Consider the following 54663-nt stretch of genomic DNA (forward strand, 5'->3'; position numbering starts at 1 on the left):
AGGATAGTCCACTACCCCAACCCGGACACGTACAACGAAATAGTCGACCCTCAGTTAAAATACGTTACGCCTCGGGGGCGCTACGTGGGGCGTTCACACTCACCTGTCGGACACCGGGAGGCTTTTGCCCCACAGCGGCGTAGAACGATTCAACTGTGGCGATCACGGACAAAATCTACGTCAAGAACCACCGCCAGCTTAGCTCCCAGCTAGACACCAACATTCCCAAGGGTGCGTTCAAGGGGGCGACGCTCGATATCCTCTTTCAGGGCGGTGGACTCGAACAACTCGACGACGCGACGCGGGACCGCGTGCTCGAGTTTGCGGAGGACTTCCTGGACTGTGACTGCGACAACAACCCCTACTGTGGCTGTCCCGAGCGGAAGTTCATCCGGTATCTGCTGGAGTTGCGGGCCGAGGGGCTCGGCCCCGACGCCATCGTCGACGTGATGAGCAACGACTACATGCTGTACGCCTATCCCGGCGACATCCTCTCGTTTCTCGATCAGGGCGTCCGGACGCTCGAAGCGACAGAAGAGTTGGCGAAAGTCGACGGAAACAGAGAGGCCCAGGAGGCCGCGCGGGCGGCCAAACGCGAACTGTCGCGCTAGCCAAGCCGGAGCGTCTCGTCCGAATCGGTGTTTTCGTCGTCGAGGTCTTCCAGGTAGACCACGTCCTCAGCCTCCTCTTCGTCCACCTGTTCGCGGAGATGCGTGACGTAGCTCCGGTACTCGTCGAGCTGTTCGCGGAGATGTTCGGCTTCGAGTTCGAGGCGCTCGTGCTCGCGAATGAAGCTCTTCGGGACTGTTACCTTCGGCGGGAACTCTCCGTCCTCGACGGTCGGACCGAGCTCTTCGTCGGGAACGACCTGTACCTGCCCGTCGTGGGCGACGAGCTGGTCGACGTAATCCCGGAAGACCGCCGAGAGGGAGATGTCGCGTTCCTCTGCGATCTCTCGGAGCGTCTCGAAGGCGTCCTCGTTGACCCGGAACGAGATAGTTTTGTTCTTGTTCCCCATACTACCGCCCAGTTTCCGGCCGAGATACTTAATGATTCGTCCGCGGCGAACGCGAAGGGTTTTTGCGCTCAGTCCGTGCCTCTCTCAGTATGTTCCGATCAGGTGCGTTCGTCGCCGAACAGCTTTCGGCGGTGTCCGACGAGCAGGTCCAGCCCAACGGTGTCGATTTGACTGTCGAGAGCGTGTTCGAGCAGACGGGGACGGGACGGATCGACCAGGATGGAAAATCGATCGGCGAGCGACGCGAACTGGACCCCTCGGGAGACGATACTACCTACCGCCTCTCACCGGGCGGATATATCGCCCGATACGGAGAAACGATTTCGATCCCGGAGGGGCATGTCGGCTTCGTCCTCCCCGCTCGTCGCTCATGCGAAACTCCGCGATGCTCCACACGGCCGTCTGGGACGCCGGCTACACCGGACGCGGTGAAGGGCTTCTCGAGGTCAATCACGAACTCGAACTCCAGCGGGACGCTCGCATCGCTCAGATCGTCCTCTCGCGGGCCGAGCACGAGGGGTCGTACGAGGGATCCTATCAGGAAGAGAATCTGTAAGAATATATTAACAGAGACGTTAGTCGGCGGCACAGCACCGGACATCTAGCTCTGTCCGAGAGCTAAAGAATCCGCCTTACCGGAGAACGCTCTTGATCTGTAGGAGAAGGAACCTCCTACTCTGCAATAATACGGTTACAACTCTCCGAACACGCCCGTGAACGGTTATCGGTCATTAAGACCCCTGCGACGGTACTTTCAGCCCGGACGATCCAATGAGCCAAACTATCTCGACGGAAGAGTCAAACACCGCTATGGAGGCTGGAGCAGACACAGCCCTGATAGCGTCAGTCGTATCGGTTGGATTAGCGCTGTACACCTTTTTTGCACGAGGTGATCGAGAACTGGGCATCTTCGTCGGCCTCTGGGCGCCGACGATACTAACGCTCTCGAACCACTTCAAGCAGCGAGATATGGAACAGCAGATCCAGTCAATCCCTCTCACGAGTTCCGCCGGGAACGTTCGTGAGACCATCGAAGAGCTGATCGAGTCCCGCACCTGAATAGAGGTCCCCCGGTTCTCGGTGACGATTCGGCACTTTTGTGGCCAGAGCGACTCCCATGACCAGTAACACTTTGATTTTCGCCGTGTATAGGGTTCGAACGAACCATGCTCGTAGGTGTCATTTCCGATACGCACGACAACGTGTCGGCCGTCGACCGCGCCGTCTCGATCTTCGAGGAGCGCGGTGTCGAGACCGTGATCCACTGTGGCGATGTCATCGCGCCGCCCGTCGTCCCGCACTTCGAGGGGCGAAGTACACGGCGTCCTCGGGAACAACGATGGCGAACTCGACGGCCTCGAATCGGCGTTTCGCCGACTCGGGAACGGAAGCGAACTCCACGGCCGGTTTGCCGAACTTGAGATCGACGACACGGCGTTTGCCGTCCTGCACGGGGAGAACCTCGACGACGTCGAAGCGCACGCCGAATCCGGCGAGTACGAGTACGTCTGCTACGGCCATCATCACGTCGCCGAGGAGCGGGAGGTCGACGGAACGACCGTTCTCAACCCCGGCGCACACTTCCCCACAGTACCGGACGAGCAACACAGCATTGCGATTGTCGACACTGACAGCGGCGACGTCGAGTTCGTCCCCGTCGAGGAGTGAAAACACTCACAGCCGTCCCGCCCGAGGCACGACCATGGACAAACAGGAGCTTCGCGACCGCATCTGGGACGGCATAGAGGAGAGCGGCGAGGCACGGTTCCCGTTCCCGCCGCACGGACGGATCCCGAACTTCGCCGGCGCTGATGCCGCTGCAGAGCGGCTTGCGGAGCGACCGGAGTGGATGAAGGCGGACGCGATCAAGATCAATCCTGACTCCCCACAGCGTCCCGTCCGAAAGCGTGCGCTCGAAGCCGGGAAGACGCTGTACATGGCGGTTCCGCGGCTCCGAGATGCCGACTGCTTTCTCCGGCTCGATCCCCGTGAGATCGACGACTACGACCGGGCAACCACTCTCTCCGGATCGAGTGAACTCGGCGTCCAGGTCGGACCCGACGAGGTCGATTCGGTCGATTTGATCGTCTCTGGGAGTGTCGCCGTCACCGAAGACGGGGCGCGAATCGGGAAAGGAGAAGGGTACAGTGACCTGGAGTACGCGCTCCTCGACACGCTAGATCTGGTCGACGAGACGACGCCGATTGCGACGACGGTACACGAATCCCAGGTCGTCGACGTGCAGGTCGCGATCGACGACCACGACGTTCCGCTCGATGTTGTCGTAACGCCTGAACGCACAATCGAAACGGAGACGCCGTACGACCGATCGGACGGTATCGACTGGTCCGCGCTCGACGAGGAGCGGATCGAGGAGATGCCGGTCCTCCAGGAACTGCGAGACGGCGGGACGTTCTGACGTCTATAAAAGAGAGCAGCGCGAGTACCACGGGTCACCGCACCCGTGGGTGAAGCGCGTCAACTATTGTCCAAATGATTAAGTATCTCGTACACGTTTGTTCGAGAACGACCAGAAAACGATACGCAAAGTATGGGATTGAAGACCTCAATTCTTTTGCTGGTCGTCCGATGGCATGAAAATGCGGCTCCTCTCAAAACCCGTCACGAGGCGGTGAGACGGGAGTTGTCGGGTCGTGGTGGAGCGACCGACCCTCACGGAGCAACGTTCGCTTCGAGTGTTTACCCGTGCCGGGCACGAGCCGTAAGGCGAGTGCGAGGGGGATTAAAGTCTGGTGCTGGTGCAGTGCAGCCCTAAACCCGGACGCCACGGGCCACCGTGCCCGTGGTACTTCACGTGCGTTCCGAATTGGCGAACTGGCGACACGACGACGGCCCGACGACGACCCGATGTGGTGTGTCGCGCTACGGCAGTCCACAGCGGGCAACTCGATTGCGGATAGCGCCGGATTGGCTCGCCTTCGGATATAAACCTGTGTGAGAACGAGCAGTCCAGCAGTTGTCAGGGCTGCTCAAGCGCAGTCCAGTGGCCCCGTATTAGAACTGATCTAGCCCGGTCTGGGGGTCGCTCTCGGGTGCGTCGACCGGTTCGATGATATCAGGCGAATCGTTTCGAGGGTTGTTGACGTCCGCGGAAATCGGGTACTTTTCGAAGCCATCCCCCGAATGCGGGGCGAGGAGTTCTTCTTTCCCTGGCGGCGATTCGCCCAACCACTCGCGTTCCTCATCGGCGTCGAAGACGACCGGCATCCGGTGGTGTAGTGGCTCCATCAGGTCGTTCGGTGTCGTCGTGAGAACCGTCACGGTGACCAGCGAGTGGTCACCGTCGGACCAGCGCGACCAGAGACCAGCCATTGCGAACGGCTCCCCGTCCGATCGCTCGATGCGAAATGCCTGCTTCCCATCGGTGCGCTCCTGCCACTCGTAGAAGCCGTCGGCGAGCACGAGACAGTGGCCGCAGGTGCGGGTCACCCCATCGTCCTCCGTCCGGCGAAATGCGTCCCGAAACGCTGGCTTCTCGTCGACGGTCTCGGTTCTGGCGTTGATCAGTCCGTTCCAGTCGCCGGGGTCGTCGGCCCAGTGGGGGACGAAACCCCACGAGCGCAGTTCGGCGCGTCCGGGCGTCTCGTCGCGGATTACCGGGATGTCGTCCTCCGGTGCGATGTTGTAGGACGGCTCGAACGCCCCGGGAGGAGAGACGTCGAAGCGCTCACCGATCACCGAGGACGACGCGAACAGGGAGCTACGGCCACACATGCCCAGGGTTAAGGATCGGAGTGTCGAAAACCCATCGGCGATGAGCAATCCGCGCCCGGGTTCGAGGCCACTATTCACCAGCCGTGCCGACTTCGGACGTGAACGACACAGTCGGCAGTAGAGTAATGTCGTGTTAGCACGAAGTACTACGTATGGTATCGGATAACACAGATCCGGGATTCGTCCTACTCGAGGAGGAAGAGCCGACCGACTTCGTGCTCGTCGACGAGGACGAGACGGAGACCGACCTCGTCGCGGTTCCGGACGCGGACGCGCGCTATCCCGGGCTCCGGCCGGTCGACGCGCTGGGCGAGACCGGTTTCGTGCTCGTCGAAGAACGCGAGGAGACCGAGGATACAGGCTTCGTCATCGTGGACGACGATTCGGAGGAACGTCTCCCGGCAACCCATCCGGACCGGTCGTTTCCCGGAATCGATACGATCTGACCGCTAGTCGGCGGTCGACCCGGCGAGGACGCCGCCGAGCGCCCCGAACAGTGCCGGGAAGACGAGTCCAGCGAGGAAGATGCCAGCGACGAGGTCGGGTGCCCCACTCGCATCGCCGAGTGTGACTTCGAACAGGAAGACGCCCGCTATCGAGAGAACTAGATAGCCCGGGACGACTGTAAGCCCGGCGACTGCTCCGGTGCTGCGTCTCTGGCACCACCGTATCTGGCGATTGCCAGTCCCGCGCCGATCAGCAGGAGCGGCGGGATGGCGTAGAGTAGCATGGTGAACCCCTCCTCGCCGCCGAGGAAGGATTCTGCGCCGAAGAAGGGAACGCCCTCGAACACGACATCGACGAAGTGGGCGTTGTAGAACACCCAGCCGACCATCTCGAAGGTGGCTGGATCCTCGCCGAGGAACTCGAGGAACCGACTGAGCTGTGAGTCGCGGATCTCGCTGCTCGCGATCAGATAGGTGAACAGGTAGCCGAGCACCCAGGTCAGAAATCCGACGACACTGCCCTGGACCAGTGGTACATTCTGGAGGCTGCTTTCGGAGTGAGCCATGCATCAAGTGGAACCCCACTCGGCAAAATACCTGTTGCCCCGGACCGAAACCAATGAAACCCACCGCCAACAACGGGTCCGCATGGACGTCGAAACGTATCTCGATCACTACGCAGAGACGCAAGGCGTACTGCCCGAGCGACTGGCAGAGTTCGGCGACGCGTACCGGGGGCAGGGGCATCTCACGCGCGAGCAACTCTACGAGATAGCGTACGAGTCCTCAACTCGGAGTGCCTACCACGTCGAATCGAACCCGAAAGAGCGCTGCGAGACGGTCACGGCGAACGTGCTCGCACTGGACGACGACTTCTCGCAGATCCATCTACTCTCGGGGCTGTCTGGGTTCAAAGCGCCGACCGCTTCCTGTATCCTCGCGGCGCTCGACCCGGAGCGCCACGCCGTCGTCGACACGCGCGTCTGGGCGTCGCTCGACCGACTCGGCTATCTCGATGGCCGCAAGGAGTCGTTCGACGCCGACGACTACGTTACGATGATGGCGCCGATCCGCGACATCGCGGCCGATACCGGCTACTCGGCCGCCGAGGTCGGCTACGCACTGTTCGCATACGACGTCGAACAGCGCGAGGGGACGCTACACTGACCGAGCAGTAAAGGGGCGGGCGACCGTCGCCTCTCGCATGAAAGCGTATCCGTCGATCCCAGCGGTCGATTCGGCCCCCGACGAACTTCTCGACGGCGGGCATCTCTGGCTTCAGGAGTTGCTCGACGGGACATTGCTCCGGTTTCGTATCGACGACTCGGGCGGCGTCCGCTTTGGCGACCGGACGACCGTCTTTCCGCCCGGTGACGTCCCGGTCGGCTATCGCCACGCGACGCGGTTCGTCCAGCGTGCACTGGACTACGACGCCGTTCTGGGCGCGGATCTGGAGTCGGTCGTCTTTTATTGCGTCGCGATGCACCAGCAGACCATCGACTACGACTGGGATCGAACGCCCGCTGTCCTGGGCATCGACATCTGGGACGGAGACCGGTTCCTGCCGCCGGATGCTGTCGAACAGGCGTTCGAGCGGATCGGTCTCACACCGGTCAACACGTTCGCGAAGGAGGTCAGAGCAGTAGACTTCGATTCGGACTCGTACACGGTACCCGAGTCGAACTGGTACAACGGTCAGGCCTACGGCGTCGTGCTCCGCTCGAAAAACGGAGACCGGGCAACGATGCGTGCCGAAGGGATGGATTCGAAGTTGGACTCTGAGGGCCCCGACCCGGCCGAACTCGTCGACGAGTTCGTCACTCCGGAGCGTCTAGAACGGACTGCCGGAGAACTCTCAGCACAGGGCCTGTCGCCCGATGCCGACACGCTGTTCGACCACCTCTTCGAGCAACTGCTCCGACGGTTTCACCGGACGCTGGTCGGCGATGACGTCGATCTGACACCGGTACGGTCGCAGCTCTCTGCACGGATCAACGAGTTTCTCGAACCGACCACCGACCACTGAACCGCAAAAGAGTGTGGGCCGCCGTCAGGGTTGTTCGCCAGTCTCGATCGAGAACTCCCCGCGCGGATAGCCGACACAAGTGAGTGTATAGCCCTCTTCGAGTTCGGCGTCACCGAGCATCGACTGGTCGTCGTGTTCGACGAGCTCTTTCGTGTTGCCGTCGATCTTTCCGGCACACGAGACACAGGAGCCTTCGCGGCAGGCGTAGGGCAGATCCCAGCCCTCGTCCTCGCCGGCTTCGAGGATCGTCTCGTTGTTGGCTATCTCGACCGTCTCGCCTTCCTTGACGAACTCGATCTCGTAATACTCGATCTCGTCTTCGGGGATGTCACCCGGTCCGCTCTCCTCTTCGACCGCTTCGCCACCCTCAGCGAGTTCGCCGCCCGCCTCGCCGCCGCCGATCGCTCCGGCGGGTGCGCCGCCGCCGATCGACCGGTTCATCGGCTCGGGGAAGTCTGTCTCGGGAACCGACTCCGCGCGTCGTTCGAGCACCTCTTGGGAAATGTCCTCGTTCGACGTCCATCCCGTCCCACGGGAAAAGTGCATGAGTACGGCGATCAGGGTTAGACTACCCCCGATCGCAAGCCCCAGCTCGTTAAACATATGTGAGGGGGTTCGGATTGTGGGTTTAATTGTATTGTGATTACTGGCGGGGCAACGGGCCCGTCGGGGGTCCGGTTCGAGGTCTCCGCGACGAGAGCCCGCCGCAGGAGTTACTCCTCGAACACAGTGGGTGAAAAAGCGACCGCTCGCTACGCTCGGGGCGTGAAACGAACGTCGCAGACGATTCGTGCGTTACTCCTCGCGAGCGACCTCGTGACGCCCGAAGCCGTACCGAAGCCGGTTAGCAAGGCGGCGGGAGAACCGATCGGAGCGACTACCGAACCGTTCAGCCAGTGCCTGATAGATCAGCGGCGTCGGGACTTCCTGTTCGAGCGCTTCCTGTACCGTCCACGTGCCCGTCGATCCACCGGCGACGTGGTCGGCGACATCGTCGAGGTCGTTGCCCTCCTCGCGGAACGCCTCCTCGCAGAGCTCCAGCAACCACGAGCGGATCACCGCACCGTTGTTCCAGGTGTTCGCGACGGCTTCGAGGTCGAGGTCGTAGCGTCCGTTCGCGAGCAGTTCGAAGCCTTCGCCGTAGGCCTGCATGAGCGCGTATTCGACGCCGTTGTGGACCATTTTGACGTAGTGACCGCTCCCTGCTGGACCCATCCGATCGTGTCCGTCCGGTCCCGTCGCGACGGCGTCGAACACCGGCGTTAGCTCCTCGTAGGCCCACTCGGGGCCGCCGATCATCAGGGAGAAGCCGAGTTCGGCTCCTGCGGGGCCACCGCTGGTCCCGCAGTCGAGATACGCGGCGTCGGTCGCGTCTGCACGGCGGACCGAGTCCTGAAAGTAGGAGTTGCCACCGTCGACAACGACAGCGTCGCTGTCGAGATACGGTTCCAGATCGTCGAGTGCGGCGTCGACTGGCTCCCCCGCAGGAACCATCAGCCAGATGCGTTTTTTAGAGCCGAGCTGTTCCGCCAGATCGACGACCGACGCCGCGGCTTCGGCGCCGTCCTCGACCGCCGTCGCAACGGCCGTCTCGTCCAGGTCGAACGCCACGACGTCGTGGCCGGCGTCGAGCACGCGGTCGACGACTATCTGTCCCATACGCCCGAGTCCGACAACGCCTATTTGCATAGTAGTCGGTGGACGCCCGGGGGCCTATGCGTTGCGATTCGGACGGGATCAACTGGTCAGAGGGATAGCACTGCGAGAACGGAAAAGAGTGAGCGGAAGCGCGTGCTTATAGGTCAGTGAACCATTCGCGCTTGTCGATCAGGTACACCACGGAGCCGAGCAGCACGATCAGCGGAAGCGCCCAGCGGACGACGCCATCGGCGTAACTGATTGGCATATTGTCGCCGGTCACTACCCATCCGATCAGGCCCGCAAGGATGGCTATCTGTACGACGAGTACGCCGAGCATCGCGGTCCACGACCACGACTTGATGTTCCAGACGCCCTGAATGACGTACATCTGGATGGCGACCAGCACCAGCATTCCGAGGATCATCCACGAGATACCCTCGACGCCGGCGACGGTGAAATCGAGCCATGGAGAACTGTCGAGATCGGCTAGTCCGATCATTGCCAGTGCCATTCCGAGCAGGACGAGATACCCGTCGACGACACAGATTGCGCGGATCCCGGATGGGATCGAGGTGACCCGTTCGTGTGAGGACATACCTCACCCTATGATTGTTTGTTGTAAATATTTTTCTAACTTCCTCGCGCTTGCTCAGACCAGCGCGCCCGAGGAGACGATGCCGGCGATAACCAGCAGAAGGAGCCCGATTACCGATGCGGCACGGAACCAGCCAAGCGTCTCGTCAGCGGGTGCGCGGACCTTCTTTGCCTGTAGACCGTCGACGAGTCGACTGCCACTCACTTCGATCAGTCCGATCAGGACGAGCCACAGGCCGAGCATGGCAAGGACGAGCCAGCCGTTCGCCGTCCCGGTCAGATCGGCCGTCGCGTAGAAACTACTGGTCATATATCCGCCAGTGAGGAGGAGTACAACCGCACTGAGCCGGGAAACAGTCCGAAGTGTTCCGGTGGCTAACTCGACGGGTTCGGGCTCTGATGGCCCTCCCTCGCCAGTGGTAACACGCCAACAGTCATGAATACGACACTACCGACCCAGACGGCGGCGAACACCTGATGAAGGGTGATCGATACCGCGTCGACCAACGTCATGAAACAGATGTATTGAGCGGGGGCTATCAGGCTTGCTTTCCGCGCTCGCTACTCCGGGGCGCAGTCGTCACAGACCAGATTGACCCGCCGGTCGTCGCTCGCCTCCGTCGTCGTCCGCAGATCGACGACCGAATAACGCTCGCCACAGATCTCACAGTCGGTCGCCGCGCCGTCGACCAGCGACTCGATCCCGATCTCCGTGAGGCCGTTCGGTTCAGTAAACAGGTTGTCGATCCGCTCGTCGACGCTCTGGACGGCCCCGCCGTCGCTGGCCATGTCGTCCGCTGCCCGGCCGGGAGGTCGGTGCTCCCGCTCCCGAGATCCAGCGGCGAGTCAGTCGATCCGGTGCTTTCAGTGGTGGTCGGTCCCGTCTCGTCCGTGCGTGCCTCGGAGGACTGCTCGGAGTCGCCGCCGACGAGTTCGACTGCCGACAGCACGTCGGTTTCCGCCCGTTCGAGGCGCTGTTCGACCTTCCCGAGAGCCTCGCTGAAGAACTCCGAGGCGAGTTCCCCCGGGAGTGTGTCCGCCCCGTAGATATCCTCGACGACCTCGGTGCGGAGTCGTTCGGGGTTCGTCCCGTATCTCGTCCCGACTGCCGCGAGCGCGCTGTTCTCGCGCTCGATACGGGTCGATCCCTCCGCGGTGAGGTAGTGGCCGACGATCAGCGGAAGCCGCTCTGCGGTGTCCGCTTCGGTCGCCCAGTCGGTCGGGAACACCTCGTCGATTGCGGCCCTGATCGTCCCCGAGGAATCGGGCTTCGGACTCTGTTGTTCGCTCGAAGACCTCGACTCCAGGGTCTCCGTCTGCTCTGCAGAGGCCTCCTGCGTAGACGGCGCTGGATCGTCGACGGGGTCATCGGCAACTGGCGAAGGGGCGGTCCCGCTGCTGGCCCGCTCGCTCGTAGCGTCCGACGCGTCGGTGTCGAGTTGTGCTTCCGCCAGATCGCAGATGACGCTCAGGCTCTCCTGGACTGATGTGGGTTCGTAGCCCCGATACTCGCGGAACAGTCGCTCTACACGGTCGTGTAGCTCTCGGGGCAGTGTTGCCTCGACGTACGGATCTCCGCCCCCAGACTGGTTCCGCTCCATGATCTATTGCACGATTCGCCACGTACAAATAAATTTCCGTACGCAGGGATTTGGGCTCTTACCCGCTCTCCGGCCGTAACGGCTGTCCGTGCCGGATCGTGGTACACGTCAATACGGCCGCCGTGACGCCCGCCGCTCACTCCCACCGGGCGGCGATCCGGCCGATGGGTCGGCGGAAGAGGGAATAGACCAGCGAGACGCCCAGTCCGACGAGCACGAGTCGTCGTATCGTCCCCTCGAACAGGACGAGGCTCGGCAAGGCGAAGGCGGCACCGAGAAAGAAATCCTCGGGCGCACCGTCGTAGCGGACCCACCGTTTCGCACGAAGCCATCGCCCGCTCGCGTGGAAGTAGACGGCGTGCTCCCGCTCGGACTCCCACGGGACTGCGGAGGGCGTCCCGCCGATGATGTCGCTGACGGAGTGGACTGCCGCGGCGAGGAGGAACGTCGCCACGCCGACGGTGACAGGCCCGGGCGCAACAGTAGCGAATCCGACTGCCGGGAGCGCCCCTATCGTGTAGTAGCCAGGAAAGTGGAGTGTTCGGCGGTGTTCCGCAGCGACGTCCAGATCGGGGAAGATCCCGCCCGCAATCCCGCCGGCAGCGGCGGGGACCGCGAGTTCCGGAGCGAACGCCGCGACCACGGTCGTCAGCGCTGCCCGACGAAGCCGTGGGTGGTCGCCATCATCGACCGGGGGTTAGTCGATGCGCGATATATGTGTTGTGTCCTCGCCGGAGTAACTTCTTTGAGCGTCCCTCCGCAAGGACGGACATGAGCATCACGCTGTACCAGCTCGAAGGCTGTCCGTTCTGCGAGAAAGTGGCCGACCGCCTCGACGACGTCGGCGTTGACTACGACTCGGTCTGGGTCGACGCGATGCACTCGGACCGGAACGAGGTCAAGCGGGTCTCCGGCCAGCGTGGCGTGCCGGTGCTTATCGATGAAGACCGCGGAATCACGATGTCCGAATCCGACAACATTCTGGATCTGATCGAGCGAACCTACGCCTGAGCGCGGTCGGTCGCCCCCGGCGAGTGCTCTGGCGAGGCGGGAGCGGAGCACAGCACTCATACCCACCCCGTGAGACGTAGATGTATGCAACTCGAGGAGTACTGGGGCGTCGGACCGAAGACTCGCGAAGTGCTGACGGGTTCTATCGGCGTCGAGACGGCCGTTAGAGCCATCGAAAGCGGGGACGTCCGCACGCTGACGGAGGCGGGACTCTCCCGCGGCCGGGCGACGCGAATCCTCCGCCGCGCGAACGGCGGCGATGGGATGGACGTGCTCGCCACGGGCGATTCGCGGGACGTGTACAAAGAACTGCTCGACCTGATCCAGGCCCACGCGGTGACTCGCGGCGCGGCCGACCGGATTCGAGTCCTGACGCCATTGCTCGATACCGACGGGATGGCGGCACGACTCGACACCGTGCTCGCGACGCGGGACGTCTGGACGGCGCTCGACGAGAGCGACCGCGAGGCCGTGCTCGACGCCTTCGCGGCCTACGACGACGCCGCGGCCGGCGAACGCGCCGCGGTCGAGGCCACGCTGGCGCTACTGGATGCAGGCGTCGTCGCTGCGAGCGAACAGACGACCGCAGACGAGGGTGAGGACGTCTTCGCGCCACTCGGGGAACTCGACCGCGACGGACTCGCCGACGCCAGCGCCGCCCTCGCAGGGCTAAGCAATGGGAGCGTAGTCGAGGGCATCGACGACGAACTCGACGGCCTCCGTGACTCGCTTGCCACCGTCGAGCGCCTGGACGCGAACGCGCTCGACGTCATCGAGCGCCTGCGCGAGGACGGCGTGCAGGGCACCGAGGACTTCCGGACGACCTTTATCGAACACGTCCGGACGGAGGCCGACGTGACGATTGATCGTGTACGGGCGGCGATGCCGGACGACGCCATCGACGCGACCGATTTCGTCGGGACGACCCTGCGCGAACTCTCGAACGACCTGCGAAGCGCCGTCTCCGAGCGCCGCGAACTGGTCGCGAGCGACCTGCGCGGGGACGTCGCGGCGGCCCGCGAGGACGTCGACGCCGCCGTCCAGACCATCGACGACATCGCGTTCTATCTCTCGCTGGCCCGTTTCGCGCTCGCCCACGAGATGTGTCGGCCGGAGTACGTCACCGACGGCCGGGATACGGTGGCTGTCGTCGACGCCACCAACCTCTCGCTGGCGGCCGAGGACGCCGATTCGGTCCAGCCGATCACCTACGCTATCGGCGAGCATACGCTTCCCGAGTACGACGACGTTCCGCCGCGTGCTGACGACCGGACGCCGCCGGCAGACCACCGCGTTGCCGTCGTCACCGGGGCGAACTCCGGCGGGAAGACGACGCTGCTGGAGACGCTGTGTCAGGTTGTCCTGCTGGCGGGGATGGGCCTCCCAGTGCCGGCCAGTCGAGCACAGGTCTCGGTCTTCGACTCGCTCGTCTTCCACCGCCGCCACGCGAGTTTCAACGCTGGCGTGCTCGAATCCACCCTGCGAAACATCGTCCCACCGGTCTCGACGAACGAGCGAACGCTGATGCTCGTCGACGAGTTCGAGGCGATCACGGAACCGGGCAGTGCCGCCGACCTGCTACACGGACTCGTCCGGTTGACCGTCGAGCGGGGCGCACTCGGGGCGTTCGTCACGCACCTCGCCGACGACCTCGCACCGCTCCCCGACGCCGCCCGGACCGACGGCATCTTCGCGGAGGGTCTCTCGCCCGATCTCGAACTACAGGTGGACTACCAGCCCCGGTTCGGGACGGTGGGCCGGTCGACGCCGGAGTTCATCGTCTCCCGTCTGGTCGCCAACGCCGAGGACCGGAGCGAACGCGCCGGCTTCGAGACGCTCGCCGAGGCAGTCGGTCACGACGTCGTCCAGCGGACGCTGGCCGACGCCAAGTGGACCGGATAGCGTTGGGCCACCCAAATCAATTATACCGATAGAAATGTCATGGTTCTGTAGATGGCTGACGACCCCGACCCGATCGACCGGATCGCCTTTCTCGCTCGCTCGAAGCCACGGACACACGTGTTGCGCCAACTCCTGAACTCCGGTCCTGCGACCCAGCGCAGTCTCAGGGATCGCATCGACGCCTCCCGGTCGACGATTGCACGAGCGCTTACTGCATTCGAGGAACGCGACTGGGTACGGCGCGATTCCGGGACGTATCAGATCACGCCCGTCGGCGAACTCGTCATCAGGGATTTCATCGATCTGAAAGAGACCGTCCGGCTCACCGACGAGCTATCGGAGTTTCTGCAGTGGTTTCCGATGTCGGAGTACGGCGTCGAACCGGGACAGCTACGTTCCGCGGACATCGTCCCACACACTCCCGGTGATCCGTACGCCCCGGGAAGAGCTCAGACCGAACTGTTGAACAGGACAGAACAGTTCCGGGGACTGTTCTCGTCGCTCGATCTGGAGGGGACGAAACTCGTCCACGAACAGGTCGTAAACGGGACGCTGGAGGCCGAGATAACCGTCTCCAGTGACGTCGACCGAACGATCGAAACCGAAGCGTTCGCGCCGCTGTTCGCCGAACAACTGGAGACCGGGCGACTGACAGTACGCGTCGCCGACAACGACCCCCGTTTTATCTCGGAATCGGCGACGAAGAGACTGTCCAGATCGGCGTCGAGGACGACGAGGGCTTCCCCGTGCGTTGCTAGAATCGACCGACGACTCCCTGCTGGAGTGGGCTGACGAGATCTACCGCGAGTATCGCGAGGCGGCAACGATCAAACGCCCCGAAGATATCTGAGGCGTGGGTCGTGCAACGTCTGCAACGATCTCATGGGGTGCAATAATGTTTCCCTGACGGTTACAGTTGCTACGCAGGGGGCAAACGTAGCATGTCGAGGCTGAAGCGGGGGTCTATCGACGAACTGTACCGGATCGCGGCAGATCCGACCAGACGGGCACTTGTCACGGCGTTACTGCGCACGGAGGGCACAACGACAGTCGACGGACTGGTCGAGGCGATTCGCGACGAGATACAACCGGCTTCCGAACGAGCGACATCGGATCACCTTGCAATCGAACTGTATCACAGGCACCTGCCGATGCTCCAGGCCGAGAACTGTATCGAGTTCGACGCGGACCTCGGCGTTGTCAGACCGCTGGAACGGCTTCAGCAGTTCGAGCAACTCTCGCTCGGCGATACGAATTAAACATACCCGACCAGGGTCTTTTATACTGGTCATCGAGGCGAATACCCCGACCCACCGTGGTCGGGGATGAAGCCGACACTCGCTGATACAAACCATTAAGTGAACATATCTCTAATCAATAGACACCGTTGGAATACAGTCACCGTTATCACGCTTATCCGACACAAGAGATAGCGGACGGACTGGAACACCATCTGAATGTTCATCGCCAGCTATACAACCACGTTCGCTGGGACTACCAACAAGCTCTGGGGGATGACAAGCCGAGTGAATACGACCAGAACAACAAACTCCCCGAGTGGAAACAACGATGGCCAGTGTTCAGTGAACTGCACTCGAAAGCCTCCCAAGCCACTGTCGCCCGTTTCCACCGCAACCTCTCAAACCTTCGCAAAAAGAAAGAGAAGGGATACAACGTTGGTCGGCTCAAACGGCAATCACCCACCGAGTACCGAAGCGTGACGTACAGTCAGTCTGGTTTCGACCTCGATGAAAAGAGGGGCCACGACAAGTACGCCTACGTGCGCTTCAGCAAAATTGGGTGGGTAAAAATCCGGTATTCTCGACCGATTCCCGACCACGCCACCATCAAAGAAGTCACGTTCAAGAAAGAGACGACCGGCGAATGGTTCGTCTCCTTCGGGTTGGAAACCGACAACGCCAACCTACCCGAGAAACCCGACGTGGACTCGCTGGACGCGAGCAACAGCGTCGGGATTGACCTCGGAATCCTGAACTACATCCACACCAGCGACGGCAAGACCGTGGATTGGCTCGACCTCGAAGACGACTACGAACGTCTTCGCTGTGAGCAACGCAAGTTGTCTCGGAAAGAGAAGGGGTCGAACAACTACGAGAAACAACGTCGAGAGGTGGCGAAGGTGAAGCGCCACATCAAGCGGAAGGTGTTGGACTACCAGCACAAAATCACAACATGGCTCGTCAAGGAGTACGACGCCGTGTTCGTGGAAGACTTGAACGTCCAGAGTATGCTTCAGGGTGACGGGAACGCCCGTAACAAGCAGGACACGGCGTGGCGACAATTCATCACCCTGCTCGAATACAAAGCCGACCTGCACGGAACGCACGTCGTTCAGGTCGAAGCGCGAGGCACAACGAAAGAGTGTGCGTCGTGCGGTGTGGAGACGGCGAAACCCGTCTGGGTCAGGGAACATTCCTGTCCGAGTTGTGGATTCGAGACGGATAGAGACGCAAACGCGGCGATGAACGTTCTCAAGTGTGGCTTTTCTGAATTAGGGTTGGGATGGCCCGAATCAACGCCTGTGGAGACTGTGACCGCTACGGACACCGCTGACTTTCAGCGCGTGTCTGCAAGTCACGTCCTCGAAACAGGAAGCCTGCCCTTGTAAGAGCAGGATTCCCCGCGCCACCGTGCGCGAGGTAACATTCAACAGGCAAACAGCAGTATCCATAGCTATGAGCTCCGATTCGTTCGACACCACGTCGACGCCATCGTCTGAGACCGACTCGAGGTCGACAGAAGACTTTCGAACCCGATCGCCAACGCGATTATCGGCGCCGTCGTCGGCATCGTCTTTTCGTTCGTTCCGTTTGCGCCACTGCTCGGTGGCGGGCTTGCGGCGTATCTCCAGGGCGGCGAAACGAGTGACGGCCTACGGCTTGGACTGCTTGCCGGGCTGATCATGCTGTTGCCCTACGCCTTTGCAGGCATGTTTTTGCTGGTGATTCTGACGGGAGCGGCCGTCGAATCCGCGTTCGGACTGCTCGTCGTCGGTGTGTTGGTCCTTGGCTCAGTGTACACTGTCGGGCTTAGCGTCCTCGGCGGCTATCTGGGCATCTACGTCCACCACGAACTGTGAAAACGAGTCAGCTATCGCCCTGCTGACGCCCCTCGACGGCACCGATCCCGGGAATCGAGACGTAGGACTCGACGCGGCTCATGATGTTCGTCGCCGTCAGTACGAGGCCGAGATAGACGACCGCAAGCAGGCCGAAGATGGCCGTGAACTCGAACGTGCTGTTGGCGATGTCACTGGCAACGTTGTACAGTTCCGGGACCGTGATGAACCCGGCGAGCGAGGAGTATTTGAGCAGATAGACGAGTTCGTTGGTCCATGCCGGAATCGCGTACCGGAGCGTCTGCGGCAGGACGACGTACCGGATCCCGTCTATCTGGGAGAGGCCGAGCGCCCGCGCCGCGGTTAGCTGGCCCTCGTCGACGCTTTCGAGCGCGCCGCGGATGTATTCGGCCTGGTAGGCCGAGCCGTTGATCGTGAAGCCGATGATGGCGATCCAGAACGCCTGCTCTGGGATCGTACCGTAGCCGATCAGCGTGGTATCCTGTAGCCAGACCGCGAGCGGGAGGCCGTAGTAGAGGACGAACAACTGGGCGATCAGGGGCGTCCCGCGGATCAACTCGGTGTATGCCAGCGCGGGCCACTTGAGCGGCCCGCCGTAGACACGGATGACCGCCAGCGGGACCGCGATGGAGAAGCCGAGAACGATGCTTATGACCGTCAGGAGGATCGTGTACCACGCCGCACCGGCCAGCGCGGGCGCGATGCCGACCGCGACGCCAGCGGTGTCGAGGAGCGCTCCCAGCCAGCTAAGCACCGCGACGCCGGCGGTTTCGAGAAGCGAGTTGAGCCACTCGAACGGAAGCCCGACGATGCTGAACCGCTCGGCCGCCTCGATGGCAGAGGCCGCCGCCGCGTCGAACGGTTCTCGCGGGATGAAGTTCTCGCCCGCACCGGGACCGATGCCGAGGCGTGCGAGCACCCAGTCGTTGAGCCAGCGCGTCGTGAGCCAGCCCCAGAACACGATACCAGCGAAGATGCTGATGGCGTGGCTGGTATCGACCGAACTGGTGCGGAACCGGCCGGTCGGCGATGCCGTGGTTTCGGCCTCGCTCATCGTCGCCCTCTCGAGTCACTCATGACTGATACTCTGGAAGAACTCTGCGGTTCGCTCCTTCTCGGGGTTCTCGAACAACTTCTCCGGCGGGCCGCGCTCGACGACCTCGCCTTCGTCGAGGAACGTGATCCCGGTCGCGCCCCCGCGGGCAAAGCGCATCTCGTGAGTGACCACGAGCATCGTCATTCCGTCGGCCACTAGCTGGCTCATTACCTCGAGGACGCCGTTGCTCAACTCGGGGTCGAGCGCGCTCGTCGGTTCGTCGAAGAGCATCAGTTCGGGGTCCATTGCAAGCGCCCGGGCGATGCCGACGCGCTGTTTCTGGCCACCGGATAGCTGTGCCGGATACGAATCGACCTGATCGCCGAGTCCGACCCGGTCGAGTTCCTCCTCTGCGCGCTCACGCGCAGGCTCTTTGTCCATTCCTTTGACCCTGCGAAGGCCGAGCATGACGTTCTCTATAGCGGTGAGGTGGGCAAAGAGGTTGATGTCCTGGAACACCATTCCGATCTGTTGGCGAATCTCGTTCGGGTCGGTGTCGGGCGCACAGACGTCGACGTCGCCGAGGTAGATGTGCCCACTGTCGACCTCGGTAAGCCGGTTCACACACCGTAGCAGGGTGGACTTGCCGCTCCCACTGGGGCCGACCAGCACTTCGACGTCACCGCGCTCTATCTCCAGATCCACGCCGCGAAGCACCTCCTCGTCGCCGTAGGACTTCCGGAGGTCTTCGATCCGTAGCAGTGGCGATGGTTCGGCGTCAGTGCCCCGGTCGGTACGACTGGATCGGTCGATGCGAGAGTCTGTCACGACGATTCACCTGGAATTGCGAAGCGATTGTCGACGAAATCGAGCGTACGATTCGTACTGAACGTCAGGACGAAGTAAATGAGGCTGGCAAAGAGCATGATCTCTATCGCGGTCGTCTGCTGGATGAACAGGTCGTCGCTCCGTTTCAGCAGTTCGCCGAGTCCGATTGCGAAGGCTATCGACGTGTCCTTCAGCACGATGGTAAACTCGTTCTGGAACCCGGGGACGCTCCGCCGAAGCGCCTGTGGAACGATCACGTAGCGGATCGCTTCGAGCCTGCTCATCCCGATCGAACGGGCGGCCTCCATCTGTCCGTCGTCGATACTGCTGAGCGCCCCCGGAAGATCTGTGACTGGTAGGCTGCGCTCCGGAGGCCGAGTGCGAGCGTCGCGGCGAAAAACGCCCCTCCGATCTCCTCGGGTGCGGTAAACGGCGTCGGTCCGAGCAGGAGGTCTATTCCGCCGATCAGCGTATTGAGCGGTCCGAGCAAGTACTCGATCGGTACGACGAAGAACATGTAGAGCATGATCACGAGGATCGGCGTCCCACGGAACAGGATGCCCAGGTTCCGTACGGCAGCTTTCGAGTAGCCGCTACCGTACACCTCGATTGCGCCGGCGGGAAAGCCGAGCAGAAAGCCAAGTAGAATACTCGTAATCGTCAGCACGATGGTGATGACGACACCCCCGAGCAGGTAATCCGCGTTCCGAAGGACGAACTGCCAGTCCTCGCCGAGCATCGACCAGATCGACTCCGCGAGATGCGGCAACGACTCTCCTGCGGCCACCCACGACACCGTCGAAAGAAACGCTGCTATGTCCATCTATGCTGGGGCCTACTGGTCGAACCAGGTCGACGTGATCTCCTCGTACTCGCCGCTTTCCTCGACCGCAGTAATCCCCTCGCTTAGAGCGGACTGCAGGTCCTCGGCATCCTGCCGGACACCGAAGCCGTACTGCTCACCGGTCTCGTAAATGAACGCGACTTCGACGTCGCGGCTCGATTGGAACGTCTGGGCGACCGGTTCGTCGATCACGACAGCGTCGATAACCCCGCGTTCGAGGTCCTCGACGGCCAGGACGTAGTTGTCGAACGAGGTGTAATTCCCCTCGGGGATGATCCCGGCATCGATGACATCGTCTCGGACGACTTGCTCGCCGGTCGTCCCGCTCTGTGCGCCGACGGTCCGGTCGGCGAGGTCCTCAAGTGACTCCGGCTGGAAATCGCCGCCGGACGCGACCAGCACGGACTGATTCGCACTGTAGTACGGCTCGCTAAAGGCGATCTGTTCCTGTCGTTCCTCGTTGATCGTCATTGCCGCGGCGATGACGTCGATGTTCCCGTTATCGAGCGCGGGGATCAGCGACGCGAACTCTAGCTGTTCCCAGCCGCTAAGTTCGTACTCGGTTTCGTCGATGACCGCTTCGAGCAGGTCGATATCGAAGCCGACCAGTTCGCCGTCCTCGACCATCTCGAACGGTGCGAACCCGGGTGCCGTTCCTGCGACAATCTGGTTCGCACCGCTCTCGTCGTCACCGTTCTCGGCGCCGCCGTTCTCCTCGTCACCGTTCTCGGCGCCGCCGTTCTCCTCGTCTCCGTTTTCGCCGTTGCCTTCCAGACAGCCTGCCAGCCCAACCGTGCCGACCACGCCGGCGGCTCCGGCGATCTTCATGTACGTACGTCTATCTAACGACTGCTGTTCCGAATCCATGTGTACAGTAAGCAACGTGGTACCTATTAGGAGTTAAGATATTTATCTATCCGTGTAGTTATTAATTATGTTGTATTTATTTTCAGAGTAGCTAACACGTCCACGATTGCAGCGAAGGCAACATACTTTCCCATCGGAGCGTGAGACCGACCCATGCCGCAGATCGTCGATCTCTTCGTCTACCCGGTCAAGTCTCTCGACGCGACACGCGTCGAGTCGGCAGGCCTCCGCGCGAGCGGCGCGCTCGATGGCGACCGGCAGTACGCCATCGTCGACGCCGAGCGCGACTACGTCAACGGTAAGCGCGAACCGGCAGTCCATCGCCTCGACTCGGCGTTCGATCCGGATACGCGCGCGCTGACGATCAGTGTGCCCGACCGAGACGCCGAGACGTTCAGTCTCGACGCCGAACGCGGATCGCTGAACGCGTGGCTCTCGGAGTATTTCGACTACCCGGTGAGCGTGATCCGTGACCCGACCGGGATGCCCGACGACACCGACGCCGCCGGGCCGACGGTCATCAGTCGGGAGACGATCAATGCCGTCGCGGGCTGGTTCGACGGGATCGGCCCCACGGAAATGCGTCGCCGTCTCCGCCCGAACGTCGTGATCGAGGCGGGCGAGTCGTTCTGGGAGGATCGGCTGTACGCCGACCGGGACTCGGTCGTTCCGTTCCGCATGGGAGAGGCCACGCTCGCGGGCGTCAACCCCTGCCAGCGCTGTGTCGTCCCGACGCGCGACCCCGATACCGGCGCGGAGACCGAGGGCTTTCGTGAACGGTTCGTCGAGCGGCGAAAGGCGACGCTCCCCGGGTGGGTCGACCGTGACTGGTACGACCACTACTTCCGTCTGATGGTGAACACGCGGGTCGACAGCGAGGAGAGCCTTCGCGTCGGCGACGAGGTGTCCGTTCTGGACGATTGATCGCTGCACTTGCGTGGCAGTCGCTTCTCGTCGATCCTACTCGATCGCTGCACTCGCCTCCCGGAGCAAGCCGTCGATGATCTCCGGCGTGGTCGGATGATACGAGCGGTCGGGGATCTCTCGGACGTCCAGACCCATCTCGACGGCCACCTGCATCGTCTTGGCCATCACGTCGGCGTGGTAGTGAAGCCCCTGATAGCCCAGGACAGTGCCGTCTGTCCCGACGACCAGCGTTGCCAGCCCCTCCGAGACGGCGTTCGTTTTGAATACGCCGTCGTCGCTGGCCTCTCGCGTCACCGCGACGTGATCGATCCCGGCGGCCTCGGCGCTCTCCGCCGAGTGGCCGACCCGGGCGTATGGGTAGACGCCAAGCCCGGAGAAGACGACGTGGTGGTGGACGTTCTCGTACGGTTCCGTCGGGTCCCCCGGGAGTGCGCGAGGATGTTCTCCGCGGCTTTGAACCCCTGTTCCTTGGCGACGTGCAGAATCGGCTCGTGACCGTTAACGTCGCCGACGACGAACGTCTGCGGATCCGTCTCCGATTGCATCGTATCCCGAACCCAGCCGGGCCCCGGATCGAGTACGGTGTTTTCGAGTCCGAGTCGGTCCAGTGCTGGCTGGCGGCCGGTGAACAGGAACAGTTCGTCGGCCTCGATACTCTCGCTCGATACCGGTTCGTGAGGCGGTTCGTGATCGATGTGCAGTCGAACACGACCGTTGTCGGTCGGTTCTACCCGTCGCTCGTAGCTGTGTGTCCGGACGTCGATGTCGAAGTTCTCCTCGTAGATGTCGAGTATCCGCGGGCCGTAGTCGGCGTCGGCTTCGTCGAGCGGCGCGGCGTCGTGCTCGATCACCGTCAGATCGGTCCCGCCGGCCTCCGCGATATACGGAACGAGTTCGAGGCCCACGTAGCCAAAGCCCATGACGACTGCTGAGTCGGGGAACTCGGTGGCGTCCAGCGCGTCGGCGCTCGTCGAGTAGTCGACCGCGTCGATGCCCGGAATATCGGGGACGTTGACCGTCGATCCCGTCGCGATGACGAGGTAATCCGGCTCGATGATCCGGTCGGCCACCTCGATCACACGGTCATCGACCAATCGGGCGGTATCGTGGATGAACTCGACGCTGTCACGTTCAGCGAGGTCCTCGACTGCGGCACGGCGGTGCTCGGCGAAGCTAAGAGTGTGCTCGTTCTTGGTGGCGACGACCCGGTCGATATCTATCTCGGGCGTGCCCCGAACACGGTCGTCGTGGTCCGCTTTGAACCGGGCCGCACCGGCCGACAGAACTTCTTTGGAGGGCATACAGCCACGGAGAATGCAGAGTCCGCCGCCCGGGTCGCCGTCGTCGATCAGCGTGAGTTCGATATCCTCGACGTCTGCAAGATCACCAGCGACTGCGACACCGGCGCTGCCGTACGCGCCGACGATCGCTACGTGTACCATACCCGACAACGGGTCGGGACGGTTTTAGTGTTTGCTCCGGTGAGACGGATCGGTGCACAACCGATAGAGACGCTCAGGACCTCGCAGTGTCACCGCGAGATTTCTTCCATGTCGTCGCCGATCACGGACTCGACTTCGCTTTTCGTCACCGTAGCGATGTCGCCCGCGATCGTCCGCTTGAGGAGGCAGTCGCCGCGCCGTATCTCATCGCTCGCGTTACCCCGTCGCCTGCGAGGCGCCGGGCGAGAAAGGCGCCGACGAACGCGTCGCCGGTCCCGATGGCGTCGTGAGTGTCCGCATCGTAGATATCCTGCTCGTGGACGGTGTTGTCGTGCCAGGCCAGCGAGCCACGTTCGCCGTTCGTGACGATCACCGTCTGCAGGTTGTACTCCGCCGCCAGATGGTGGGCCAGTTGGCGCGGGTCCCGTTCGTAGTTCAGGACTGTCTGGGCATCACGGAACGGGATCACCAGAATGTCGACGGCCGGGAACAGCCGCGTCAGCGTCTGTCGGGCTTCATCGGGCGACCACAGGCTCGACCGGTAGTTGACGTCGAAAGCCGTCTTCGTACCCGCTTCCTTGGCTACTTTCAGTAACTGTGCGGTCGTCTCCCTGAGTTGGTTCGAGAGCGCCGGCGTGATACCGCTCGTGTAGAACAGTCGAGCGTTCCGGATCGCGGCGAGGTTCAGTTCCTGCGGTTGAGTCGTCTGGACCGCTGCCCCCTGTCGGTCGTAGATGACCTTGGTCCCCCGTGGATCGCCGCCATACTCCAGGTAGTAGGTCCCCTGTCGCCCACCGTCGCTCCATACGACGTCCACATCGAGTCCGTGCTGTCGTAGTCCCGAAACGACTCGGCGGCCGAGCGGTGAGTCCGGTACCTTCGAGAGCCACGTCGCGACGGCACCCAGCCGTTCCGCGGTAATCGCGACGTTGCTCTCGGCGCCCGCGGCACGAAATTCTAGTTCACGAGCCGTCTCGACGCGCTCGCCCTGTGGGGGCGAGAGCCGAAGCATCGTTTCGCCAAACGTGACGAGATCACTCATGGCTCGGCCAACGACCGGACGTAGTATAAGTTCACCTACTCACGAAAACTCGGAGGGGCGGCTCACCACCCGACAGGGTTGACCAGTGGAGAGCCGGCGCGGCGCAGTGGACACCACCGCACTTTGATTACCGACCGCCATTGCTATATGCTTTGTGCCCCAGTAACACGGTTTCCTAGCCAGCGTGGCCCGGATAGTCCCGCTCGAATCTGTCCTCCAGTTCCTCGCCGTCGATTTCGATGACGACCGGCCGGCCATGCGGGCAGGCGTAGGGGTTCTCACAGTCGTCGAGTCGTTCGAGCAGGTCCATCACCGACCCCTCCTGCAGTGAGGTGTTGCCCGTGATCGAGGGGTAGCACGCCAGATCCGCGATGAAGCCGTCCGCGAGCGACTCGACGGCCTGTTCACCCGCGCTCTCGTCGGCGTCGATGACCGACGACAGGACGTCCCGGAGCCGTTCGGGTGCGAGCGTCTCGTCGAGCACCGTCGGTACCGTCGTCACGCTGACGGTTCGGCCCTCCCGGTTCGCGTAGAAGCCGAGCGACGCCAGCGCCTCCTGATACGCGTCGAACAGCGCCGATTCCCCCGCCGTCAGTTCGATCTCGACGGGCTGAGCGAGCGACTGAGCTGTCGTATCGCCAGCAAACGCCTCCTGCAGGCGCTCGTAGTTCACCCGCTCGTCGGCGGCGTGCTGGTCGATCAGCACCAGTCCGTTGTCGGTCTCGGCGACGATGTATGTCCCGTGTAGCTGACCGAGCACTCGCAGTCGTGGCAGGCTACCGTAGGACGCCTCGGCGGTGGCGAGGTCGCCCGACAGGGTCTCCTGATCGTGTGGGCCGGTGAACTTCGATGCTGGGGCAGTAGCGCCGCTGTCGGCTGTATGGGTCGGCGCTCCAGTTGATCCGTCTCTGGCACTACGATCCTCACTCTGTCGGGGGGTCGTGTCGGTTGTTGACGTCGAATCGCTGACCTTCGCCGACTCGCTCCGTGCTGTCGAATCTCGGGAGCCAGACGTGGAATCGGTCCGAGTTCGGTCCGTCGGGGGATCGGTCGACTCCGAGGCCGTCGCGTTCGCTCCCGAGTCGGGGGTATCGGTTGTGGCGCCGGCACCGGTCGGCTCCGACGATTCGGACTGGTGCGAACCGGCGCTGCTCGACGCCGAAGTGGAATCGCTCGACGCCGATGTCGAGTCGGCGGATGCCCGAGGTCCGGCGTCCTCGCTATCCCCGCCGTCGGCGTCCGAAAGCGTCGACGCCGACCCCGGATCGACCTCCGTCTCGTCGGGTGCGGATCGCCCTCTGGGTGCCGAGGATCGGACCAGACCGTGGTCCAGCAGGGCGTCCTCGACGGCCGTTCGTAGCTGTCGTTTGAATCCGGCCTCGTCGTCGAAGCGAACCTCCATTTTGCGCGGGTGGACGTTGACATCGACCGTCTCGGCCGGAACCGAGAGGTCGAGCACGACGAAGGGGTACCGGCCGTTGCCCAACTGGCCGTCGTAGGCGTCCATGATCGCCTCGCGCGCCGCGCCGGAGGTGACGTAGCGGCCGTTGATGAACGTCGAGACGTACTCACGGGTGCTCCGGTTGGTTTCGGGATGGCTGACGTAGCCGCTGATTCCGTCGAGGGGCCCCTCGGGGAACTCGGAGCCAACCGCGGGTTCGGCATCGACGTCGATCATGGCCGTGGCGACGTCTTTCCCGTAGACGGAGAGGAGCGTCGACTGGAGGTCGCCGCGGCCCGTCGTCGAGAACACCTCGCGGCCGTCGTGTTCGAGCGAGACGGCCACGTCGGGGTTCGCCAGCGCGTACTGCGTGACGACGCGGTTGACGTGGGTGAACTCCGTGGTGTCGGTCTTGAGGTACTTCTTCCGGGCGGGCGTGTTGAAAAAGAGATCCGTAACTTCGACGGTCGTTCCCTCGGGACAGCCTGCCGGTTCGACGGACTCGACCTCGCCGTCGGCGTAGGTGAGTCGGGTGCCTGCACCCTCTTCGCCCCGCGGTTTGGTCGTGATCGCAGCCGGGCGACCGCACCGATGGTGTGCAGGGCCTCGCCCCGGAAGCCAAGGGTGGCGACGCCCGCCTCCAGATCCGAGACGTCGTCGATTTTGCTCGTCGTATGCTCGCGGACCGCGGCGCGGACGTCGGCCTCGCTCATCCCCCTCCCGTCGTCCCGGACGCGGATGGACTCGGTGCCGCCCGCCTCGACCGAGACGTCGATGCGCGAGGCGTCGGCGTCGAGACTGTTCTCGACCAACTCTTTGACGGCGGACGCGGGCCGCTCGACGACCTCGCCCGCAGCGATCCGCTGGACGGTGCGTTCGTCTAACTGCTTGATCTCCGTGTCTGTCATGGTGTGTTCGGCGCCGCAAGCGCGGCGTCGTTCGTTGCCAGATTCCTACTCACTGGCCCCTCAAGAACCCTGTTGCTTGACGAACTCGCCTCAGTCGTCGAGTCGCTCGCGCCATTCCTGGACTGCGCCCATCAACTCTATCGGCGACGTTTCGGCGATATCGACGTCGCTCAGTTCGTCGAGCACGGCGGCGGCGTCGTCGCCGAACTCGTCGGTGATCGGGTCGACTTCACTGGTACCGCCGGCGGCGGAGCCCTCGGCGTCCTCGGCGTTCCCCGCGTCAGGGTCGCTACCGCCGTCTGCCGACGCCGTCGTCATCTGTCCGCTTCCCACGTCGAAGACGACCTGTTTCGTCCCGCCGCCCGACCCCCGCCTTTCGCTTCGATAGCCTTCTCGTCGCGCAGGCGCTGGAGGACGGTCTTCGATCGGTCGACGACCGGTTCGGGAACGCCCGCCAGTCCGGCGACGTGGATCCCGTAACTCCGGTCGGTTGGGCCGTCCCGCACTGTCCGGAGGAAGGTGACCTCGCCGTCGCGTTCGTCCGCCGCGATGTGGACGTTCGCCACCCGGTCGAGATGGTCCGCGAGCGTCGTCAGTTCGTGGTAGTGCGTCGCAAACAGCGTTCGGGCGTGAACCTCGTTGTGCAGGTACTCGGTGGCCGCCCACGCGATGGAGATGCCGTCGTAGGTCGCAGTTCCACGTCCCACCTCGTCGAGGATGACCAGTGACTCCTCGGTTGCGGAGTGGAGTATCTTCGAGAGTTCCTGCATCTCGACCATGAACGTCGAGCGCCCCTGCGCCAACTCGTCTAACGCGCCGACCCGCGTGTAGATGCCGTCGACTAACCCGACCGTCGCCGATGTGGCCGGGACGAAGCTTCCGATCTGCGCGAGCAGGACGATCAGCGCCGTCTGTCGCATGTACGTCGATTTGCCGGACATGTTGGGGCCGGTAACGATCAGGAACGCGCGGTCGTCCGATAGCGTGAGATCGTTCGGGACGAAGTCGGTCGTCTGCTCGACGACGGGGTGTCGGCCCGCGTCGATATCGATGCCCTCGCTCGGCGCAGCGAGCGTCGGTCGGGTCCAATCGTTCTCGACGGCGTGGACCGCGAGACTCGCGAGGACGTCTATCTCCGCGAGCGTCCGCCCGACGTCCTGCAGCGTCTCGGCGCAGTCGGCGACCGTCTCGCGCAGGTCACAGAACAGTTCGTACTCCAACTCGCCGCGGCGTTCCTCGACCCGCATGATCTCGCGTTCGCGCTCCGCGAGTTCGTCGGTGCGGAACCGTTCGGAGTTTTTCAGCGTCTTGACGTTCTCGTAGTGCTCTGGCGCGTCGTCGGCCGCCGACTTGCCGATTTGGATGTAGTAGCCGTCGGTCTTGTTCCGCCCGACGCTGACGTGTCGGAGGTCGTACTGCCGTCGCTCGCGTTCCTCCAGACTGTCGAACCACTGTTCGAGTTCCGCGTGGCGCTCGATCAGTTCGTCCAGTTCCTCGTCGTAGCCGCGAGTCAGCAATCTCCCCTCCTGGACCGTACTCGGTGGGTCTGGCGCGAGCGCCTCGTCGAGCGTCTCGCGTAGTTCGGCGGCCCGCTTGCAGTCCGGCCGCTCGACGATGCTTTCCAGTGGCGTCCCGGTCAGCCGTGGGGCGTTCTCGATGCTCTCCTCGACGGCGGGCAGGACGGCGAGCGTATCCCGAACCGCCAGCAGATCCCGGGCGTCGGCGCTCCCTGAAGTCGCTTTGCTCGCCAGGCGCTCCAGATCGTAGGCGCCGTCGAGTTGCTCTCGTAATTCTTCGCGTGCGAGCGCGGCCTCGGTCAGTGCCTCGACGGACGCCAGGCGCTTGTCGAGCACGTCGCCGGACTGGCGTGGGCGCTGGAGCCACGACTTGAGCGTCCGCCCGCCCGGACTGGTGACGGTGTGATCGAGGACGGCGTACAGCGAGCCATCGGTCCCACCCTGCATCGTCTCGGTGAGTTCGAGGTTGCGCTGGGTCGTCGCGTCGAGTTCGGCGAACTCCGTGTCGCCGTAGCGCTGGAGTCGTGTTATCGACGCCAGTAGTCCGGTACCGGTCTCCTCGACGTAATCGACGATGGCCCCGGCGGCCGCTATCGTCGCACTCGCCTCGACGCCGACGCTATCGAGGCTCTCCGCGCCGAACTGCTCGATCAGGGCGTGTCTCGCGTGGCCCGGCGCGAACGCGCCCGACTCGTGGAGCGTGAGCGTCGCGTCGGTCCGGTCGCGAACCGTCGCGACGAGGTCGTCGTCCTCCCGAACCGTCGGCCCCGGGAGTACTTCGACGGGGTCGAACCGGTAGAGTTCGGTGAGTGCCCCGTCGCGGGCGTCCTCGCCATCGACCGTCGTCACGGAGAACTGCCCGGTCGTGACGTCCGCGAAGGCGAGACCGTAGACGCCGTCGTCGAGGACCAGTCCTGCGACGTACCGGGCGTCGGCATCGGTCACGTCGAGCAGTGTCCCCGGGGTGACGACGCGCGTTATCTCGCGGACGTGGCCGGATTCGGTCTCGCGCTGGTCCGCGACGGCGACGCGATAGCCGCGTTCGACGAGCGCCTTGAGATAGGGGGTTAGCTCCGAGACAGGAACGCCGGCCATCGGATATTTGACGCCGGCAGAGGACTTCTTCGACGTCTTGAGATCCAGTTCCTCGCCGACCGTCTCGGCGTCGCCGTCGAAAAACTCGTAGAAATCGCCGACCTGCATCGCGAGAATGTCGGCATCACTGTCGGCTTTCAGTGACTTGAACTCGCCGACGATCCCTTCGGCTTCGGTCATGCTCGTAGCACGTCCTCTCGCGAATAAAATACTGCGGGTTTGCCCCGATCCATTGGATCAACCAGTCGTCTGTGCTGGCCGACCGCTGTTGCCGGTTTATTACTATTAATTATTGATACTGTCCTGTCGGTAAATAATGAATGAACTTATATTACTTCAGAGAATTGGTGACCAGTATGCTGGATTCTCTCCGACGGATCGTGCCTAGCCGGATACGCAGTAGCTACGCGGCGAAGTTCGCAATCGTCGTGATTGTTCTCGGAATCTCTGTAGCTTCTGTCGGCGGCGTCGCAACGGCGCTGATGTCCAACCAAGTTGAACAAAGTTCTCTCAATGACCTCGAATCGACGGCAGCGTCCGACGCCAAGAGCGTCGACAACTGGCTCGAACAGAGCGCCATCGAGGTGCTCTCAGTGTCCAGAGAGGACCGACTCCAGTCTGACACCAGCGACGATGGACTGAACGGATATCTGGAGACGTTCAGGGCCGACCGGGGAGACCCAAACAGCGCGAACACGCTGACTCAGATACACCTCGTCGACAGCTCGAGCGGTGAAATCATTGCATCGTCGGATCCCTCCGAACGCGGTGAGACGTACGCCGCGGAGGAACGACCGTGGCTCGGCGAGGGAGACTTCGCGCACCGAAACGTCGACGTCACGCAGATGTATCAGATAGATGGCACACAGAAGATCGCGTTCTTCCGTAACGTGGTCGGTGACGACGACCGGATTATGGTCGCCGTCCACGACATGGAACCCGTCGGCCAAAACATCCTCACTGGAAACACCATCGGTAGTGCCGGTGACGGCACCTACGGACTGGTGATCGACGAGCGAGATACGATCGTCATGGACGACAACAACGTCGGCGAGACGGTCGGTCAGAGCTATCCCAGTGACAGTCCGGTACTGAACGAGTTGCGACAGATGGGCCGGAACGACGCCGGAGCGATGGAAGTCGGCTCACAGTTCGTCCCCGATAAGTCGGGCGTCGGTGATCAGGATCACGCCGTCGGCTATGCGACCCCCGCGACGCCGACTTCGTGGTCGTCGTTCACGCGCCGACCAGCTTTGCCTACGGCTTCGCGGAAACGCTGACCACGTACGGTGCCTTCGCTACCGCAGGAGGCGTGCTGCTCATCGGCATCGTCGGACTCGCACTCGGGCGGAACACCGCCGTCGCGATGGACCGACTGACCGGGAAGACCGAGGAGATGGAGCAGGGCAACCTCGACGTCGACTTCGAGACGAAACGGATCGACAACATCGGTCGACTCTACGACGGGTTTGCTAACATGCGCGACGCGCTCAGAGAGCAGATACGCGACGCCCAGCAGGCCCGCGAGGAGGCCGAATCCGAGCGGGAACGCGTCCAGCGGATCAATCAGGATCTCGAAGCGTCCGCCGAGGAGTACTGTGCCGTGATGGGCCAAGCCGCGGACGGGGACCTCTCGGTCAGAGCCACGGTCGACGCCGATAACGAGCAGATGCGTGGCATCGGCGAGGACTTCAACGCGATGCTCGACGAGATCGAGGCGACCGTCCAACAGCTCAAACGGTTCGCGACCGAGGTCGCGACCGCCAGTGAGGAAGTGACCGCCTCCAGCGAGGAGGTTCGTAGTGCCAGCGAACAGGTCACCGAATCGATCCAGGAGATTTCCGACGGCGCGGAGCGCCAGAACGACTCCCTGCAGTCGGTGAGCCAGGAGATGAGCGGCCTCTCGACGACGACCGAGGAGATCGCCTCCTCGTCGAACGAGGTCGCCGACATCGCCGAACGGACCGCCGAGACCGGACGCGAAGGTCGCAAGGCCGCTCAAGAAGCGATCGAGGGCATGAACCAGATCGAAGCCGAGAGCCAGACTGCCGTCGAAGAGATCGAGGCTCTGCAGGAGGAAGTCGGTCAGATCGACGATCTACTGGAGTTCATTACCGAAGTGGCCGAGCAGACGAACATGCTCGCACTGAACGCCAACATCGAGGCCTCCCGCTCCGGTGAATCCGGCGAAGGGTTCGCCGTCGTCGCCGAGGAGGTCAAAGAGCTGCCGCCGACACCAAGGACGCGGCCGAGGACATCGAGGACCGCCTCGAACGGATCAAGGCCCAGACCGACACCACCGCAGAGGAGGTCCGCAAAACGAGCGCGGAGATCACCGATCACACCGATTCGGTCCGCGACGCCGCGTCCGCACTCGACGAAATCGCCGAGTACGCCCAAGAGACGAACACGGGCGTCCAAGAGATTTCCGCGGCGACCGAGCAGCAGGCCGCCTCGACCCAGCAGGTCGTCGCGATGGTCGACGAAGCAGCGACGATTTCCGAGGAAACGACCGCCGAATCCGAGAACGTCGCTGCCGCCGCCGAACAGCAGACCACCGCACTCACCGAGGTCTCACGCTCTGCATCGGACCTCGCGAATCAGGCCTCACAGCTATCCGAAGCGCTCGACCGCTTCGAAACCGACGCCGATCCGGACGAGGGCCTCGGCGTGGACGAAGACGCGGACAGCGCGCTTCCGGCCGCGGATCACGATACCCCGGACGCCGAGGAGACGGCGTCGACGCCCGACACCGACGCATCACCGGCTGACGCGGCCGACGAAGCCCCCGAGGAAACGCAGATCGATCAGGGAACCGACGACAGCACCGACGATGCGGATCCGGCGGCGCTGAACCGCACCAGTCCGACCGACGAGTCGGCATCCGACGACGCAATCGAGTTTGGGACCGGCAACGAACAGACGACTGGCGTGCAGATGGACGCGGACTCCGAATCAGCGCCGGACGCCGAGGCGGCGACGGAGGACCCGCTCGCAGAACCGGCTTCAGACGACGAAGACGCTGGAGACGACCCGGTAACCCTCGGCGACGCTGACGAGGAGAGCGGCGACGCTGACGAGGAGAGCGACGACATGTTCTCGTTCGTCGAATCCGGCTCGGAGAACCGACAGGACGACGACGACTGAGCGAAGTAGTTCGGGAGCCCTGAGTTGCTTTTTTGACTATACTGCCGTTTTCACTCGCCTGTACTGAGTTCGAGGAGCCGTTTGCTCACTGCCGCGGTGTCACTCCCGAGTGCGGTGTACACCGTCATGTCGCCGGACTGCTCTTCGAGCAGGATCGGCGACTCGGCCGTCGCTTCGGCGCTCCGGCGACACGCCGCACGCGTGTCGGCGGTGGCCCGATACGTGAGGTCGACTGTCTCGGGACGCGCCGTCTCCTCGGGAAGCGCCATGCTCGCAGCGAACCGTACCGACGGTTTGGCGTCCCGGACGCCGAGTAGCCGCTGAGCGACCGCCTCATCCGCTCCGAAGCGGCGGTCCGGCTGGTGGTCGATTGCGCCGCCATCGGACCCGACCGTCGTCGTCGCGACGTCTTCGAGAGTCTCCGCGTAGGCCGTCCCAACGGCGAGATCGATGTGTCGGCCCTCTACCGCCGTCGACGCCGAGCGGATCTGCTCGACGAGCGCGTCGAGTCGTTTCACTGTCGGGTGTCGATCTGTACGGTTACGGAGGTCGACCAGGTGATGGACTGCACCCGGTCCCTGCCCGACATCGTGGTGATATCGGACGGCGCTGTGCATGAAATCGGTGGCCCACTCGACAGCGTCGACGAGGCTGTCGGCACGGGCGAGTCGGGCGGCGATTGCACTCGACAGAGTACAGCCCGAACCGTGGGTAGCGGCCGTCTCGACACGTGGATGCTCGAACTCCTCGACCGTTTCCTCGGTGACCAGCACGTCGATGACGGTCCCCTCGTCCTCGTGGAGATGACCGCCTTTCACCAGCGCTGCCGCTGCTCCCATCGCGACGAGTTCCTCGCCGGCGGCCCGGGCGTCCGCGGTCGTCTCCAGAGCCGCGCCCGTGAGCACCTCGGCCTCGTCGGCGTTGGGCGTCACGAGCGTGCTCTCGGCAATCAGCGCCTCGTAGGCGTCCTCCGCCTCGGCATCGAGTAGCCGGTCGCCCGTCGTCGCGACCATCACCGGATCGACCACTGCTGGCGCGTCGTGGGCCGCGACGCGGTCGGTGACGAGCGAGATGACCGGTGCCGTCGCGAGCATCCCCGTTTTGATCGCCTGGACCTCGAAGTCATCGAAAACGGCGTCGCACTGGGCCTCGATTTCCGCCGTCGGGAGGACGTGCGAGCGGTCCACCCCCACCGTGTTCTGCGACGTCACGGCGGTGATAGCGCTGGTCGCGAACGCGCCGGTCGCCTCCATCGTCTTCAGATCCGCCTGAATCCCCGCGCCGCCGCCGGAGTCGCTGCCCGCGATTGTCAGCGTGACGGGCCGTCGTTCGGCTGCTGCTGGTTTCATGTACCGAAATATAACGTCGAGATACAAATCGGTGATGGAACGACCAACCGACCGTAGCCGTGGCTCCTCGGATCGGTCGACCCGGACGACATATGACCTCTCGACCCAACGATTCAGTATGCGAAATTTCACGATCGGATCGGTAACGCAGATACCGATACGACTGAATATCACGCTCGTCGTCTTCCTGCCGCTGCTGGCGTGGCTGATCAGTCGTCCCGAACAGCTAGCCGCATATGCGACAGCCATCGATCTGGTCTCGCCACACGCAGTCGATGCCGAAGCCGTCGGGGCTGGCCGGACGCCGCTTCTGCTCGGTGCCGCCGCCGCAGTGGGGCTGTTCGTCAGCGTGCTGCTCCACGAACTCGGCCACTCCTGGACCGCGCGCCGTTTCGACGTCGGCATCACTTCGATCACGCTCTGGATCTTCGGCGGGATGGCACACATGGAGGACCTGCCCGAGGACTGGAACGTCGAGTTCTGGATCGCCATCGCCGGCCCGATCACCAGCCTGTTACTCGCTGGCGGCTTTTTCAGCGCCCTGCAGGTCGTTCCCGCGTCGGCACCGGTAGTGCTCTACGTCGTGGGCCTGCTCGCCGTTGTGAACATCTCGCTGGCCATCTTCAACATGCTTCCGGCCTTTCCGATGGACGGCGGCAGAGTGCTGCGTGCGCTACTTGCCCGGTCACGTACCTACGCCTCCGCGACGCAGACCGCAGCCACTGTTGGCCAGGGCTTCGCGGTCCTGATGGCGATCTTTGCCGTCCTTTCGGGCGCGCTACTGCTCCTCCTGATCGCGATGTTCATCTACGTCGCCGCGGCCGCGGAGTCTCGGACGACAGTCGTCCGGGACATGCTACGCGGGATCACCGTCAGCGATCTCCTCGCTGACCGGGGCGACGCAGTCGAGGCCGACACGACCGTCCAGTCGCTGCTCGAACGGATCGTCGCCGAGCGGCGAAACGGCTACCCCGTCGTTGAGGGGACGGAGCTAGTGGGTATCGTCACACTGGCAGAACTGCGCGACGTCCCACCGAGCGAGCGCGACACCCGTCGTGTCTCGGAGGTGATGAAGACCGATCCGCCGACGATCTCCCCCAACGCGGATGCCTTCGAGGCGCTGCGGCTTATCAGCAAAGAACGCACCGACAGAATCGTCGTCGCCGAAAACGGTCGGGTCTACGGAACGATCTCACAGCGCGACCTGATGTCCGCACTGGAGGCGATGCAGGGGCAGGCGACCTGTCACAAACGGAGATAGACGCCGACGGCTACGCCTGATCGCCCGGCTGTGCGACTTCTCAAACGCCCTCGATCAGCCGTTCTAGCTGTTCCGGCGGGACGGCTCCGCGGGCGCTGTGGCCGTCGTACGCGAAGGTCGGAACGCCCGTAATGCCACGCTGATGAGCGGTCTGGAACTGCTGGCTGACCGTCTCGGCCAGATCCTCGTCTTCGATTGCCGACCGGATCTCGTCGGAATCGAGTCCGACGTCTTCTGCGATGTCGGCGAGGACGTCCGGATCGCCGATGTCGCGGCCGTCCTCCCAGAGCGCATCGAGGATGCCGCGGTCGAACGCTAGCCACTGCTCGTAGGAGTGCTCGTGTTTCACGTGATAGGAGGCGATCTGGGCGTTCAGCGAGTCGATATCTCGGGAGAGATCGAGCGCCATGTCGGCGTCGTACTGCTTTGCGAGTCGCTGTACATTCTCTTTGGCCTGCTCGAAGTACGCCTCGTCCTTGCCGTCGTCGACGCTCTGGTCTATCTCGCCGTCCGGCCCGCGTTTGCCCGCACGGAGGTCGAACGGGTGCCAATCGATTTCGACTGGCTCCTCGCGGTCGGCCTGATACTGCGAGAGGGATTTCCGGCCGAGATAACAGAACGGACAGACGTAATCCGAGTAGATCGTCAGTCGCTCGTCAGTCTTGCTCATAGGCGCTGTAGTCGCTTGGGACACAAGAGGGTGACTGTGGGCCCTCCGGACTACCGCTATGTCGACTCCCTGCTACTCGTTAGCGCGTACGCGAACCTCGATTCCGTCCGGGTCTTCGACCGCCAGCGTCTCGTCGACCCACCTCGCTTCGGCCAGCGCGTCCGCGAGGCTGTCCAGCGTCCCTCTGGGGACGAGTAGCTCGAAGTGTTCGAGGCCACAGTGGTCGCCCGACGGTTCCTGTCGCCCGTTCCAGCCGTTGATACCGAGATGGTGGTGATAGTCGCCAGCGGCGAGAAAGGCCGCGTTCCCCGGGAATGCGGCGGAGACGGTGAATCCCATCTCGTCGATGTAGAACGACTGTGAGCGGTCGACGTCCGTCGTTTCCAGATGGACGTGGCCGAGATCCGTCTCGTCGGGAACCGGCCGTGAGGGCTCGCCCTCGGGCAAGGGGCCACGATCCAGCGGGAGCGTGTCCATCTCTGTACGGCCCGCCGAATCCCTCGGCCACTCCGGCTTCGGACGGTCGCAGTAGATCTCGACGCCGTTGCCCTCCGGGTCGGAGAGATACAGCGCTCGGCTGACGAGGTGATCTGACGCGCCGTCCAGTCGCCAGTCCCGCTCGATCCGGGCCAGCGCGTCCGCGAGCGTCCTCTCGTCAGGGACGCGAACGGCGGCGTGGAACAGGCCCGCCGCGGCGGCGGGCCTCGGAGGGACGTTCGGATCGGCGTCGAGTTCGAGCAGTACCTGCCTACCAGCGCCGAGTGCCGCATACTCGTCGGATCGACGCAGACGGTCGAGTCCGACGACGGACTCGTAGAACTCGGCGACGCGGTCGATATCGTTCACGCGAAGCCGAACGCGACCGACCGTCGTCTCCCCGGAGAGCGTGCTGGTCATACCCTCTTCTCTCGCGGCAGGAGCAAAAAGGGACTGGCGTTGCAGCGACTGGAGCAATCACGTTAACGTGTATTATCCGTGACGTGGTACTGTATCACATGACACCTCAGATCGAGCGCGTGCTCGTGGCCGGTGCAACCGGCGGTACGGGCCAAGAGCTACTCACACAGATTCGGAATACGGGCGTCACCGTCCGTGCGATGACGCGGTCGGCGGGCAACGTTGTCGAACTCGAACGGCGCGGCGTGGACGAAGTGGTCGTCGGCGACCTGTTCGAACCGACCGACGCCGTCGACGGCGTTTCGGGCTGTGACGCGGTGTTGTGTGCGGTCGGTACCGCGCCAGGCCCGCGCATGATTACGGGACCGTTGGTCGACAGAACCGGCGTCTCGAACCTGATCACGGCGGCTATCGGGGAAGGGGTCGAGCACTTCGTCTACGAGAGCGCTATCGGAGTCGGTAGCTCACAGCCGGGAGTGGCGCTTCCGTTCCGTCTCCTCATCTGGCGGTCGCTCCGGGCGAAACTCGCCTCCGAGAACGCCCTCAGAACGTCCGAACTGACCTACACGATACTGCGACCGGGTCGACTGACGAACGACCTGGCGACGGGCGAGGTGCTCGTGGGAGCGGGTGGCGATACGGTCAAAGGATCGATCCCACGTGCGGACGTCGCACGAGTGATGGTCGCCGCACTGTTCACATCGGCGGCGCGAGACCGCACCTTCGAGGTCGTCAGTGAAGCGGGTGCACGGGGCGATCCGTCCGGCCTGGTCGACGTCGACTGGCGCGTGCCGGAGGCTACTGAGCGAGTTGTCGAATAAAAACGAGTCGAACTGCGAGGCGACGTTACTTGCCGCGGCCGCTGTCGCTGTTGATCGACGGCTTCGTGTGCTCGGTACCCTTGCCACGGTTCTGCTGGCCACGACCGCGCTGACCGGCGCTGGTCTTGCCACGGTAGGACCGACCCTGGTGGGTGTCGTCGCAGATCCAGTTGAGGTCGTCGTCGTTCTCGATTGCGGGATGTTCGGGGTCGATGAGAATTACCTCGAACCACTTTGTGCTGCCGTCTTCCCCGACCCAGTAACTGTTGAGGACGCGGAGGTTGCGGAACTTGCGACCGGAGCGTTCCTCGGCGATCCGCTGGAGGTTCTTCCGGCGCGTGATCCGGTTGACGCCCTGTCGCTTGGTCCGGCGACCGGCTTTGTGTCGCTGCTTGCGGGCCGATCCTTTCCGGACCGATACGCGTGCGACGACGACGCCCTGCTTGGCCTTGTAGCCGAGTTCGCGTGCTTTGTCGAGACGGGTGGGTCGATCGATACGTTCGATCGCTCCCTGATCCCGCCAGTCCTGTTTGCGCTGCCACTGGAGTTCGGCAAGTTTGCCGTCGCCCGGGTTCTTCCAGGCTTCCTTGATGTGTGAGTAGAAACTTCGTGCCATATGTTTCACCACGGGCGTTGGGTGGTTCAGCCGGGAGTCCGGCCACATTCCGTCCTGTCGGTGACAGGTGCCCGCTGGTGCCCGTCGTCCAGCGAGTTACCCCGAAATACCCGTGTTCGGTGCTTAAGGCCTTCGAAAGACGTGTCGTCCCGTCCGTCACTTGGCGGGTAAGCTACGGTTTCCGTTGCTGACGTCGCTGTTCGGCGACGAAAGCTTGTAGTACCGCAGATAGCAGTCTCTTTACAAAGTATGTAACGGGCATATTACAAGCTATGGGCCACATCGAGCAACCGCTCAACTCATATCATACACGAGGTAGGTGCTGATGATCGAGAGCCTCCAGTTCTTTCCGCTGCAGCTCACCGGGGATTTCCTGCGATGGGCGATCCTGTTTTTTATCCTCGCAGTCGTCGCCGCCGCTGTCGGCGCTCGCGGTGTGGCAGGGATCTCTATGGAGATTGCTCGGATATTCATCCTCGTCTTTCTCGTGTTGGCGATTATTTCACTGTTGCTGTGACTGGGCGCTGACCCGTAGTCTCATTTGGAAGATGAAAGCAGATCCTGGCGAAATTTTATTCTAATCGAAATATAGTATTGTCAGCACAGATCATTGAGCATTGATACTACTCCTGAAATATTCACTGTCTAATTGACGTGAATAATCGTTATGTGGTTGAGTACGATATGTATATTCAAAAATAAACAACATAGCAATTACTGCCTCGAAACCCGTATATCCCGAAACCGTCGTGAGGGGGGTCTAAAAGTCATCTGCAACCATGTTATATTATTACATAACTCTTCTCGTCGATTATTAATTATAATATCATCAAATAACGATAGAAACAAACGAATTCCCGAACCCATTTAACGGTATTGTGAATATTAGTAGTCGCAACTATGGGCACCAAAGAAAAGACGGAGAGCGCGCTTCGCTCGCATCTAACGACAACAAAAGAAAATCTGATGACCGGGGTCTCGTTCATGATCCCGTTCGTGACAATTGGAGGTATCTTCCTCGCAATCGGGTTCATGGTCGCCGAACTGCCGTTTACCGATGGCAACACCGAGACCGTTTTCGAGACGACCGGCTCAATAGGCTGGTATCTCGCCGAAATCGGTGTCCTCGGACTGACCATAATGATCCCGATCTTGGGGGCATACATCGCGTACGCGATAGCTGATAAACCCGGTCTCGCTCCGGGTTTCATTCTGGCGTACGCTATCCAGCAGCCCCAGATCATCGAGGCGGCTGGTAACACTGTCGGGTTCGCCGCCGATGGGGCTACCGCAGGGTTCCTCGGCGCTATCGTCGCCGGTCTGCTCGCCGGGTACGTCGCCCGGTGGATGAAAGGTTGGAGCGTTCCCGGCGCATTGAAGCCGATGATGCCGATCCTCGTCATTCCGGTGCTGACGGTGGCGTTGTTGATTCCGATCGTCGTATTCGGCCTTGGCGTTCCGATCGCATTGCTGGACGACGCGCTGACGACGACCCTCGAAGGGATGCAGGGCGCCAACGCGGCACTGCTCGGCGTCGTCCTCGGCGGGATGATGGCCTTCGACATGGGCGGCCCCGTCAACAAGGTCGCATACGTCTTTGGCGTCGCGCTGGTCGCCGAGGGTATCACCGATCCGATGGCCGCCGTGATGATCGCGGGGATGACCCCGCCGCTCGGCCTGGCCCTCTCGAACCTCGCGTTCCCCAACAAATACCCCGACGAGATGCGAGAGAACGCCATCGCTGCGATCCCGATGGGCCTTTCGTTCATCACCGAGGGTGCGATTCCGTACGCCGCTGCTGATCCGCTCCGTGTGATTCCGAGTATCATGGTCGGCAGTGCAACCGCTGGTGCCGCTGCAATGACGCTCGGCGTCGGCATGCCCGCACCGCACGGCGGTATCTTCGTCGTCTTGCTGGCCAGCAACATCCTTGGATTCCTTGGAGCCATCGCGCTTGGAACGCTCGTGACTGCCGGACTGGTCACGCTGCTCAAACCCGACCAGGCAGCGGTCGACTCGATGGAGGAAGCGGCAGCCGAAGCCGCCGACTAAACGACTAACCCCTTTGCAACCTATTTACATACGATGACAACTGAAAGTGACCACACACCGCTGACGACTGATCTGATCGCTCTCGACGGCGCGCCCACCGAGAAAGAACCGTGTATCGAGTTCCTGCTGGATCTGGCCGTCGACGCCGGCCGCGTCACGGATCGCGAACAGGCACTCGAAGATCTCCTTCAGCGAGAGGAAGACGCCACCACAGGCGTCGGGATGGGGATCGGGATTCCGCACGCGAAAAGCGCCGGTGTCGCCTCCCCAACGATAGCGTTCACGCGCATCGACGACGGTATCGACTTCGATGCGATGGACGACAAACCGGCAACCCTGATCTTCATGCTGCTCGTTCCGGAAGAGGGTGGCGAGGAACATCTCTCGATGCTGAGTTCGCTCTCGCGCTCGCTGATGCACGAGGAGAACCGCGACGCGTTGCACGAAGCCGAATCGCCAGAGCACGTCGAGGAGATTATTCTGGAGGCGATCAACGAATGATCGAGCGCACCGTTACCATCGTCCCGGAAGACGGCCTCCACGCTCGCCCGGCGTCGAAGTTCGTCGAGACGGCAAACGAGTACGACAGCGAGATCACCGTTGCACCGGCCGACGGAGACCCCGTCAACGCGGCGAGTATGCTCGCGGTCACCGGACTGGGCGCCAAGTCCGGCGACGACGTCGCTCTCACGACTGACGGGCCCGACGAAGAAGAGGCCATGGAGGCGGTGGCAACCGTCCTCACGACACCAGAATCAGAGTTATGAGCGAACCCCTACCGGGCGTCGGCGTGACGCCGCTGTCCGGCCTCGGCACTGCCCGCTGGTACCGGCCCGACGAGCGACCGGACCCGGAATCGGTCGAGGCCGCGGCTCCCGAGACCGAACGCGAACGGTTCGCGGACGCACAGGCACAGGCACGCGAGGAGATCGAGACCGAACGCGAGAACACCGCCGAGCGCGTCGGCGAGGAGGAAGCAGCAGTCTTCGACGCCCACCTCCAGTTCCTCGACGACCCCCAGATCACTGACGGGGTCGACGAAGCCATCGAGGACGGCGCTGCCGCCGAGGCCGGCGTCGCCCGCGCCTACGGTAGTGCCATCGAACAGTTCGAGGGGATGGAGGGCATGATGGCCGAGCGGGCCGACGACATGCGGGACATCCGCGACAGACTGCTCCGTATCCTCTCGGGCGGCGAGCGGATGGACCTCGAAACGCTCCCGGAAGGGACCGTCCTGCTCGCGGAGCGACTCACACCGAGTGATACGGCACAGCTCGATCCCGAGCGCGTCGCCGGCTTTGCGACGGCGACGGGCGGCCGGACGTCTCATGCCGCCATCTTCGCGCGTTCGCTCGGCATCCCCGCCGTCGTCGGCGTAGGCGAGGACCTGCTCGCTATCGACGAAGGGGCGGACGTCGCCATCGACGCCACGAACGATGCGGTCATCGTCGATCCGGACGAGGAGACCAGAGAGCGAGTTACGACCAGTCGTGACATCGAGGTTCGGTCGGAGCCTGTCGAGACCGCCGACGGCGTCGAAATCGAGGTTGCCGCCAATCTGGGGACGACCGCCGAACTCGACGGGGCAGTCGACCAAGGTGCGGACGGTATCGGCCTCTACCGCACGGAGTTCCTCTTTCTCGACCGGGAACAGCCTCCGGACGAGGACGAGCAGTTCGAGTCCTACGTCGACGCTCTTGAAGCGTTCCCGGACGGCCGGGTCGTGGTTCGGACGCTCGACATCGGGGGCGACAAGCCGATCCCGTATCTCGACGCCGAAGCGGAGGAAAACCCCTTCCTGGGCAACCGAGGGATCCGCCGCTCGCTCGACGAGGATAGCGACCTGTTTGAGAGTCAGCTTCGCGCACTCCTGCGCACCGCCGCAGAGGGTGACGGCCGGCTCTCAGTGATGTTCCCGCTCGTCTCGACGACGGAAGAACTTGATGCGGCGCTCGACGCCGTCGACGCCGCGGCCGAGTCGCTGGACGAGGAGGGTATCGAGTACGAGCGTCCGGAACTCGGCGTGATGATCGAGACGCCGGCCGCGGTGATGATGGCCGACGAACTGGCGAGTCGCCTCGACTTCTTCAGCATCGGGACGAACGATCTCTCACAGTACGTCATGGCCGCCTCACGCGAAAACGACGCCGTAGCTCACCTGCACGATCCGCTCCACCCTGCCGTGCTGCGAGCGATCCATCGAAGCGTCGAGGCCGCACACGACAACGATGCCTGGATCGGTATGTGCGGCGAGATGGCCGGTGATCCGTCGGTGACGAAACTGCTCGTCGGCCTCGGTCTCGACGAACTCAGTATGAGCGCGGTGACGATTCCCGAGGTCAAAGCCGGGATCACGGAGACCGACACGGAGTCGGCCGAGGAACTCGCAGAGCGCGCGCTGGGCGCCAGTACAAAACTGAAGTACGTGAAACGATAACTGATAGCCAATGAAATTCGTAGCAGTCACAGCCTGTCCGACCGGTATCGCGCACAGCCAGATGGGTGCGGAGAACCTGGAAAATACCGCGACGGAGCGCGGCCACGACATCGACGTCGAAGTGCAGGGCGCGATGGGTACCGAGAACGAACTCACGGCCGAGGCCATCGACGCGGCCGACGCAGTGATCATCGCAGCCGACACGTCCGTCAGCCGAGGCCGTTTCGAGGGCAAGCCCCTCGTCAAGTCGAACATCAAAGCCGCGGTCAACGACGCCGACGAGCTGATCGACGAGGCCATCGAAAAAGCCGGTGGCGACGCCAGCGATGACGAAGCGGTGACCGAGGACGAGAGTGAAGACGAAGCCGAAGCAACCGAGACAGCGTCCGAAGAGACGTCCACGGAGCGGACCGAGCAACGTGAGACATCCAGCAGCGGCGGATTGCTCGGGGCGATCAAAGACATCTTCTCGTAAGGACGAGTTCGGAACGGTGTTAAATCCCGTTCCGCTCGTTGTTCGATAGGTATGCTCTGTTGTTCGTTCACCGACCAGTGATCTTCCGCTACTCTTCTTCGTACTCTCCAGGACTCGACCGCTGACTGATACTCGACGGGTTCTTGCTCGACAGGTAGCTTGACTCTCCGATCTATGTCGACCAGCCGAAGCAGGGTATCAACCGGAACAGAGCCTCTGGAGTCGAACTGGCTCCGGGGAGTTTCGGGCGTTAGGACCGTCGCCCTGCGTGACGTCCTGAAGGCTTTGATATCGCAATATGCAATTTATAGACACAGGCGGGCGGCTATCCCACGAACTGCAAAAACGTATCTAAAACGCCGTTACGCGGTGTACTCGGCGATGTCGTCGAACTCGTCCTCTGCAAGTGCGTCAGCCAGCGCCTTCTCGTCGTACTCGGCGACGTGCTGGGGGTATTTGCGCTTGAAGAAGCTCACGATGTTGTCGACGTCCCGTTCGAGAAAGCGCTCGGCGTTCTCGTGGTCGGCCGGTACCGCCTGGGGCCAGTCGAAAATCGTGACTCCGTCGGTACCGACGAACACGTTGTACTCGCTCATGTCGGCGTGGACCCGCCCCTCGCGGTAAGCGGTTTGCATCTCGCGCAACACGAGTTCCAGTATCGGTACGACCTGTTCGTCTTCGAGTCCCGTCCGCGAGAGTTCGACGCCGTCGATCTTCTCCATCACGATGGCGTGCCGGTTGTAATCGATCGGCCGTGGGACCGAGACGTCGGGATACAGCGTTTCGAGCGCATCGTACTCGCGCTCGGCCGCTTTCCGGGCGGTGTAGAGCCAGGAGACGTGCTGGCGATCAGACGTATAATCGCGTTCTTTCATCACTTCCCGAAAGTTCGTGTAGCCTTCACGATGGAACTTCAGCGCCATCGGTTCGTAGGACTGAACCTCGAAGACGTCGCTTTCCTTGCCGACGCCAAGCGACGCGCCGAAGCCGCTGACCGTCTCGCGCTCGGCGAAGGTATGCAACGCCAGCGCGTCGTAGCCCTCGAACGTGAGCGTGTAGCCCTCGTACTGGATCGTTTTTCGCTCGATCAGTTCCCAGTCGAGACAGCGGTCGAGTCGATAGTCCACTTCCTCGGGGGTGAGATCGGAAAACTCCGGCAGCTTCTCGCGCGCTACCCACTCGGAAAATCGCATTCCCTGCTCTATCCCCGACAGCAGATAGAAGTCCTCGGGTTCGAGATCCGGAAGTATACCGGCGACGTTCTGCACCATAGAGGCTCTATCGCCCGCGTGTGTAAAAGCCCCGCGCGTTGGTCGATATAGGAGAAGTAAACCGATAATTGCGATATAGAACATGTCTGTCGGAGGTAGGGTCCTCACACTGGAGAGTCCATCCTCGCGCGCTCTATCTCCCGACATCCCTTTGCGGTCCGGCCACCAACTGCGGCTATGACCGACCTCAGCGACCGAGCGTGGCGCTCGATTCCGGAGCAACGCCAGTCCGGAGCGATGGCGATGGCACTCGACGAGATTGCCGCCGAAACCGCGGTACGAGACGGAAGACGGACTGTGCGCGTCTACACCTGGGAGCCGTCGACGCTCTCGCTCGGCTACGGACAGGCACCGGGGTCGGTCGACTGGGAGTTCTGTGACCGCGGGGGGATCGACGTGACGCGCAGACAGACCGGCGGCGGTGGGATCTATCACGACATTCACGGCGACATCTCCTACTCGATCGTCCTCCCCGCTGACGACGTTCCCGGCGACCTCATGGAGACGTACGAACTCCTCTGTGAACCGATCTTCGACGCCTTCGATCGGATGGGCGTCTCGGCAGCCTTCGCGGACGACGAGCATCCCGAGATTCACCGGCCAGCCTGCTATCTCCGGGCGATCGATCCGGCTCACGATATTCTCGTCGACGGACAGAAGATCAGCGGCAACGCCCAGTACCGCCAGCGCGACGCGGTTATCCAGCACGGATCGCTCTCGTTCGACCTCGATCCGGAGCCCCATCTGGGCGTCTTCTCGAACCCCGGGACATCGCCCGAGGAGTTCGAGGAGCGGGTCACCGCGATCAGCGAACACGCAGACATCTCACGTGAGACGGCGGTCGGCCATCTCGAAGACGCGCTGCGGGAGTGGGCCGATGCCGAGGATGGCGAGTGGACAGCGGCGGAGCGCGAAGACGCCGAGTCGCTCGTAGCACAGAAATACAGCGCCGAAGCGTGGGTCCGTGATCGGGTCGAGCCCGAAGAAGACTGAAAACTATCGATTCTGAGGCGGTCGCTGTTCAAGTTACTTTGACAGTCCAATCCCTCGATTGTGCTATGCGAGTAGGAGCACACGTATCCGTGGCTGGCGGCGTCGACAACGCCGTCGAGCGGGAACTGGACGTCGGTGGAAACTGTGGACAGATCTTCACGACCTCACCACAGGTCTGGCAACACCCCGACATCGACGACGACGAAGCGGCGAGGTTCCGCGACGATACCAATGAGGAACTCGACGGGCCGTGGGTCATCCACTCGTCGTATCTCGTCAATCTCTGTACGCCGAAAGACGATCTGCGTCGGAAATCCATCGAGAGCATGCAGGCGGAGGTCGACGCCGCCGATACACTCGATATCGGCTACGTCAACGTCCATCTCGGCGCACACACCGGCGCGGGTGTCGACGGTGGCCTCGACAACGCGGCGAGCGCCCTCGACGAACTGGAGATTCCCGACGGCGTGACCGTCCTGATCGAGAGCGACGCCGGCAGTGGGACGAAACTCGGCGGCGAGTTCGAGCACCTTGCAGCGGTTATCGACCGGAGCGGGCAGGATCTGGATGTCTGTATCGATACGGCCCACGCCTTCGCGGCGGGCTACGATCTCTCGACGGAAGCGGGCGTCAACGAGACCATCACGGAGTTCGATGACGTGGTCGGACTGGAGCATCTCGAATACATCCACCTCAACGACTCCAAGCACGACTGCGGGACGAACAAGGACGAGCACGCCCACATCGGCGAGGGACTGATCGGCGAAGAGGGAATGCGGACGCTCATCAACCACGACGACGTCGCGGACGTCCCGCTCGTCCTGGAGACGCCATCCGAAAACGGCAAAGGGTTCGAGTGGAACATCGAACGCGTTCACGAACTCCGGAACTGAGGACCATCCGTTTCAGGCTGTAGAGTGGGTATTTTCACCGCAAAGTTGATACGTTGTGTCGTGGTACCGACACTCATGAATAGCTCGCAGAGCCTCGAGTTCGAGCACACGGACCGAGAGACGATCTACGACTACGTCGAACGGGCGGGAAGGGTAGACCGTAGCGAGGCCCAGGAGGAGGTGTTGCCGCACGATCCGGGCGGCTTTCGCCACCACGTCGGGATCCTGAAACGGAACGGCTACCTCGAGGAGTCGGCCGATGGAGAACTCTCGGTTGCACTCGACGTCGACGGTACGGAGGAGTTTACCGGCGACGAGTTCTGCTTCGAGGTCCGACCGGCGAACCAGAGCGATCTGACGGGCATCGTCGGTGCGATCCGACAGGTCGCACAGGAGGGGCGATACATCGTCGCCGAGTCAGTCGCCCAGGAACTCGACCATCAGGACGTCCTGCTCAGGCAGAACGAACTGGAGTCACGGATGTTCTTCGTCGCGACAGTCAAAGACGAGGTGGTTGCCTGGGTTCACGTCCACGCTCCCGAACTCGACAAACTGAGCCATACGGCCGAACTCACCGTCGGCGTAATCGAGGAGTATCGCGGCAACGGACTGGGCAGTCACCTGCTCGAGCGTGGCCTCGAATGGGCGGCCTCGAACGGCTACGAGAAAGTCTACCAGAGCGTTCCCGCGACCAACGATGCGGCCGCGGAGTTCCTCGAACACCACGGCTGGGAGACGGAAGCGATCAGACGGGATCACTACCGGATCGATGGCGAATACGTCGACGAACTGATGATGGCGATCAAACTCTGATCGGACAGAGGGGCATTGCAGATCCTATTCATCATCTCTCGGGAGGATCACGCGAAAAAACTAATAGAACGAGCACTGGCAGTTGGAAAAGTAGTAAATGTCCCCATCTCCTACTTTTTCGGATATGACTTCCTCGAATCCTGTTTCGTTCGACCATCGGGATAGACAGCGTATCTTCGAGTTCGTCGAACGGCAGGGGGCCGTCGACCCCCAGGCCGTGCGGTCGGAGTTGTTTCCGTCCGACAGTCGTGGGTTTCGACATCACGTCTCCGTGCTCAGGCGCGACGGCATACTGACACAGACGGAAGACGGGGACCTGCGGGTAGCCATCGAGGCCGGTGGCGAACAGGAGGTGATGGCCGACGGCGTCGAGTGTGTCATCCGCCCCGCACGGCAAGAGGACCTCTCTGGCATCATCAGCGCGATCAAATCCGTCGCTGCGCCGGGGATCCACATCGTCGCCGAAACCGTCGCTCAGGAACTCGACCGGGACGAGGCGTTGCTCAGACACAACGACGTCGAGTCGCGGATGTTCTTCGTCGCGACGGTCGACGACGAGGTAGTGGGCTGGGTCCATCTCAACTCGGCCGAGATCGCCAAACTCCGACACACGGCAGAGCTAACGCTCGGTGTCCTCGAGGAGTACCGCGATCAGGGGCTCGGCAACCGCCTTCTGGAACGGGGACTTGAGTGGGCCTCGACACACGACTACGAGAAAGTGTATCAGAGCATTCCGGCGAGCAACGAACCGGCTATCGAGTTCCTCGAAGAGAACGGCTGGGAAGTCGAGGCGATTCGGGAGGACCACTACAAGATCGACGACGAGTATGTCGACGAAGTGATGCTCGGTATCGAACCGTAGGAATCACTCGCTATCGTGTGTGGGGTTCCCGTCTCGGTCTCCCGGGCATTCGATGTTTGGCCCATCAGGATCGAACCCGGGCCCGACACTGTCCCACGAGTCGGCGCAGTCGAACCACTGATCAGTGTCCCCGACCCCCGGTGATCCCCGGGGACGACGCCGACGACCAGCGTTCGACTCGAAAACTCGATCGGATCGACGCGTCCGAGGGCGTACTGCTCGCCACCGATATCGACGCTGACCCGTCTGTCCTCGCGAATATAGGTCGTTCCGGATGGGGAGTCCGGAGCGCCGTCCGCCGCGCTCACCTCGAACCGAGCGTATTCCCCTTTCACTTCGACGTCCCAGACGCTAACCGAGGCAAACCAGAGGCCCGGGTACGGAACGACCGGAACCCCCGGGTAGCCGATCGGATTCGCGTACCGGGCGGTCAGCGGCGCGTGGGTCGCACCCTCAGTCTCGAGTGGCGGTGTGCCGGCCGGTCGCACTGCAGCCACGTCCTCGCGCTCGACCGTATCGAGCGAGAGATACGTTGGGGCTCCCCGGACGTCGAACCGGGCGTTCCCTGTCAGCGGAGAGCCATCGAGCGAGCCAGCGTTCTCTTCGATATCGCCGTTCAGCGCGTCCTGTCCGATGCCAAGCGAGGTATCGAGGACGTCGTTGGCTGCCGCGGCGTCCTCGCCGAGGTGGTCTGTGACCTCCTGTTCGACACCGTCGCGAAGCCCCTCGTGGCTGTCACCGACGGCTTCGACGGCGTCGATGACGCTCTCGACGTAGGCCAGGCGCAGTTCCGCTCTGGCCTTCGCCGGGGCGTTCTCGTAGCCGCCCTGCTCGCCATCGACGACGAGCGACGCCCGATTGCGGCGTAGCGCATCGGTATACCGCTTGATTGGGCTGTTGTCGGCGGTGAGTAGCTCATGTCGCTCGACCGAGAGCGGCCCGATCTGTCTCTTTACGTCGGCCCGCACGTCGTAGGCTTCGGCCTCCAGCCACGCTTCAGCGCCGCCTCGTCGTCCGGTTCGACGGGGACGTCGATCCAGCGTTCGTCCTCGTACGCCAGCGTCGAGACGAGTTGCTCAGCCCGAAAGACGGCCTCGGGATCGATTCGTTGTGCCAGCGTCGACGGGAGGTCGTCGGGATCGGTGTGTGCGCCGAAGATGCGCTCGATAGCGCCGTCGTGGATCTCCTCGAAATTCCCGACGCGCTGTCGCTGTGGACTGGGCCGAACCGACCCGCCGGGTCGGAACGCGTGGTCGATCCGCCCGTCGTAGCCTGCACCGTCGAGGGCCGCTCCGTGGCTGTGTCTGCCCTCGATTTTGACCGTCACCTCGAAACGTCTGGTCGAGCGATCGGTGCTCGTAATCGACCCGGTTCGATTGTGATCGTCAGTCATCTCGGTCCGGTTCGTCCCCTCCGTCCCGTTCCAGTCCCAGGTGCGGGTCTGCTCGTACTCGTTGACGAGGGTCACCTCGTACTCGTAGAGCGGGCGGCGCTGGTCCGTCGAGTCCCGCCAAAGTGTCTCCCCCTCGACGCACGTCTCGCTGTTGAGGACAAGCGTCTCGCGGTCGGCGTACGCTTCGGTCCAGTTGCCGAGGTTGTTCGCGACCTGCTTCGGTGGGTCGGCGCTCGGCAGCGCTCCGCTCGTCTCCACGTCGTCCTCGGCCCGGACCGATGCGCTGTACACCGAGTCGACGACACCCGGAATCTCCCCGCTGGCGGTATCGATCAGCGTGTCGAGAGAGTCCGGCGTATCCTCCGAATCGATCGCTTCGCTCCCCTCGAACGCGTCGCCGCTCATCGGATCGTCCTCGTCCCAGCCGACGTCTTCTCCAACCACGTCGTAGTACGCGAGGTCGGCGAACTCGTCGATAGGAATTTCGACCGTGGCGTTGGCAAACTTCGACCCCACGACTTCGTCCTCGGCGACTTCTGTCAGTGTCGGCGCGTCCGGAAGTTCGCCCTCCTGATCGCCGTAGACGTACTCCAGATCACTGCAGAACTGCGCGGCGTCGTAGCCGTCCTCCGAGTTACTCTTCGATGCCATCAGTTCCTCGCCGATATCGGCCCCCATACAGGCCCACGCGCCGCGCATCGTTCGCTCGCCGTGCGGATCGGTCGTCCCGAACGTCGATTTCTGGATCGAGAACGCGGCGTGGTTGGCGAGCACTTCGGTGTGCTCGTTGGGGGTGATGTTCCCGAAGTCGTCGGGCTTCCGGTATTTCTGTGCGATCTTGAGGTAGGCCACGGGATAGAGCCGTGCGGCAAGCCGACGGCCGAACCCGTCGTAGCCGGTCGTCTCGTCGAAGATGCCGGTGTTCAGCCGCGCTTCGTACTCGTCGGTCCGCTCGTGGAGTTCGTGTAGGGTCGAAGCGACGGTGACGGTCAGATCCTGTTTCCGGTGTGAGAGCGTCTCTCCACGGCGCTCGACCTCGAAGGAGACGTCCTCGACGGTCACGCGCAGAGTGCCAGTCTCGACACCGGGCTCTGCCGGCGTCTGCAGGTCGATCCGGCCGAGAGCGCGATCAACGCTTTCGGCTGTCGGATCAACTGCGGGGAGCGACGCCGTCGCGGTCGTCTCACCACCGATCCCCTGGCTGGTGTGCTCCAGGCGCTCTCCCGTCTCCAGATAGATCAGGAGCGCCAGGTAGGCGTCGAGCGGGTCGTCCTCCCGCCCCGCGAGCGCGGCACCGATACTGCTGTTCGGGTCCGCCTCGGTGAGTGGCGACTGTGCGGCGGTCTCGGTCGCATCGACGACGGCCGCCCGGACCGCCGTCTGTGAGGCCGCCGTCGTCCGGTCGAGGGCGGCGGACGGATCGTCGTCGATGTGGGGTTCGGGCCGCGTCTCAGCGTGGCGACGACCCCGACGCTGCTGACGAGCAACAGCACACCGAGCATGGCGAAGGGGACTCGCGCCCGGTCGTCGACGCGGATCGAGTGGGTGGGCTTCGATCTCATGCTCCCCACGTCCTGACGACGATGGTCACTTCACCGCTCGTGAGTAGTTCGTCGGTCGCCTGGGCGATCCGATCTGCGTCGCTGCGACTCGTCTCGACCGAGCTATCGATCTCCCGGTCGAGCGCGTCCGATAGCTCGCCGACGACCTCCTCGGCAAGCGCGGCCGCAATCTCGTCGTTCGCTGCCGTCGCGTCGGCGTCCGTTCGGCTGATCTCGTCGTCGACGTCGTAGCGCTCGATGCCGTCGAGCGCCGTGACAGCCCGCCGATAGCGATACTCGATTAGCTGGCGCTCGACACCCTGCCGTTCGAGGGTGAGTTGTGTCTCCTCCGGCGGGAAGTACCCCTCCACGACCGCGCTTGCGACAACCTGTGCGAGCGTCTCGTACTCCTGGGCGTAGGCCTCACGTAGCTCGGTTTCGTCGGGCTGGTCGACCCCCGATGGGACGGTTATCGTGGCGCTGCTGACGTCGGCCTCGGCCGGAGGCTCCGGTCCGGCCGTGGCTTCGCCACGGATCGACGAGCCCTCGTAGGGCTGCCAGACTGCGGTCACGTGGACGGTGCCATCGACCGTCGCCGACGTCTCCGAGAGGACCCCATCGAGACCGGCTTCGTAGTCTTCACCGGCGCGGGTGAGTCGATAGCCGTCGATTTCGGCGTTCGCGACGGCGGCCGACGCCAGCAGTCCCGCCACTGGCCCGTGGTCGGTCCGCTCGTACGCGGCGCTCGTACCGATCGGATCGGCGTCGAACTCGTCGTGCGCCGTCACCGGCCGGACCGAGTACTCGACGGAGGTGGTCGTCGCTCCGAGCAGTTCGGCCGTCTGCTCTGCACGTTCCGGCCCGGGGTCGGCCTCGTCGGTCTCCGCGACGACGGCAATCGTCAGCACCGCCGCGCTGACCAGCGCCAGACAGAGCGTAACGTCGATAACGGTGCTGATGGCGCGCCGATCAGGGCTCACTGCCAGACCTCCACTCGTAGCCGGCCGATCTTGACGTCGCCGGGGAGTTCCTCGCTGACGACCGGGATCGGTCGACTCGCGGTGCGGGCGTCATCCGGCGGAGCGCCCGGATCACCATCACCGTGAGCATCGACTCGGGTACTCTCGACGACCTGTTGCTCCCCGAGTGGGCTCTCAACAGAGACAGCGATGCGGACGTGATAGCCCTCGGGAACTGCTCTGCGGGGGAGCGCCCGAAGCGAGTCCTCACCAGGTGTGTAGAGGCCGTCCTTACTGAGTTCGGTCCAGACGGCATCGAGTGCCGTCTCCTCGACGCTCCGGTCGCTGGTGCCGGAAAGTGTGTCGCCGGCGTAGCCCGCGTACAGACTCATGGCGAGACAGACGGCCGCGACGGCGACGAGCGCGGCGACTGGCTCCGTCTGACCGCGTTTCTCAGGCCGCAACGAGCGTGACACGCCTCTCACCTCCGGGTGCGGGATAGTCGAACGCTCGCACGCGGAGGGTGCCATCGGCGGGTCGCCACGCTGGATTCCCGGCCCGGCTCCGGCCGGCTTCGACGTCCGCGTGAAAGGCCGCCCAGGCCTCTTTCTCTGTGTTGTGATCGTAGAGCGTTCGCGGGTCGTCACCGTCCAGGACGGCCCGCAACTGCTCGTCCTCGGCGACCGGAACCATCCGACCGTATGCGATCCGTGCAGTGCTCTCGCAGTCGTCGGCCCGGAGCCAAAGTCGTCGTTCGCCGATCCGCGCTTCGGTCGCGTCGTGAGCGTATCTACCCGTCGCTTCGTGGGGGGTGCTGGCCGTCTCCTCGATGGTGTTTGCCGCCGCGGTGGCGTCCGGCGGCGGCGTCGACGGCAGACCCAGCGCCAGGCCGGCGAGCGCGACGCTCACGACGCCGACGCCGAGCCAGACGTACCAGCCATCGACCGGTGTCTCGGTATCCATGGCCCGCGCTGGCCGCGGGATAGTACTTAAACCGTCGGGGGAGATTGTGGCTCATCGGCGGGAAAGCACGACGAGCGGTTCGCCAGTGCCGCGCTCGCGGGTGAGCGACAGGACGACTATTCGCTCGCCACTGCCCCGCAGTTCGAGACTGTCGCCGGAGGGGTTCGCGGCGTCGACGATCGGGGCATCGACGTGGACTGTCGTCGTATGGCGACCGTCGACCGCGTAGCGGATCACTGACCGGTTCGCGGTTACGCGATGGATCTCGAACCGGTCGACCGGTCGGCTGGTAAACGACTCGCGCGGAAGCGTCAGCGTCAGGCTTCGCTTCGCGCCGTCGACGCCGGCCGGCGGTGGCTCTTCGTCGTCGACGAGCGAGGTTGCGGCGGTCTCGATATCGCCGGCAGCACGGTCGAGTGTCCCTTCGGTCCTGGTAGCCGCTCCGCGGTCGATGGCGGGCAGTGCAATGGCGAGCAATGAGGTCGTCAGCAGAACGGCGAGTACGACGCGGATCACGGCGACGATGGGCGCGCTATGTCTCTTGAACCTGTGGAGACCCACGGGTCGGGAAATCCGTCGATGCGGATGGGTTCTGGCCGGATCCGGTCTTGTCTGCTCTGTATCTTTGACTACGACTTCCGATTTCGCGGGTTCTGCTCTCTCATCGATCGGTGGATTTATGTCTCAGGTGTAAACAAGACTTTACTGTAAAGCGTACTTTACGGAAAGGCTGCTTTACGAACCAGAGAGGTGCCACGACTCATGACACAGACTCAGACCGGTCTCGCCCAGAACAGATCCCCGAAAACGTACAAGCGACTGATGCTTGCCCTCGGCGTGTTTGCAGGCGTCTCCCTCGGCGTTGGCTCTGCTCTCCAGCGACCGTTTATTGCGGTCGGGCTCTACGTCGTCGGAATGACTGCTGCAGTGTCGATTCCGTACACGACGGACCACCTGCTGTTCGACGAACGCGACGATACCATCCACCGGCGCGCAAGCGGGTTCACGATGGCCGCGTTCGGCTGGCTCTCCGCACTCGTCTTCCCCTCGTTGGTCGTCCTTTCGGCGACTGACCACTTCGCATGGGGACCCGCCTCCGTAACGGTCGCCTGGACGACAGCCATCGTCTACATGACCTACGGGGTCGCTCTCGGCTACTACCGGGACAGATGAACTGTGATATTCGGGAACGGCGCAACGAGCGCGGGGAGAGTCAGGCCGACCTGGCTGCCGCACTCGACGTCTCCCGACAGACGATCAACGCCATCGAGCGGGATCGGTACGATCCGTCGCTCGAACTCGCGTTCAAACTCGCGGAGCATTTCGACTGTTCGATCGAAGACCTGTTCGATCCTGCCCTGGATGAGGATTCGTAGCCGGATGGCCAGCGTCGACGGAGACGGACAGTTCCGCTATGGCCGCAACGGAAGGTCGGCTCGTCCGTTCGAGCGCATGACCTCCCTGTTGCGGTCGGGCCACTCCAGCAACCGATCACGAAGCAACTCCCCCTCGTCCGTCTTCGGATCGTAGCCCCCGATCCTGGCGGTGAGCGTCAGGACGATCCAGCCGCCGTACCCGAGAACGACCGTCACGGCAGTCAGGACGACCACCGAGACGACGACTCTCACGAGACGCGTTCTGAACGGCACGTCGGAGCTCCTCGACGCCGCTTCTGTTGTCATATATCCAACTACTCCGCCGGGTACGTAAAATGCGGTGTGTCGACCGGAGATGCGGGGCCGAGAGCCCAGAGAACGTTCTGCTCTCGCACGGATGCGACTCGGCCCGCTCAGCGGACTAATCGGTCGCAGTTCACGGATCGTTCGGAACCCTCGAACCGAAAGGCAGTTTTCGGAGACCCGAGAAAGCACGTACAATGATCTCTATCGCGCTTGCCGGGAAACCGAACGCCGGCAAGTCCACGTTTTATACCGCGGCGACGCGGGCGGACGTCGATGTCGCCAACTACCCGTTTACGACGATTGATGCAAACCGGGGTGTCACCCACGCCCGGACCGAGTGTCCGTGTCTGACCCGCGACGAGCGCTGTGGGAACGACAACTGTCACGACGGCAAGCGCTACGTTCCGATCGAGTTGCTCGACGTGGCAGGCCTCGTCCCCGGTGCCCACGAGGGGAAAGGGTTGGGCAATCAGTTCCTCGACGAACTCACGAACGCCGATGCCATCGTCAACGTCGTCGACGCGTCCGGTGGGACCAACGCGGAAGG

The 54663-nt window shown here is 63.0% G+C and carries 57 protein-coding genes, 1 tRNA gene and 8 pseudogenes (2 of these 66 running past the window's edge); 35 read left to right on the forward strand and 31 right to left on the reverse strand.

Features of this window, described 5'->3' with window-relative positions; translation table 11 throughout:
- Positions 1–26 (reverse strand) — tRNA-His (locus ACFQH2_RS12910) (it extends 47 nt beyond the left edge of the window).
- A 129-nt stretch (positions 27–155) separates the two neighbouring features.
- On the opposite strand from ACFQH2_RS12910, the gene ACFQH2_RS12915 reads away from it, so the two are divergent.
- Entirely contained in the window at positions 156–611 is a 456-nt protein-coding gene (locus tag ACFQH2_RS12915; RefSeq protein WP_377054218.1) for a DUF5814 domain-containing protein, read from the forward strand.
- Here ACFQH2_RS12915 and ACFQH2_RS12920 read toward each other — a convergent pair.
- Positions 608–1018 (reverse strand): ribbon-helix-helix protein, CopG family, encoded by a 411-nt coding sequence (locus ACFQH2_RS12920; RefSeq protein ID WP_377054220.1) that lies wholly within the window; start codon positions 1016–1018, stop codon positions 608–610. The genes ACFQH2_RS12915 and ACFQH2_RS12920 overlap by 4 nt on opposite strands.
- Before the next feature lie 89 nt (positions 1019–1107).
- On the opposite strand from ACFQH2_RS12920, the pseudogene ACFQH2_RS12925 reads away from it, so the two are divergent.
- The 4 genes and pseudogenes from ACFQH2_RS12925 (at position 1108) to ACFQH2_RS12940 (ending at position 3437) form a co-directional block, all read left to right on the forward strand.
- Positions 1108–1574: pseudogene (locus ACFQH2_RS12925) on the forward strand (deoxyuridine 5'-triphosphate nucleotidohydrolase).
- A 215-nt stretch (positions 1575–1789) separates the two neighbouring features.
- On the forward strand, positions 1790–2077 hold the full coding sequence (locus ACFQH2_RS12930; RefSeq protein WP_377054224.1) for a hypothetical protein: 288 nt from the start codon (positions 1790–1792) through the stop codon (positions 2075–2077).
- 107 nt (positions 2078–2184) lie between these two features.
- Positions 2185–2686, forward strand: a pseudogene (locus ACFQH2_RS12935) (metallophosphoesterase).
- Positions 2687–2720: 34 nt separating this feature from the next.
- A complete protein-coding gene (locus ACFQH2_RS12940; protein WP_377054228.1) occupies positions 2721–3437 on the forward strand; it encodes a 5-formyltetrahydrofolate cyclo-ligase in 717 nt (238 codons plus the stop codon).
- A gap of 596 nt (positions 3438–4033) precedes the next feature.
- Here the strand turns inward: ACFQH2_RS12940 and ACFQH2_RS12945 are convergent.
- The gene (locus ACFQH2_RS12945; RefSeq protein ID WP_377054230.1) at positions 4034–4753 is read right to left on the reverse strand and encodes an SOS response-associated peptidase; all 720 of its coding nucleotides are present in this window, start codon (positions 4751–4753) and stop codon (positions 4034–4036) included.
- A 152-nt stretch (positions 4754–4905) separates the two neighbouring features.
- On the opposite strand from ACFQH2_RS12945, the gene ACFQH2_RS12950 reads away from it, so the two are divergent.
- Entirely contained in the window at positions 4906–5199 is a 294-nt protein-coding gene (locus ACFQH2_RS12950; RefSeq protein ID WP_377054232.1) for a hypothetical protein, read from the forward strand.
- 158 nt (positions 5200–5357) lie between these two features.
- Here ACFQH2_RS12950 and ACFQH2_RS12955 read toward each other — a convergent pair whose 3' ends face one another.
- Entirely contained in the window at positions 5358–5765 is a 408-nt protein-coding gene (locus ACFQH2_RS12955) for a hypothetical protein (RefSeq protein WP_377076811.1), read from the reverse strand.
- Between the two features lie 82 nt (positions 5766–5847).
- Here ACFQH2_RS12955 and ACFQH2_RS12960 point away from each other — a divergent pair, with 82 nt between their 5' ends.
- On the forward strand, positions 5848–6366 hold the full coding sequence (locus ACFQH2_RS12960; protein WP_377057082.1) for a hypothetical protein: 519 nt from the start codon (positions 5848–5850) through the stop codon (positions 6364–6366).
- A gap of 37 nt (positions 6367–6403) precedes the next feature.
- Positions 6404–7225 carry a hypothetical protein gene (locus tag ACFQH2_RS12965; RefSeq protein WP_377054236.1) on the forward strand — a complete coding sequence of 274 codons (822 nt, stop codon included), beginning with the start codon at positions 6404–6406 and terminating at the stop codon, positions 7223–7225.
- Between the two features lie 24 nt (positions 7226–7249).
- On the opposite strand, the gene ACFQH2_RS12970 is transcribed toward ACFQH2_RS12965, so the two are convergent.
- The 7 genes from ACFQH2_RS12970 to ACFQH2_RS13000 form a co-directional block, all read right to left on the reverse strand.
- Entirely contained in the window at positions 7250–7828 is a 579-nt protein-coding gene (locus ACFQH2_RS12970; RefSeq protein ID WP_377054238.1) for a 2Fe-2S iron-sulfur cluster-binding protein, read from the reverse strand.
- 192 nt (positions 7829–8020) lie between these two features.
- Positions 8021–8914: a phosphogluconate dehydrogenase (NAD(+)-dependent, decarboxylating) gene (gnd, locus tag ACFQH2_RS12975; protein ID WP_377054240.1), complete on the reverse strand. Its 894-nt coding sequence runs from the start codon at positions 8912–8914 to the stop codon at positions 8021–8023.
- 106 nt (positions 8915–9020) lie between these two features.
- Complete coding sequence (locus ACFQH2_RS12980; RefSeq protein ID WP_377054242.1) at positions 9021–9461, reverse strand: hypothetical protein; 441 nt, start codon at positions 9459–9461, stop codon at positions 9021–9023.
- Between the two features lie 54 nt (positions 9462–9515).
- On the reverse strand, positions 9516–9770 hold the full coding sequence (locus ACFQH2_RS12985; protein ID WP_377076812.1) for a CopD family protein: 255 nt from the start codon (positions 9768–9770) through the stop codon (positions 9516–9518).
- A gap of 65 nt (positions 9771–9835) precedes the next feature.
- A complete protein-coding gene (locus ACFQH2_RS12990) occupies positions 9836–9973 on the reverse strand; it encodes a hypothetical protein (protein ID WP_377076813.1) in 138 nt (45 codons plus the stop codon).
- A gap of 26 nt (positions 9974–9999) precedes the next feature.
- A complete protein-coding gene (locus ACFQH2_RS12995; protein ID WP_377076814.1) occupies positions 10000–11061 on the reverse strand; it encodes a hypothetical protein in 1062 nt (353 codons plus the stop codon).
- A gap of 136 nt (positions 11062–11197) precedes the next feature.
- Positions 11198–11704: a metal-dependent hydrolase gene (locus ACFQH2_RS13000; RefSeq protein WP_377076815.1), complete on the reverse strand. Its 507-nt coding sequence runs from the start codon at positions 11702–11704 to the stop codon at positions 11198–11200.
- Between the two features lie 128 nt (positions 11705–11832).
- Between ACFQH2_RS13000 and ACFQH2_RS13005 the strand changes: the two genes are divergently transcribed.
- From ACFQH2_RS13005 to ACFQH2_RS13030, 6 genes are all read left to right on the forward strand, one after another.
- Positions 11833–12072: a glutaredoxin family protein gene (locus tag ACFQH2_RS13005; protein ID WP_377054248.1), complete on the forward strand. Its 240-nt coding sequence runs from the start codon at positions 11833–11835 to the stop codon at positions 12070–12072.
- Between the two features lie 84 nt (positions 12073–12156).
- Positions 12157–13974 (forward strand): MutS-related protein, encoded by a 1818-nt coding sequence (locus ACFQH2_RS13010; RefSeq protein ID WP_377054250.1) that lies wholly within the window; start codon positions 12157–12159, stop codon positions 13972–13974.
- Between the two features lie 51 nt (positions 13975–14025).
- Complete coding sequence (locus ACFQH2_RS13015) at positions 14026–14766, forward strand: helix-turn-helix transcriptional regulator (RefSeq protein WP_377076816.1); 741 nt, start codon at positions 14026–14028, stop codon at positions 14764–14766.
- Between the two features lie 149 nt (positions 14767–14915).
- Positions 14916–15233 (forward strand): DUF7344 domain-containing protein, encoded by a 318-nt coding sequence (locus ACFQH2_RS13020; RefSeq protein WP_377054254.1) that lies wholly within the window; start codon positions 14916–14918, stop codon positions 15231–15233.
- Positions 15234–15361: 128 nt separating this feature from the next.
- The gene (locus tag ACFQH2_RS13025) at positions 15362–16603 is read left to right on the forward strand and encodes an RNA-guided endonuclease InsQ/TnpB family protein (protein ID WP_377054256.1); all 1242 of its coding nucleotides are present in this window, start codon (positions 15362–15364) and stop codon (positions 16601–16603) included.
- A gap of 162 nt (positions 16604–16765) precedes the next feature.
- Positions 16766–17074, forward strand: a complete 309-nt coding sequence (locus tag ACFQH2_RS13030) for a DUF5518 domain-containing protein (RefSeq protein ID WP_377076998.1) — start codon at positions 16766–16768, stop codon at positions 17072–17074.
- A gap of 7 nt (positions 17075–17081) precedes the next feature.
- Here ACFQH2_RS13030 and ACFQH2_RS13035 read toward each other — a convergent pair whose 3' ends face one another.
- The 4 genes and pseudogenes from ACFQH2_RS13035 to ACFQH2_RS13050 all read right to left on the reverse strand — a co-directional run bounded on the left by ACFQH2_RS13035 (position 17082) and on the right by ACFQH2_RS13050 (position 20649).
- A complete protein-coding gene (locus ACFQH2_RS13035) occupies positions 17082–18128 on the reverse strand; it encodes an amino acid ABC transporter permease (RefSeq protein ID WP_377054260.1) in 1047 nt (348 codons plus the stop codon).
- A 15-nt stretch (positions 18129–18143) separates the two neighbouring features.
- Positions 18144–18923: an amino acid ABC transporter ATP-binding protein gene (locus ACFQH2_RS13040; RefSeq protein WP_377057084.1), complete on the reverse strand. Its 780-nt coding sequence runs from the start codon at positions 18921–18923 to the stop codon at positions 18144–18146.
- Between the two features lie 11 nt (positions 18924–18934).
- A pseudogene (locus tag ACFQH2_RS13045) lies at positions 18935–19677 on the reverse strand (amino acid ABC transporter permease).
- A gap of 96 nt (positions 19678–19773) precedes the next feature.
- Positions 19774–20649 (reverse strand): basic amino acid ABC transporter substrate-binding protein, encoded by an 876-nt coding sequence (locus ACFQH2_RS13050; RefSeq protein ID WP_377054262.1) that lies wholly within the window; start codon positions 20647–20649, stop codon positions 19774–19776.
- Positions 20650–20802: 153 nt separating this feature from the next.
- Here ACFQH2_RS13050 and ACFQH2_RS13055 point away from each other — a divergent pair, with 153 nt between their 5' ends.
- Positions 20803–21573, forward strand: a complete 771-nt coding sequence (locus ACFQH2_RS13055; protein ID WP_377054264.1) for an MOSC domain-containing protein — start codon at positions 20803–20805, stop codon at positions 21571–21573.
- A 36-nt stretch (positions 21574–21609) separates the two neighbouring features.
- Here the strand turns inward: ACFQH2_RS13055 and ACFQH2_RS13060 are convergent.
- From ACFQH2_RS13060 to mutS, 4 pseudogenes are all read right to left on the reverse strand, one after another.
- Positions 21610–23018, reverse strand: a pseudogene (locus tag ACFQH2_RS13060) (FAD-dependent oxidoreductase).
- 89 nt (positions 23019–23107) lie between these two features.
- A pseudogene (gene kdgK1, locus ACFQH2_RS13065) lies at positions 23108–24060 on the reverse strand (bifunctional 2-dehydro-3-deoxygluconokinase/2-dehydro-3-deoxygalactonokinase).
- Between the two features lie 175 nt (positions 24061–24235).
- Positions 24236–26409, reverse strand: a pseudogene (gene mutL / locus ACFQH2_RS13070) (DNA mismatch repair endonuclease MutL).
- A 90-nt stretch (positions 26410–26499) separates the two neighbouring features.
- A pseudogene (gene mutS / locus ACFQH2_RS13075) lies at positions 26500–29201 on the reverse strand (DNA mismatch repair protein MutS).
- Between the two features lie 176 nt (positions 29202–29377).
- Between mutS and ACFQH2_RS13080 the strand changes: the two are divergent.
- The 3 genes and pseudogenes from ACFQH2_RS13080 (at position 29378) to ACFQH2_RS13090 (ending at position 32168) form a co-directional block, all read left to right on the forward strand.
- Positions 29378–30301, forward strand: coding sequence for a cache domain-containing protein (locus ACFQH2_RS13080; RefSeq protein WP_377076817.1), 924 nt, complete (start codon positions 29378–29380; stop codon positions 30299–30301).
- Positions 30265–31544, forward strand: a pseudogene (locus ACFQH2_RS13085) (methyl-accepting chemotaxis protein); the annotation flags it as partial. The gene ACFQH2_RS13080 and the pseudogene ACFQH2_RS13085, both read left to right, overlap by 37 nt.
- A 414-nt stretch (positions 31545–31958) precedes the next feature.
- Positions 31959–32168, forward strand: a complete 210-nt coding sequence (locus tag ACFQH2_RS13090; protein ID WP_377077029.1) for a hypothetical protein — start codon at positions 31959–31961, stop codon at positions 32166–32168.
- A 50-nt stretch (positions 32169–32218) separates the two neighbouring features.
- Here ACFQH2_RS13090 and thiD read toward each other — a convergent pair whose 3' ends face one another.
- Positions 32219–33517, reverse strand: a complete 1299-nt coding sequence (thiD, locus tag ACFQH2_RS13095) for a bifunctional hydroxymethylpyrimidine kinase/phosphomethylpyrimidine kinase (protein WP_377054276.1) — start codon at positions 33515–33517, stop codon at positions 32219–32221.
- Between the two features lie 118 nt (positions 33518–33635).
- Here thiD and ACFQH2_RS13100 point away from each other — a divergent pair, with 118 nt between their 5' ends.
- Positions 33636–34778: a site-2 protease family protein gene (locus tag ACFQH2_RS13100; protein WP_377076818.1), complete on the forward strand. Its 1143-nt coding sequence runs from the start codon at positions 33636–33638 to the stop codon at positions 34776–34778.
- Between the two features lie 40 nt (positions 34779–34818).
- On the opposite strand, the gene ACFQH2_RS13105 is transcribed toward ACFQH2_RS13100, so the two are convergent.
- Together ACFQH2_RS13105 and ACFQH2_RS13110 are read right to left on the reverse strand one after the other, a co-directional pair.
- On the reverse strand, positions 34819–35448 hold the full coding sequence (locus tag ACFQH2_RS13105; RefSeq protein WP_377054280.1) for a DsbA family oxidoreductase: 630 nt from the start codon (positions 35446–35448) through the stop codon (positions 34819–34821).
- Positions 35449–35520: 72 nt separating this feature from the next.
- Complete coding sequence (locus tag ACFQH2_RS13110; protein WP_377054282.1) at positions 35521–36345, reverse strand: VOC family protein; 825 nt, start codon at positions 36343–36345, stop codon at positions 35521–35523.
- Positions 36346–36443: 98 nt separating this feature from the next.
- Here ACFQH2_RS13110 and ACFQH2_RS13115 point away from each other — a divergent pair, with 98 nt between their 5' ends.
- Positions 36444–37166 carry an SDR family oxidoreductase gene (locus tag ACFQH2_RS13115; RefSeq protein WP_377054284.1) on the forward strand — a complete coding sequence of 241 codons (723 nt, stop codon included), beginning with the start codon at positions 36444–36446 and terminating at the stop codon, positions 37164–37166.
- Between the two features lie 25 nt (positions 37167–37191).
- On the opposite strand, the gene ACFQH2_RS13120 is transcribed toward ACFQH2_RS13115, so the two are convergent.
- Complete coding sequence (locus tag ACFQH2_RS13120) at positions 37192–37782, reverse strand: 50S ribosomal protein L15e (protein ID WP_377054286.1); 591 nt, start codon at positions 37780–37782, stop codon at positions 37192–37194.
- 325 nt (positions 37783–38107) lie between these two features.
- Here ACFQH2_RS13120 and ACFQH2_RS13125 point away from each other — a divergent pair, with 325 nt between their 5' ends.
- The 6 genes from ACFQH2_RS13125 (at position 38108) to ACFQH2_RS13150 (ending at position 42746) form a co-directional block, all read left to right on the forward strand.
- On the forward strand, positions 38108–38299 hold the full coding sequence (locus tag ACFQH2_RS13125) for a DUF1328 family protein (protein WP_377054288.1): 192 nt from the start codon (positions 38108–38110) through the stop codon (positions 38297–38299).
- Positions 38300–38682: 383 nt separating this feature from the next.
- Positions 38683–39834, forward strand: coding sequence for a PTS fructose transporter subunit IIC (locus tag ACFQH2_RS13130; RefSeq protein ID WP_377054290.1), 1152 nt, complete (start codon positions 38683–38685; stop codon positions 39832–39834).
- 33 nt (positions 39835–39867) lie between these two features.
- Positions 39868–40335, forward strand: coding sequence for a PTS sugar transporter subunit IIA (locus ACFQH2_RS13135; protein WP_377054292.1), 468 nt, complete (start codon positions 39868–39870; stop codon positions 40333–40335).
- On the forward strand, positions 40332–40601 hold the full coding sequence (locus ACFQH2_RS13140) for an HPr family phosphocarrier protein (protein ID WP_377054294.1): 270 nt from the start codon (positions 40332–40334) through the stop codon (positions 40599–40601). Before ACFQH2_RS13135 ends, ACFQH2_RS13140 begins: the two co-directional genes overlap by 4 nt.
- Entirely contained in the window at positions 40598–42271 is a 1674-nt protein-coding gene (gene ptsP / locus ACFQH2_RS13145) for a phosphoenolpyruvate--protein phosphotransferase (protein WP_377076819.1), read from the forward strand. Before ACFQH2_RS13140 ends, ptsP begins: the two co-directional genes overlap by 4 nt.
- Before the next feature lie 10 nt (positions 42272–42281).
- The gene (locus tag ACFQH2_RS13150) at positions 42282–42746 is read left to right on the forward strand and encodes a PTS fructose transporter subunit IIB (RefSeq protein ID WP_377054298.1); all 465 of its coding nucleotides are present in this window, start codon (positions 42282–42284) and stop codon (positions 42744–42746) included.
- 362 nt (positions 42747–43108) lie between these two features.
- Here ACFQH2_RS13150 and ACFQH2_RS13155 read toward each other — a convergent pair whose 3' ends face one another.
- Positions 43109–44017, reverse strand: coding sequence for a serine/threonine-protein kinase RIO2 (locus tag ACFQH2_RS13155; protein WP_377054300.1), 909 nt, complete (start codon positions 44015–44017; stop codon positions 43109–43111).
- Between the two features lie 177 nt (positions 44018–44194).
- On the opposite strand from ACFQH2_RS13155, the gene ACFQH2_RS13160 reads away from it, so the two are divergent.
- From ACFQH2_RS13160 to ACFQH2_RS13175, 4 genes are all read left to right on the forward strand, one after another.
- Positions 44195–45010, forward strand: coding sequence for a lipoate--protein ligase family protein (locus ACFQH2_RS13160; RefSeq protein ID WP_377054302.1), 816 nt, complete (start codon positions 44195–44197; stop codon positions 45008–45010).
- Positions 45011–45075: 65 nt separating this feature from the next.
- The gene (locus ACFQH2_RS13165; RefSeq protein ID WP_377054304.1) at positions 45076–45903 is read left to right on the forward strand and encodes a deoxyribonuclease IV; all 828 of its coding nucleotides are present in this window, start codon (positions 45076–45078) and stop codon (positions 45901–45903) included.
- A gap of 75 nt (positions 45904–45978) precedes the next feature.
- Positions 45979–46716, forward strand: coding sequence for a GNAT family N-acetyltransferase (locus ACFQH2_RS13170; RefSeq protein WP_377054306.1), 738 nt, complete (start codon positions 45979–45981; stop codon positions 46714–46716).
- 124 nt (positions 46717–46840) lie between these two features.
- Positions 46841–47578 carry a GNAT family N-acetyltransferase gene (locus ACFQH2_RS13175; RefSeq protein ID WP_377054308.1) on the forward strand — a complete coding sequence of 246 codons (738 nt, stop codon included), beginning with the start codon at positions 46841–46843 and terminating at the stop codon, positions 47576–47578.
- On the opposite strand, the gene ACFQH2_RS13180 is transcribed toward ACFQH2_RS13175, so the two are convergent.
- Together ACFQH2_RS13180 and ACFQH2_RS13185 are read right to left on the reverse strand one after the other, a co-directional pair.
- Positions 47524–48546: a DUF7286 family protein gene (locus ACFQH2_RS13180; protein ID WP_377076820.1), complete on the reverse strand. Its 1023-nt coding sequence runs from the start codon at positions 48544–48546 to the stop codon at positions 47524–47526. The two genes, ACFQH2_RS13175 and ACFQH2_RS13180, sit on opposite strands and share 55 nt — an antisense overlap.
- Positions 48531–50033, reverse strand: a complete 1503-nt coding sequence (locus ACFQH2_RS13185; protein WP_377076821.1) for a DUF7286 family protein — start codon at positions 50031–50033, stop codon at positions 48531–48533. Before ACFQH2_RS13185 ends, ACFQH2_RS13180 begins: the two co-directional genes overlap by 16 nt.
- Before the next feature lie 144 nt (positions 50034–50177).
- Here ACFQH2_RS13185 and ACFQH2_RS13190 point away from each other — a divergent pair, with 144 nt between their 5' ends.
- Both ACFQH2_RS13190 and ACFQH2_RS13195 read left to right on the forward strand, forming a co-directional pair.
- Positions 50178–50357 (forward strand): hypothetical protein, encoded by a 180-nt coding sequence (locus tag ACFQH2_RS13190; protein ID WP_377076822.1) that lies wholly within the window; start codon positions 50178–50180, stop codon positions 50355–50357.
- A 45-nt stretch (positions 50358–50402) separates the two neighbouring features.
- Positions 50403–50549, forward strand: a complete 147-nt coding sequence (locus ACFQH2_RS13195) for a hypothetical protein (protein ID WP_377076823.1) — start codon at positions 50403–50405, stop codon at positions 50547–50549.
- On the opposite strand, the gene ACFQH2_RS13200 is transcribed toward ACFQH2_RS13195, so the two are convergent.
- From ACFQH2_RS13200 to ACFQH2_RS13215, 4 genes are read right to left on the reverse strand one after another with little or no spacing between them, the layout of a single operon-like run.
- Positions 50530–51492 carry a DUF7284 family protein gene (locus ACFQH2_RS13200; protein WP_377076824.1) on the reverse strand — a complete coding sequence of 321 codons (963 nt, stop codon included), beginning with the start codon at positions 51490–51492 and terminating at the stop codon, positions 50530–50532. The genes ACFQH2_RS13195 and ACFQH2_RS13200 overlap by 20 nt on opposite strands.
- A complete protein-coding gene (locus ACFQH2_RS13205) occupies positions 51489–51947 on the reverse strand; it encodes a DUF7285 family protein (RefSeq protein WP_377054314.1) in 459 nt (152 codons plus the stop codon). The genes ACFQH2_RS13200 and ACFQH2_RS13205 overlap by 4 nt, the downstream gene beginning before the upstream one ends.
- Positions 51925–52434 carry a DUF7283 family protein gene (locus ACFQH2_RS13210; protein ID WP_377054316.1) on the reverse strand — a complete coding sequence of 170 codons (510 nt, stop codon included), beginning with the start codon at positions 52432–52434 and terminating at the stop codon, positions 51925–51927. The genes ACFQH2_RS13205 and ACFQH2_RS13210 overlap by 23 nt, the downstream gene beginning before the upstream one ends.
- 51 nt (positions 52435–52485) lie before the next feature.
- A complete protein-coding gene (locus tag ACFQH2_RS13215) occupies positions 52486–52950 on the reverse strand; it encodes a DUF7311 family protein (protein WP_377054318.1) in 465 nt (154 codons plus the stop codon).
- Positions 52951–53196: 246 nt separating this feature from the next.
- Between ACFQH2_RS13215 and ACFQH2_RS13220 the strand changes: the two genes are divergently transcribed.
- Positions 53197–53607: a DUF2178 domain-containing protein gene (locus tag ACFQH2_RS13220; RefSeq protein ID WP_377054320.1), complete on the forward strand. Its 411-nt coding sequence runs from the start codon at positions 53197–53199 to the stop codon at positions 53605–53607.
- On the forward strand, positions 53604–53810 hold the full coding sequence (locus tag ACFQH2_RS13225; RefSeq protein WP_377054322.1) for a helix-turn-helix transcriptional regulator: 207 nt from the start codon (positions 53604–53606) through the stop codon (positions 53808–53810). The genes ACFQH2_RS13220 and ACFQH2_RS13225 overlap by 4 nt, the downstream gene beginning before the upstream one ends.
- A gap of 36 nt (positions 53811–53846) precedes the next feature.
- Here the strand turns inward: ACFQH2_RS13225 and ACFQH2_RS13230 are convergent, their stop codons facing one another.
- Positions 53847–54116 carry a hypothetical protein gene (locus ACFQH2_RS13230; RefSeq protein WP_377054324.1) on the reverse strand — a complete coding sequence of 90 codons (270 nt, stop codon included), beginning with the start codon at positions 54114–54116 and terminating at the stop codon, positions 53847–53849.
- 194 nt (positions 54117–54310) lie between these two features.
- Here ACFQH2_RS13230 and ACFQH2_RS13235 point away from each other — a divergent pair, with 194 nt between their 5' ends.
- Positions 54311–54663: the beginning of a redox-regulated ATPase YchF gene (locus tag ACFQH2_RS13235; protein WP_377054326.1), read on the forward strand. Its footprint extends 829 nt past the window's final position; 353 of the gene's 1182 nt are visible here — the first part of the coding sequence; it begins with the start codon at positions 54311–54313; the stop codon falls past the right edge of the window.

It is taken from the genome of Natronoarchaeum sp. GCM10025703 (assembly GCF_042661985.1).
Lineage (GTDB): Archaea > Halobacteriota > Halobacteria > Halobacteriales > Natronoarchaeaceae > Natranaeroarchaeum.

Bases quoted from the DNA above. Each gene is read 5' to 3' on its own strand.
- ACFQH2_RS13110 (WP_377054282.1), bottom strand. From the start codon at position 36,345: ATGACCAGCACGCTCTCCGGGGAGACGACGGTCGGTCGCGTTCGGCTT.
- ACFQH2_RS12945 (WP_377054230.1), bottom strand. From the start codon at position 4,753: ATGTGTGGCCGTAGCTCCCTGTTCGCGTCGTCCTCGGTGATCGGTGAG.
- ACFQH2_RS13055 (WP_377054264.1), top strand. From the start codon at position 20,803: ATGCCGCAGATCGTCGATCTCTTCGTCTACCCGGTCAAGTCTCTCGAC.
- ACFQH2_RS12985 (WP_377076812.1), bottom strand. From the start codon at position 9,770: ATGACCAGTAGTTTCTACGCGACGGCCGATCTGACCGGGACGGCGAAC.
- ptsP (WP_377076819.1), top strand. From the start codon at position 40,598: ATGAGCGAACCCCTACCGGGCGTCGGCGTGACGCCGCTGTCCGGCCTC.
- ACFQH2_RS12950 (WP_377054232.1), top strand. From the start codon at position 4,906: ATGGTATCGGATAACACAGATCCGGGATTCGTCCTACTCGAGGAGGAA.
- ACFQH2_RS13135 (WP_377054292.1), top strand. From the start codon at position 39,868: ATGACAACTGAAAGTGACCACACACCGCTGACGACTGATCTGATCGCT.
- ACFQH2_RS13020 (WP_377054254.1), top strand. From the start codon at position 14,916: ATGTCGAGGCTGAAGCGGGGGTCTATCGACGAACTGTACCGGATCGCG.
- ACFQH2_RS13115 (WP_377054284.1), top strand. From the start codon at position 36,444: ATGACACCTCAGATCGAGCGCGTGCTCGTGGCCGGTGCAACCGGCGGT.
- ACFQH2_RS12965 (WP_377054236.1), top strand. From the start codon at position 6,404: ATGAAAGCGTATCCGTCGATCCCAGCGGTCGATTCGGCCCCCGACGAA.
- ACFQH2_RS13080 (WP_377076817.1), top strand. From the start codon at position 29,378: ATGCTGGATTCTCTCCGACGGATCGTGCCTAGCCGGATACGCAGTAGC.
- ACFQH2_RS13050 (WP_377054262.1), bottom strand. From the start codon at position 20,649: ATGGATTCGGAACAGCAGTCGTTAGATAGACGTACGTACATGAAGATC.
- ACFQH2_RS13210 (WP_377054316.1), bottom strand. From the start codon at position 52,434: ATGGATACCGAGACACCGGTCGATGGCTGGTACGTCTGGCTCGGCGTC.
- ACFQH2_RS13150 (WP_377054298.1), top strand. From the start codon at position 42,282: ATGAAATTCGTAGCAGTCACAGCCTGTCCGACCGGTATCGCGCACAGC.
- ACFQH2_RS12940 (WP_377054228.1), top strand. From the start codon at position 2,721: ATGGACAAACAGGAGCTTCGCGACCGCATCTGGGACGGCATAGAGGAG.
- ACFQH2_RS13035 (WP_377054260.1), bottom strand. From the start codon at position 18,128: ATGAGCGAGGCCGAAACCACGGCATCGCCGACCGGCCGGTTCCGCACC.
- ACFQH2_RS13175 (WP_377054308.1), top strand. From the start codon at position 46,841: ATGACTTCCTCGAATCCTGTTTCGTTCGACCATCGGGATAGACAGCGT.
- ACFQH2_RS12995 (WP_377076814.1), bottom strand. From the start codon at position 11,061: ATGGAGCGGAACCAGTCTGGGGGCGGAGATCCGTACGTCGAGGCAACA.
- ACFQH2_RS13120 (WP_377054286.1), bottom strand. From the start codon at position 37,782: ATGGCACGAAGTTTCTACTCACACATCAAGGAAGCCTGGAAGAACCCG.
- ACFQH2_RS13130 (WP_377054290.1), top strand. From the start codon at position 38,683: ATGGGCACCAAAGAAAAGACGGAGAGCGCGCTTCGCTCGCATCTAACG.
- ACFQH2_RS13125 (WP_377054288.1), top strand. From the start codon at position 38,108: ATGATCGAGAGCCTCCAGTTCTTTCCGCTGCAGCTCACCGGGGATTTC.
- ACFQH2_RS13160 (WP_377054302.1), top strand. From the start codon at position 44,195: ATGACCGACCTCAGCGACCGAGCGTGGCGCTCGATTCCGGAGCAACGC.
- gnd (WP_377054240.1), bottom strand. From the start codon at position 8,914: ATGCAAATAGGCGTTGTCGGACTCGGGCGTATGGGACAGATAGTCGTC.
- ACFQH2_RS13220 (WP_377054320.1), top strand. From the start codon at position 53,197: ATGACACAGACTCAGACCGGTCTCGCCCAGAACAGATCCCCGAAAACG.
- thiD (WP_377054276.1), bottom strand. From the start codon at position 33,517: ATGAAACCAGCAGCAGCCGAACGACGGCCCGTCACGCTGACAATCGCG.
- ACFQH2_RS13230 (WP_377054324.1), bottom strand. From the start codon at position 54,116: ATGACAACAGAAGCGGCGTCGAGGAGCTCCGACGTGCCGTTCAGAACG.
- ACFQH2_RS13090 (WP_377077029.1), top strand. From the start codon at position 31,959: ATGGACGCGGACTCCGAATCAGCGCCGGACGCCGAGGCGGCGACGGAG.
- ACFQH2_RS13105 (WP_377054280.1), bottom strand. From the start codon at position 35,448: ATGAGCAAGACTGACGAGCGACTGACGATCTACTCGGATTACGTCTGT.
- ACFQH2_RS12990 (WP_377076813.1), bottom strand. From the start codon at position 9,973: ATGACGTTGGTCGACGCGGTATCGATCACCCTTCATCAGGTGTTCGCC.
- ACFQH2_RS13140 (WP_377054294.1), top strand. From the start codon at position 40,332: ATGATCGAGCGCACCGTTACCATCGTCCCGGAAGACGGCCTCCACGCT.
- ACFQH2_RS13015 (WP_377076816.1), top strand. From the start codon at position 14,026: ATGGCTGACGACCCCGACCCGATCGACCGGATCGCCTTTCTCGCTCGC.
- ACFQH2_RS13100 (WP_377076818.1), top strand. From the start codon at position 33,636: ATGCGAAATTTCACGATCGGATCGGTAACGCAGATACCGATACGACTG.
- ACFQH2_RS12980 (WP_377054242.1), bottom strand. From the start codon at position 9,461: ATGTCCTCACACGAACGGGTCACCTCGATCCCATCCGGGATCCGCGCA.
- ACFQH2_RS13155 (WP_377054300.1), bottom strand. From the start codon at position 44,017: ATGGTGCAGAACGTCGCCGGTATACTTCCGGATCTCGAACCCGAGGAC.
- ACFQH2_RS12920 (WP_377054220.1), bottom strand. From the start codon at position 1,018: ATGGGGAACAAGAACAAAACTATCTCGTTCCGGGTCAACGAGGACGCC.
- ACFQH2_RS12960 (WP_377057082.1), top strand. From the start codon at position 5,848: ATGGACGTCGAAACGTATCTCGATCACTACGCAGAGACGCAAGGCGTA.
- ACFQH2_RS12930 (WP_377054224.1), top strand. From the start codon at position 1,790: ATGAGCCAAACTATCTCGACGGAAGAGTCAAACACCGCTATGGAGGCT.
- ACFQH2_RS13225 (WP_377054322.1), top strand. From the start codon at position 53,604: ATGAACTGTGATATTCGGGAACGGCGCAACGAGCGCGGGGAGAGTCAG.
- ACFQH2_RS13005 (WP_377054248.1), top strand. From the start codon at position 11,833: ATGAGCATCACGCTGTACCAGCTCGAAGGCTGTCCGTTCTGCGAGAAA.
- ACFQH2_RS13170 (WP_377054306.1), top strand. From the start codon at position 45,979: ATGAATAGCTCGCAGAGCCTCGAGTTCGAGCACACGGACCGAGAGACG.
- ACFQH2_RS12955 (WP_377076811.1), bottom strand. From the start codon at position 5,765: ATGGCTCACTCCGAAAGCAGCCTCCAGAATGTACCACTGGTCCAGGGC.
- ACFQH2_RS13165 (WP_377054304.1), top strand. From the start codon at position 45,076: ATGCGAGTAGGAGCACACGTATCCGTGGCTGGCGGCGTCGACAACGCC.
- ACFQH2_RS12970 (WP_377054238.1), bottom strand. From the start codon at position 7,828: ATGTTTAACGAGCTGGGGCTTGCGATCGGGGGTAGTCTAACCCTGATC.
- ACFQH2_RS13010 (WP_377054250.1), top strand. From the start codon at position 12,157: ATGCAACTCGAGGAGTACTGGGGCGTCGGACCGAAGACTCGCGAAGTG.